Consider the following 57,671-nt stretch of genomic DNA (forward strand, 5'->3'; position numbering starts at 1 on the left):
GATCCGAGCAATCTCGTCGGGAGCCAGCAGGTCCATCGAATCCATTGAATATAGGCTACTGAATGGGGGCCACTGAGTGCCAGAGCCGATCGTAAAGGTCAAGGTGGACTGCAACAGGGCTGATCGACGGACGACGATTCGGGCGGTGCGGAGCCGGGGGCGGAAGGCCGCCGCCGGCGCGCGCTCAGCGGGTGACGGGGGGCCACTCAGGGCGGCGCGAAGGGTGCGCGGCCCCGGGGCTTCCGGCAACGTTCAGTGGATGACGCTTCAGTGGGCCCTGGGCGCGCGGAACTCGCGAAGCACCGACGTCCCGGCGGCGACGGTGACGTCGAACCACTTGTCCCCGGCCGGGTGCTCGAAGTGCAGCTTGTAGGTGCCCGGGGAGAGCTTGTAGGAGGCGCGCCCGGAGACTTCGCCCATGCGCTTCCCGTTGATGAAGACGGTGGCGTACGGCGAGGCCCGCACCTGGAGCGTGCCGGTGGACGCGGCCGGCTGGCTGTCCTGGGTGTCGGCGGCCGCGGGGCGGGAGTCGCCAGCGGCGGGCCGGGGCTCGGTGCCGAGCGCCTCCTCGCGCTTCAGCCCATCCACCTCGGCGGTGTCGGAGTCGGGGCTTCCATCGCCACGGGCGGCCACGGGGGCGCTGCCGGTGCCCGCGGGGATGCTTCCCGGGACGGAAGGCCGGGCGGGCACGTCGGCCTTCACGGCCGGCGCGGTGGCCGTGCCCGAGGTACCGGTGGGCGGCGTCCCACCCGTCCCCGGCGCCGTCGTGGCGGCACTCCCGCTGGCGGGGGCCGTCTCGGTGGACGCGGCCTGCGCGCGGAAGCGCATCACCGCCACGCCGCCGCCCAGGACGGCCAGCCCCACCGCCGCGGACAGGCCCAGGGCCAGCGGGCGGCGGCGGGCCACGGGCTTCTCCGGGCCCTGTGCGTACGCCGGGAGGCCCCCGGACGGAGCTCGTCGCGCCGGAGCCTCGACGGAGCCATGAGCCTCCAGGCCGTCCGGCCCGGTCGACGAGACGGTGTCTGGTGCCTCGTCGTCCGAAGCCGCCTCCAGTAAGGGCGCCCCGACGCCCGGGGCGGCGGAAGGAACGTTCCTTCCAACGGACGAAACGCCGTCGGGCTGGCTCGGCCTCCGGCCACTGACGGACGAAACGCCGTCGGGCTGGCTCGGCCTCCTACCGCTGACAGAGGAAACGCCCTCGGGCGGGCTCGGCCTCCGGCCACCGGACGGCGTACCACTCGCCGCCCCGGCGTCACTCCCCTCTCCCGTCACGGCGGGAGTGCCCTCCGGACGGCTCGGTCTCACCGTGGCGACGGGCGCGGCCACCGGCGGCATGGGGCGAGGCACCGGCGAGGAGGCCACCGCTGGCAGCGGCATCATCGGCGTGGCCATGGGCGGCAGCGGCACGGACGGCGCGGCCTCCGCCTCATCCCGGCGCGGCAGCACGAAGGTCGGCGCGTTGATGTCCTCGTCCGGGGTGGGCGCCACCGCCACGCCCCGCCCGCTCGAGACACCCGGCATCACCGCCGTGGGCTCGCGCGGCACCTGCACGCGCACGTCGACGCCGGGAGGCACCGGGGCGTCCTCCACGTGCGTCCGCTCCTGCACCGTGGGCAGGGCCTGGGTGAGGCTGGTGGGGAACAGGCGCCGCATGAAGGCGCTCAGGTCCGTGTCGTCCACCGTCTTCGCGTGCTTCAGCACGCACTGGGCCAGGGCGCGCTCCAGCTCTCCCGCCGTCTGGAAGCGGGCCGCCGGCTCCCGGTCCAGCGCGCGCACGATGACGGCGTCCAGGTCCTCCGGCACATCCGGGTTGAGGCGGGCCGGAGGTGGAATGGCGCTCTGCTGCACCGCGCGCAGCACCGCCACCTCGGAGTCCCCGTCGAACAGCCGCCCGCCGGTGAGCATCTCCCACAGCACCACGCCCAGGGCGAAGATGTCCGTACGCGCATCCACGGCCTCGCCGCGGGCCTGCTCGGGGGACATGTACGCGAACTTGCCCTTGAGCACGCCGGGCTGCGTGAGCTTGTTGCCCGCCTTGGCGATGCCGAAGTCGGTCAGCTTCACCGCGCCGTCGAAGGACAGCAGCACGTTGTGCGGGGTGACGTCCCGGTGCACCAGGTCCAGCGGCTGCCCGTTCACCTTGACCCGGTGCGCGTAGTGCAGCCCGCGCGCCACCTCCGTGCCGATGTGCGCCACCATCACCGGCGGCACCGGCTCCATCAATTCCTTGCACCGCTTGCGCAGCTCCCACAGCGAGCAGCCGCGCACGTACTCCATGGCCAGGTAGTACGTGTCCTCGTGCTTGTCGAAGTCGAAGATCTGCACCACGTTGGCGTGGTTGAGCCGGGAGGCCAGGCGCGCCTCGGCGATGAACATCCCGACGAACTCGGGGTCGCTCGCGAGGAAGGCGCGCACCCGCTTGATGACGACCTCCTTCTCGAAGCCCTCGGCGCCCCGGGCCGTGCACAGGTAGATCTCCGCCATCCCGCCCTCGGCGAGCTTGCGACGGACGACGTACTTGCCGATGTGGGTGCCGACTTCGAGCGTCAAGGGAGCATCCGGAGGTGGGCCTAGTCGAACTTCACGTTCACCACGTTGATGTCGATGGGCTTTACCTCGATACGTCGGTTGAGCGTCTTCTTGAGCTCGGGGTTGAAGAACCGGCAGTCATGCGACCCCACCCGCAGCTCGACGACGTCGAACGGCGTCTCCCCCAGGCGCTTCCCGCTGCACGTCACCTGCGCCCAGGGCTGCACCGCGAAGCGGACCCAGGCCATGCCCGAGCGGCTCCGCGCCCCGGGGCTCGCGCCCGTCGCCCGCGGGTCCGGCTCCAGCACGAAGTGCTCCACCTGCTCGGGCCCCGTCCCCACCATCACCGCGCGCACCAGCGGATGGTGCCTCGCCGCCTCCACCCGTATCGCCACCTCGCGCCCCGGTGCCACGGACATCTCGGCCGGCGCGTCTCCCTGCGGCTGGCCATCCACGAAGACGAGCGCCTCCGCGGGCTCCGTCTCCACCCGCAGCCGCACCGGTGCGGGGGCCCCCGTCCTCGTCGACCCGGGCGGCGGGGTGGCCTCGCCGCGAGGCGGAGCGGGAGCGGGCTCCGGCACCACCGGCACCAGCCGCATCAGCCCGGCGGACGCCGAGCCCGTGTCCGGCACGTCCACCGTGGTCCGCAGCACCTCATAGCCGTCCCGGCTCACCTCGACGGGGTACTGGCCGGCCGGCACTGGCGGCAGCTCCAGCGGCGTCTTCTCCGTGAGCGGCTGGCCGTTGAAGACCACGGTGGCTCCGGGCGGCACCGTCTCCAGCCGCACCGTGGCGGGCGGAGTCTTCGGCCAGGCCCACAGCAGCACCGCCACCGCGACGACCACCGCCAGCCCCGCCCCGGCCATCCACCCCCAGCGCCTCGGCTGCGTCCCCATCCCCGGGGGGACGGCCGTGTCCGTGCGAGTCTGCGGCGCCCGGGCCGGGCGGGACAGGCCCAGCGACAGCGTGGGCGCATCCTCCTCCGCCTCGTCGTCCGCGGGCACCGGAACCACCACCCGCGAGGCGCGCACCACCACCTCGGGCATGGCCAGCGTGGGGGCGTCCTCCTCCGCCTCGTTCTCCGCGGGGACGGGCAGCACGATGCGCGAGGAGCGCACCTCTGGCATCGCCAGCGTGGGGCCGTCCTCCTCCACATGGAGGGGATAGGGCGGGCCCGCCTCGAACCGGCCCGTGTGGGGCGGCGGCACCCGCGACGCCGGGCGCGCGTCCGGCACCGGCGGCAGGGGCTCCACATCCAGCTTCACGTCCGTCAGCGTCCCCCGCGTGGCGGCGCGGCCATCCAGCGTCGGCGCCTCCTCCTCCACGCGAGGCGGCGTCGGCGGCACCACGCTCACGCCCGCGCGGGAGGGACGCTCACCCGGGGCAGGCTCCACCACGCGCCGCGCTCCCGTCGTCCGGGGCCCGGAGCGCTCCGGCTCGGGCTCTGCTTCCGCGCGCCGTGCCGGGCGAGGGCGCAGCGCGGCCGTCGCGTCCTCTGGCATCGAACTGGAACGCGGCGCCGGCCTCAGGCCCGTGCGCCGCGACGAGGCGTCCGGGCGCGGCGAAGGCCCCTCGGAGTCCTCCACCTGCACCTCGCCCGAGCGGGCCTCCGCGGCCAGCCGCTCCGCGTACAGCTCCTTCATGTACGCGGACAGGTGCGCGGGCGACGAGGGCAGCCGGTGCGTGGCCAGCCACGCCTCCAGCGCGGCCTGGAGCTGCGCCGCCTCCTGGTAGCGGTCGGCCGGGTCCTTCGCGAGCGCCTTGAGGACGATGGCGTCCAGGTCCGGCGGCACGCGCGTCGTCACCTGCGAGGGCGGCAGCACCCGGCACTCGGACACCGCCGACAGCGTCTGGATGTCGCTGGTGCGCTTGAACAGGCGCATCCCGGTGAGCAGCTCGTACAGCACCACGCCCAACGCGAAGATGTCCGAGCGGCAATCCACGCGCAGCCCGGCCGCCTGCTCCGGGGACATGTACGAGTACTTCCCCTTCAGCACCCCGGAGCGCGTAATCGTCGCCTGGTCCGCCGCCTTGGCGATGCCGAAGTCCACCACCTTCACGCCGCCGTCGAACGTCACCAGGATGTTCTGCGGGGACACGTCGCGGTGGACGATGCCCAGCGGCCGCCCCGTCGTCGGGTCCGTGCGCTTGTGCGCGTAGTCCAGGCCCGCGCTCGCCTCGATGAGGATGCGGCACACCAGCGGCACCGGGAGTGGCATCCCCCGCGACTCGGAGTGCCTCCACAGCTTCCGCAGGTCCTCGCCGTGGATGTACTCCATGGCGATGAAGAACGAGTCGTCCTGCGCGCCCAGGTCGAAGATCTGCACCACGTTCGCGTGGTTGAGCCGCGCGGCGATGCGCGCCTCATCCAGGAACATCTTCACGAAGTCGTCGTTCTCCGTGAGGTGCGGGAGGATCCGCTTCACGACCAGCAGCTTCTCGCCGTCTGGGCCCGGGCGGCGCGCGAGGTAGATCTGCGCCATCCCGCCCGTGGCGAGACGCTTCAGGAGCTGATACCTGCCATAGGTTTCGATGGACACGGGACCTGACCGCTCCCCCTGGCCTGCCACCTGGCGTGGCCCCGGGGTCCGAACGCGGAGAGGTCCCGAGCGTAAGCGCACCGGACAGAGGGGTCAAACGTCCGAACGACGTTGCGGACCCCACCTGCCGGCTACCGTCGGGCGGCCCGTACCTCGCGGGTCTCCCGCATCAGCGCCTCCAGCTCGTCCAGGTGCCGCTTCAGCACCGGCATCAGCACCGGGGCCACATCCACCCGGTCGAACAAGTCGAGCACCCGGTCCACCTTGCGCTCGATTTCCTGCGCCCGCGCAGGACTGATGCGACGGAGCAGCATGTCCGCGCCCGCCTCCATCAGCACCCGCGCCACGGCATCCCGGGAAGCGAGCGGTTCTTCCCTCCGCTGGCCCTCGCCCCGGATGACGCGCAGTCCGGGCGTGCGCACCGGCGCGCGCCCCACGGTCGTCGTCGTTCCTTCGGAATCACGGGAGCTCACCGGGTGCCTCCTCGGCAGCAGCGGGTACGACCTCAGGGTACACACCGCGGGGTGCCCTCCAATTTTCTGGTCATTCGCACAGGCAAGTGCAGACCTGTAGCACCCGGGACTGACATGAACGTCGAGGGCCGGATGACCGGCCCATCGACTGCGTCACACCTCGCGGTATCTCGCCTGTCCGCCTGCCCTACAGCGCGGCGCACGAGCGGCGGTAGCTGATGGCCACCTTCGCGCCCGGGGCCGGCACGTTGGCGAACACCACGCTGTTGGTGCCGCCGTCGTACGTCCAGCCCGTCGTCACCGGAGCACCATCCACCGTGACGGCGACGGTGCCCGGCTCCGGCAGCTCGCTGAGCGGGAAGCGCGTCTGCGCGGAGAAGGCCTTGTCCGCCACCGCTCGCAGCAGGGGCCGGTAGTCGGGGGCGCATACACTCACCACCTCGCCACCGGTGCGGGCCGTGGCCTCCGCGTAGCGCGTGCCCGCGCCGCCCGCCGTGTCACAGCCATCCTCCGGAGGAGCAATCGCGTAGAACGTCGCGCGCTGCGGCTGGTTGACGCCCTTGAGCTGCTGCGCCCACTGCACGTAGGTCTCCACCGCGTCCGGCGAGTGGTCGTCCTCGTCGCTGACGAAGAGCACCACCAGCGCGGCCGCATCGCGCAGGAAGCCCGCGTTGCCGTCGCGCGGAAGGCTGGTGCGCGGGTCGTCCACGTTGTCCACCAGCGGCCGGGACAGCGCGCGGCGCATGGCCTCGAAGCCCTCTTCCACCTCGGCGCACTTGCCCACCTGCACGTTGCGCTGCAACTGCGCCGCCAGGTCCGGCATGCCGCTGTTGAGCAGGCGGTTGAAGCTGTTGTCCGCCGGGAAGAAGCGGCCGGCCTCACCGCCCAGCGCACCACCCGGGCAGTTGTCCGCCGGGTTCGGCTGGGGCTGCGTCTGGATGCCGGTGGTGGTGACGGCCACGTGCAGGTTCACGTTCTTCTCCGCCGCGGTGTTGACGAAGGTCGGCACCGCGTCCACCAGTCGCGTCTGCTCCACCGCCATGGAGTCCGTGTTGTCCACCACGAAGAGGACGTCCACCTTGCTCACGTCCTGCTGCACGAAGAGGTCCGTCTTCTCCACGCGCTTGGAGGACTCGCCGATGAGCGGCACCAGCAGCGGCTCCGGCAAATCACTCGAGGCCACGTACAGCGGAGACACGTTGAGGCCGTTGACCTGCGCGAAGTACTCCACGCCCACCGTGAAGCCCTCGTTGGGCAGCAGGGTGAAGGGAATGGGGTCCGGCACCTTCTGGAGGGCGAACTCGGAGTCCGTGGTACCCGGGCCAATCGACACGTTGTCCACCGTCACCGGCGCGGTGCACGCGTTGAGGAAGTTCACCTCCAGCGGCTCGGGCGGGCAGTCGCGGCGGGCCACGCCCCAGTCCAGGTAGCGGCGCGAGGCCACCAGGCACGCGGCCTGCGAGTTGGCCCGCAGCGGCACCAGGATGACCGGGTTGGCCGGGTCCATCTGCTCCACCTGCAGCATGCCGATGAACTGGCCACCCGCCGGAGGCGACGCGAAGGACACCATGAAGCTGAACCAGTCGCCGGGGTACATGATGCCGCCGTACAGCGCGCCACCCGGCATGCCGAACACGCCGCCGCCGTCGTCCCGCAGCTGGATGTTCTTCACCGGGCACAGGTCGGTGCCCTTGTTCTCCAGCTTGACGCCCAGCACCGCGCCCTGCCCCGGCGGCACCGTCCCGAAGTCCAGCGCCAGCGGGGTGACGGAGAGCTGACACGGCGCGTGCTGCTCCGCCTGGCCGCGGAAGTCCATCTGCACCGTGGCCGCGGAGAAGGCGTTGGTCGTCATCACCAGCGAGCCCATCGCCGCGCCCACGCGCGTGGGCTCGTAGAACACGGCGATATTCACCTCCTCGCCGGGGCGCAGGGTGTGCGGCATGGCCATCGGCGTGTGGTTGAACTGCGGCTCGCCGCCCTGGGTCGGCTGCCACGCCAGCGTGTGGAGGGTGAGCGCGCCCGCGTTGGACGAGCCGCAGTTCTTCACGTTGACGATGACGCGCGTCTTCGAGCCGAGCGGCTGCCTGCCGAAGTCATACGAGAGCGGCGACACGCACAGCTCCGCCGCGCCGCCGTAGCCGCGCAGCCCCACCGGCAGCGTCGGGTGGCGGCGGCTCTCCACGTGGTAGAGGGCGTTGTCCTGCGCGGCGCCCTGGTGGTCCGGGCTGTAGCGCAACTGGAAGCCGCGCACCTCGCCGGGCTGGAGCACCAGCGGGAAGCCCGGGTTGGCCTGGCTGAAGGACGCGTCCTTCCCCTCCAGCGTCAACTGCGTCACCGTCACCGGCTCGGTGCTGATGTTGTGGATGCGCGACTCGCGGTAGGACTCGCGGTCCACCGGCACCGCGCCGAAGTCCACCACCTCCGGCTCGGCCACGACGGCGCGCTCCAGCGCCTCCGCCGCGATCTGCACCGGTACGTCCGCGCAGCCGCGGCACGGCGACACCGCCAGCGCCACCTGCTTCTTGCCGACGCGCACGGGGCTGAACGTCACCGGCACCTCGCGGCTCTCCCCCGCCGCCAGCGTCACCGGTTCAATCTTGAACTCGTCGCGGTCCGCGCCCACCAGCCGCGGCGCCACCTCCACGGCCATCTCCGTGGGGTTGGCCAGCTTCACCGACAGCGTCTTGGTGGAGTCCGCCTCGATGCGGCCGAAGTCCAGCCGCCGCGGCGACACCTCCGCCCACGCCGCCACGCCCAGCCCGCTGAGCGGAATCTTGAGCAGCGGCTCGATCCGCGTGTCCGAGCGCACCACCAACATCGCCGGCAGCGCGCCCGGCTTCGGCGGCGCGAAGCGCACCTTCAGGCTGCACGCGCTCCCCGGCTGCAGGCTGTGCGGCCCTTCGTGGGTGAACTCCGCCAGGTAGGAGCCCTCGGGCCCTTCCACCCAGATCTCGTTCACGTTGATGCGCGCACGCCCCACGTTGCGCAGCGAGATTTCCGCCTCGCGCGCGTCGAAGATGGCCACCTTCTGGAAGTCCACCCCGCCAGGCGTAGCCGTCAGCCGTCCATCCGCCAGGGACGAACGGTCCCGGTCCGCACACCCGGCCAGCAAGCCCACCACCGCGAGGGCAAGCAAGCCCCAGCGCCCCGTCATGGCTCCCACCCCTTCCCCACAACCATCCATCGCCCATGACCGCCGCCCTCCCCACATGGTGGAGGTCGGACGGATCGGTGGCGAAGCTAGGCACCCACTTCAGGGCGGGCAACCACCCACGGGTGGGAAAACAGGCGCCTCATGGGGGCGCCATGTCCGGTTTCAAATCTTCGGGATTCGCAGTGTCTTGCTGATCATCGCGCTGCCGCTCGCCGCGTACAGCAGGGTGAGCGGGTGCAGCGACACCGGACCTACATCCCACACCCCGCCGAGCAGGTCCGGGCCGATGCGTCCCATCCACGTGGCCACCGCCAGCACCATGACGAGCGCGAGGCTGGTGGGGATGGGTGTGCCCTCGAAGTACTTCACCTTCCCCGACGCATCCGCCAGCTGCGCGGAGGTGACGTTGAAGCGCGCCAGCCGGCTGATGCCGCAGGCCACGAAATACAGGAGCACCGCCACGTCCAGCGCGCCCCGCATCCCCACCGCGAAGCCCAGCGCCGCGGGCGCCATGCCGAAGGAGATGACGTCCGCCAGCGAGTCCAGGTCCGCCCCCAGGGGCGACTTCTTGAAGCGCCACCGGGCGATTCGCCCGTCGAGGAAGTCCAGCAGCAGCGCCATGGGCATCAGCCCGAAGGCCAGCCACAGCCAGCCCCGCTCCCCCGAGGCCAGGAACTGCATCGCGGCGAGGATGGCCCCCGCTCCCGCGAAGCCGTTGCCCAGCGTCACGAAGTCGGCCAGCACGAACGTGCGGATCATCGAGAAGTGGCGGCGCGGACGGCGGGCGCCCTGCGGCTCGGTCGTCATATGCGCGTTTTCCTAGCACACCCGTTCTTCACTGCCCGTCGCCTCGTGCTTGACAGTCACGTCTGGTACGGTGGGGCGGGAAATTGTCCATTCCCAGAAAACTTTTGACGTCGTGATCCACCCGTCCGTACGCTCGAAAACTGTCATGAAATCAACCTCTCCTGCGCCCCATCCGCGCGGAGTGCCCCTGCAATCCCGGAGCACCCGCTGGCAGCTGTCCCTCCTCGCCGGGCTGAGCCTGGCCTTCGCCACCGCGTGCGGTGATGACGAAGACCCGCCGGACACGGACCCCACCCCGACGACGCCGACGTACGAGGCGAAGATCCGCCGCACCGCCCATGGCATCCCCCACATCACGGGCAAGGACATGGGCAGCCTGGGCTACGGCCAGGGCTATGCCTTCGCCCAGAACCATGTCTGCATCCTGGCGGATCAGATCCTGAAGGTGCGTGGCGAGCGCGCCCGCTACCTGGGCCAGGGCGCCGGCAGCCTCTATGCGGGCAGCGACTTCGCGTACCGGCTGCTGGACCTGCCGGCCAAGGCCAAGGCGAGCTTCCCCACCCAGCCGGACGACCTGAAGGCGCTGCTCACCGGCTACGCGGCGGGCTTCAACCGCTACGTGTCGGAGACGCCGGCGGCCAACCTGCCCAAGCCCTGCACGGGCGTGGCCTGGGTGAAGCCCATCACCCCCGAGGACCTGCTGGCGTACCACATCAGCGTGGGCCTGGCGGCCAGCAGCTACCAGCTCATCCTCGCCATCGCCGCGGCCACGCCGCCGGCCACGGGCGGCGGCAGCGTGGGCGTCCCCGCGCCGGGCAGCTTCAAGGTGATGCGCCCCGAGATGTCCCAGGTCGGCAGCAACGGATGGGCCCTGGGCAAGGACAAGTCCGAGGGCGGCCGCGGCATGGTGGTGGCCAACCCGCACTTCCCCTGGGAGGGTGAGCTCAAGCTGTGGGAGAGCCACCTGACGGTGCCGGGCGTGATGAACGTCTACGGCGTGGGCCTGCTGGGCGTGCCCGCGGTGCTCATCGGCTTCAACGAGAACGTGGCCTGGACGCACACGTTCTCCTCCGGCCAGCGCATGACGCTGTACAAGCTGCCGCTCGTGGCGGGCAAGCCCACCACGTACAAGTACGACGGCGGCGAGCGCGAGATGACCGCGACCCCCATCACCATCCAGGTGAAGCTGCCCGAGGGCTCGATCACCAACGTCACCCGGACGATGTACTCGACCCACTACGGCCCGGTCATCACCATCCCCGGCCAGCTCGACTGGACCACCCAGCAGGCCTACACCTTCCGCGACGCCAACCTGCAGAACACCGCGCTGACGGCGCAGTTCCTGGGCATGGACCGGGCGAAGTCCTTCGCGGAGTTCAAGGACGTCTACAAGAACGTCCAGGGCATTCCCTGGGTGAACACCATGGCGGCGGATAAGGACGGCAACGTCTGGTACACGGACGCCACGCCCACGCCCAACCTGAAGGCGGAGGCCATCCAGGCCTGGCGCGCGGGCGTCACCGGCGCGGACCCGCTGTCCACGGCCATCTTCCAGCGGCTGGGTCTGGTGCTGCTGGACGGCAGCAACTCGCAGAACGAGTGGCAGACCGACGCCGACACGGCCCGCAGCCCCGGCCTCGTGCCCTACAGCAAGGTGCCGAAGCTGGACCGCACCGACTTCGTCTTCAACGCCAACGACAGCTACTGGCTGGCCAACCCGAACCAGCCGCTCACGGGCTTCTCGCCCATGCACGGCCTCGAGAACTCGGGCCAGAGCCCGCGCACGCGCATGAACGCGGAGCTGCTCATGGAGGTGCGCGCGGACGGCGCGTCCGGTCCTGAGGGCAAGTTCAGCCGGACCGAGCTGGAGAACGCCATCCTCAGCAACCGCAGCATGACGGCGGAGCTGCTCCGGGACGGCCTGGTCGAGCGCTGCACGGGGAAGACGAACATCACCTACACCAGCGGCACCACCACCAAGACGGTGGACATCAGCGCGGCGTGCACCGTGCTGAAGAACTGGGACGGCCTCTACAACACGAACAGCGTGGGCGCCGTGGTGTTCCGTGAGTTCGCCTCCACCGCCCCGGGCGGCACGCACACCAACGGTGGCACGCTCTACGCGGTGCCCTTCGACCCGACGAACCCGCTCAAGACGCCCAACACGCTGGCCCCCGCGCCCGCCACGGGCGACGACACCGTGCTCATCCGGCTGGCGCAGGCGGTGGACGCGCTGACCCGCGCGGGCATCGGGGTGAACAAGGCGCTGGGCGAGGTGCAGTACTCGCCGCGCGTCACCGGCGAGCGCATCCCCATCCACGGTGGCACCCCCTTCGACGGCACGGCGAACGTCGTCGGCTACGGCACCTTCAAGTCCACCGCCGAGGAGGCCGCTCCCACCGCCGCGCAGGGCACGGTCCTCTCCCAGGCGGGCCTGACCAGCAACGGCTACGTCGTCAACAACGGCAGCAGCTTCATCATGGCGATGGAGTTCACCGACCAGGGCCCCAAGGGCCGCGCGGTGCTGACGTACAGCGAGAGCAGCGACCCGGCCTCGCCGTACTTCGCGGACCAGACGCGCCTGTTCTCCAACAAGGAATGGCGCCCCATCCTCTTCTCGGACGCGGAAGTCGCCGCCGCGCCGGCCGAGGAAATCACCATCTCCGGTAACTGACGTCATCCGGGGCCCCGCCGCTCGACGGGCGGGGCCCCGGCCTGTCGTACCGGCTCCGCTCCCTCGCGGGGCCTTCCGGCCCCGCCCCTGGGGCCCGGCTCGCGATGATGGGCGCCACCCGCGCCGCCGCGAGCATCCACTCCCCGACATCGCAACCCTCGCCAACGCCGGAGCCTTCGACTCGGGTGGACGCCGCAGGGGTCGGCTCTGTCCTGCCGCGAATGCCGGCCCCCGGGTCTGATTCCGTCCCCATGCGCCACGCGCACGATGCGCCCCAGAACCGCCCGCCAGCGCCATGCGTTTGCGGGTGAGAGGGGGACCGGGAGCTTCCGGTCTTATTGCGCGAAGGAGCTGTGCGACGTCATGGGAACTCCGGTCTTCAAGACAGCCATCATCGACAGGGTCTTCTTCCTCCGCTGGGAGGCGCCTCCCAGCCACGAGGAAATCCGGACCGTCTTCAGCCAGATGCGGGACGTGTACGAGGAGCTCAAGCCGCCGCTGGTGCTGGTGGCGAGCCTGTCCCCGAAGTCGTCCGTGCCCAACACCGAGCAGCGCCGCCACCTGTCCAACCTCCAGTCGGACGCGCGGCCGCTCTTCTCGGAGATTCACGCCATCGTCGAGGGCAATGACCTGCAGTACAACCTCCAGCGGGTCATCATCTCCGGCATCAACCTCGTCACGCGCACCTACGACGAGGCGTACCACCGCGTGCACAAGCACGCGGACATGGTGGCGCCGTACCTGAACAAGCGCCTGGGCGTGGACGGCGTGAAGGTCATCAACGAGGCCCGGACGCGCGGCGTGGTGTGAGCTGGGGCCGGCCGGGCTTCAACGAGGCCCGGACGTAGCGGTGGTCGAAGAAGTCCACGTAGAGGTACTCGGGCCACGACACCATGGCCCGAGGGCCGTGCATGACTCCGCGCATCAGCTCGCTCACCATCATCCCCGCCGCGGTGGTGGCGCCCACCACGCACGTGGGCGCGTGCCCCGTGCCCTGGTAGCACGCGTCCATGTACTCCTGGAGCATGTAGCTGCCCAGGTGGGGGATGATGGCCGGCAGGTCGATGCGGCCGTCCGGCAGGATGTAGAGCTCCTCGTAGAGCGGCGCGTCCGGTTGGAAGACGTGCAGCGCCGCGCCGAAGCCCAGCATCAGCCCCGTCATGACGGGCACGCCGCGCGCGCGGCAGGCGCGGTGGAGCGCCTGCTTCTCGCGCGCGCCCGCGATGTCGATGACCTCCACCACGCAGTCCACCGGTGGCAGCCCCGCGCCGCCGGCGAGCACCTCCTCCGCGGTGTCCTCCGTGATTCCCTCGCGCACCCGTCGCAGCCGCAGGTCCGGGTGGATGTCCAGGCACATCCGCCCCACCACCTCCACCTTGGACTGGCCCAGCGTGCTCTCGAAGCAGCCCACCTGCCGGTTCATGTTGTGCCGCTCGTACGTGTCGAAGTCCGCGAGCGTCAGGACGCCAAGGCCCATCCGGGCCAGGTCCACCGCGCACTGCCCCCCGGCCCCGCCCACGCCCGCGACCAACACGTGCGTGTGTGCCAGTTGCTCCATCGTTGCAGGACCAATGACACCGAGGTTTCGCTGGAAACGCGGTTCCACCATGGGGCCTCCCGGGTAGCGCTACACCTCCCATGTGCGCCCGTCCCCCTCGGTGGGGCGAGGGCCGAAAAGACTCGGGTGTTCAGCACCCCGTCAGGTTCTCCGGTGCTGTCAGGACTCATGCAGGTGTGCCGCCCTCCAGGACTAATCGGCCCTTGCTGGATCTCCCCACCTGTGTTTATTGGCGAACGCTCATCGCCCTCAGTCCATGCACTGCCGGCGGCCACTCGCTCGTGCGAGGTGCCGCACAGGTGACGTGCCCGCTTCAGTGGTGAAGCAGGCCCGGAAGTCCCGTACCTGGCAGGGCATGTCAGGGGTTCGATCCAGAGTGGGCTTCACACCTGAAGCTCACGTCTGGAAAGCACTCCTGGGATTCCAAGGGTTTAGGGGGTGGCTTGGATTCTGCTCGGAGGGCGACTCAGCAGGGGGAGCCCCGGGACCGGCGGTTGGCTTCCTCCGAACCCCTTCCGTTGATTCGAGGTCTGTATGCGTTTCTTGTTCATTCTCTGCGTCTCGCTGGCCGGTGTGACGCTGGGTTGTGGTGTTGAGACGGGCTCGGCCAGCCCGGTCGACGAGTCACCCCAGGTCGTCGCCGCGGAGGCCACGCTGCCGGCCGTCGCCGCGAAGGCCACGCTCCAGGGCATGGAGGCGAAGCAGACCGCTGCCTGGTGCGACGCGCGCGACGTGCTGTTCGGCAACGTGGCGCACTACCGCCTGCGGCTCCGCGTGGGCCCGGGCGCATTTGACTTCATCACCCTCCACCGCGTCGTACGCGAGGACGGCCCCTGGCGGCCGGCGCGTACGAACCGCTCCGTCTTCATGGTGCATGGCGACGGGTGGGGCTTCGAGGCGGCCTTCCTCTCCAGCGTGGGCTCGGCGCAGGTGCCGGCGGACCAGTCCATCGCCGCCTTCCTGGCGAAGGAGGGCGTGGATGTGTGGGGCATTGATTTGCGGTGGGCGGGCGTGCCCGCGGGCACGCAGGACTTCTCCTTCATGGCGAACTGGACGCTGGGCACGCACGCGCAGGACGTGGGCACCGGCCTCACGGTGGCGCGCGCGCTGCGCCTCGTCACGGGAAGCGGCGGCAACGGCTCCATGCACCTGATGGGCTGGAGCCGCGGCGCGGCGGTGGCGTACGCGTACATGAGCCTGGACGCGAAGCTGCCGCGCGGGCTGCGCCAGGTGGATGGCTTCATCCCCGTGGACATGGTGCTGCGCTACGCGCCCCAGGACGCGGACCAGCAGGCCTTTGCCTGTGAGCGCCACGCGGTGCTGAACGCGGCGCGCCAGGCGGGCCGGGTGGAGGGCGGCCTGTTGGGCCCCGCGCCCGGAATCACGTTGCAGCTGCTCGGCCAGCTCGCCGCGACGGCGCCCAACGCGCCGTCGCCGCTGCTGCCCGAGGACGTGTTCGGCCCGGGCACCGGCAAGCCCACCAACCGCAAGGCGGCCATCGTCTCCGCGGCGGCCACGGGCGCGCTGCTGGCGCCGCTCAAGGCCATCACCCCGGGCTACCACCTGATGGCCGCCATGCCGGACGCGCTCGGTCTTCCCGAGACGATGACCTTCACCCGCGAGGCCTACCTCTACGAGTACGCGCAGCGCGCCGCGCCGTACCAGAGCCTCAACGAGGTGGTGGAGACCGAGGCGTGGGCGTGTGGCCTGCCCGTGCCGTACGACGACAACCTCCACAAGGTGACGGTGCCGGTGCTGTACGTGGGCGCCGCGGGCGGCGTGGGCCGCTATGGCGAGCACACCCTCACGCTGCTGGGCAGCCAGGACGTCACCGTCCTCACCGCGCGGACGCTGCCGGAGGCGGCCCGCGCGCTCGACTACGGGCACGCGGACCTGTTCCTCGCGAACGACGCGAAGGAACGCGTCTGGAAGCCGGTGCTCCAGTGGGTGAAGACGCACTGAGGCCTGAAGCCTAGTCCTCCGCCTTCCAGAGGCCGTGGCGCCGGGCCCTGCGGCCCAGCGTCACCGGGTCCATGCCCAGCGCCACGGCCGCGCGCCGCAGCACGCCGCCGTGGCGCTCCAGTGCCTCGCGGATGAGCTCGCGCTCCACCCGCTCCAGCCGCGCGCGCAGCGAGCCGTCTCCCGCGTGCTCGTTGCGCACCGGCACCGTGGCGCCCAGCACCGGCGGCAAGAGCCGCTGCGTCACCACCTCGCCCGGGCGGGACAGCAGCACGGCGCGCTCCATGACGTTGCGCAATTCGCGCACGTTGCCCGGCCACGCATGGGCGCGCAGCGCGTCCTCCGCGTCCGGGGCGATGCCGCTGGCGGAGCGCTTGAGGACGCGGTTGAACAGCTCCAGGAAGTAGCGCGCCAGCTCGGGCACGTCCTCGGGCCTGTCCCGCAGGGGCGGGATGTCGATGGTGAAGCTGTTGAGCCGGTAGAAGAGGTCCGCGCGGAAGCGCCCGGCGCGCACCTCCTCGCCCAGGTCCTTGTTGCTGGCGGCCACCACGCGCACGTCCACGTGGCGCACCTGGGGGCCTCCCACCGGGCGCACATCCCCCGTCTCCAGCACGCGCAGGAGCTTCGCCTGGAGGTTGGGGGTGGTGTTCTCGATTTCGTCCAGGAAGATGGTGCCACCGTTGGCGAGCACGAAGAGGCCCGGGTGGTCCGCCACCGCGCCGGTGAAGGCGCCTTTCACGTGGCCGAACAGCTCGCTCTCCAGCAGCGTCTCCGACAGCGCGCCGCAGTCCTGCGCCACCAGCGACACGTCGCCGCGCCCGCTGAGCCGGTGGAGGATGCGCGCCAGCACCTCCTTGCCGGTGCCCGTCTCGCCCTGCAGCAGCACCGCCACACGGTGGGGCGCCACCAGGCGCACCATCTCCATCACCCGCTGCATGGCCCCGCTGCGGAAGCCCACCTCGTCCGCGCCCCGGCCGCCCGGGGCCGCCGGGAGCGCCTGGGTCAGCGCCCGCTCGCGCAGCAGGTTGCGCTCCAATTCCAGCGCCATGCGCCACTGCTCGGTGCGCACGCCGTGCTCGCGGCCCGCCTCCAGCACCGCCTGGCGCAGGGCCTCCGGCGTGGGGTGGGTGCCGGGGGCGCGGAAGATGCGGCCGGAGTTGAAGAGGGCCACCAGCCGCTCCGGGGCGGCGGGCGCGCAGTAGACGATGCGCGAGGCGAGGTCGCTCGGTGGCCCGCCGCCGGACACGTCCAGCTCCGCGCGGCGCAGGGCCAGCGACTGCACCAGCGCCAGCGCCTGCTCCTCGTCGTGCCCGCACACCAGCAGCGCTGCGGCGTCGCCTCGCGTCAGCAGCGTGTGGACCTCGTCGACGTGCGAGGCGAAGTGGGGCGTGGCCTGCCCCTCCAGCGCGGCGCGCACCCCGCGGGCCTCCAATTCGCTGGCGAACGCCACCACCACCTGGATGTGCGTGGTGGTGAGGTAGCGCGCCAGCTTCACCCGGTCCGAGCCCTCGAAGGTGCGGAACACGACGCCGAGCGACGTCACCGGCCCGGATGCGTCGTGCCGCCACCGCACGTCCCCGAGCACGCGGATGTGCTCTCCCGAGTCGGGCAGCGAGAAGGACAGCTCCACCTCCTCGCCCTCGCGAGGCCCCTCCGCGATGTCGCGCGGAGTGGCAACCAGGCCAATGCCCGTGTCGCTGATGTTGACGGCCCAGCACCCATGGAGTGCGGGCTGCGTCACCACCTTCACGTACAACGGCTTGCGCTCGCTTCGAGGGGCGTAGGCGGACACAGGCCGCGTCATGGCTGACGCACTCTACTTCAAAGGTGAAGCTCTGACGGGAAATTGCCGCGAAAGAGGATTCAGCATCCATCACTCGCGCGCCGGGTGAGGGCGCGCTTCACGGGGCGGGGCTTCCCGCACCCGGTGCGGGTGGGGCAGCGCGGGGCGTCCCATTGGAAAGACCATTCCCCACCAGTACCGTCTACACCTTGAAGGCTCTGGAATGAGGGGGAAGTCACCGTGACGATGAGTGCCACCGGGGTCGCCGGCAGCGAGGAGCACGAGCTCGCGCTGCTGCTGGGCGGCCGCTGTCGCCGCTGCGCCGAGAAAATCCCGGGCGGCGCCGTGCTGCGAGGCAGACCGTGTCCCGGGTGCGGCGAACAGACGCTTCCGAGCCCGGCCGACCGGGAGATGCTGCACCAGCTGGCCTCCGAGCGCGCCTCCGCGCGGCTGTGGGTCGCGGTGGGCGTGGTCGCGGTGGCCAGCCTGGCGGCGAGCTGGTTCCCGCTGCTCACGTCCCTGCTGCTGCTGGCCGCGCTCTTCTGGATTCGGGCGACGCTCGTGCAGCCGGCGCTCCAGTTGCTCACGCCCCAGCGCCGACAGGTGTCGCGTCTGACGTTGCGGCTGGCGGCGGCGTGCTTCCTCGCGGCGTCCATCATCCTGTGCGAGCTGCTCACCTTCGTCCCCGGCTTCGGCGCGCTGGCCAAGGTGGTGCTGAGCACGGGCCAGGTCGCCGCCGCCGGCCTCTTCGCGCGCCGCTACCTGGGCTGGCAGACGGAGCGCGAGGCCCGGGGCATCCCCATGGCGGCATGGGAGGTGGCGCTGCTCGTGGGCTTCCTGCTGACGCTGCTGGCCTTCACGGCCGCCTCGGTGGCGCTGCTGTGGTGGGTGTTCCAGAAGCTGGGGCTCCTCCAGTCGTTCCTCGCCGCCCCGGTGGGAGGCTGAGCCATGCTCTCGTTCGCACTGATTTCACAGCTCATCGGGCTGAGCAGCGCGTCCGGCACGCGCGCGGGGGGAAGCCTGCTGCTGCTGGCGCTGGCCGCGCACTTCCGCTTCCTCGCGCTGCCCTCGGACATGGCCTGGATGGCCACGCCCGAGGCGATGGGCATCTTCGTCACCCTGCTCGCCTTCGAGATGTACACGCAGCGGGACGGGGACCTGCGCATGTTCCTGGGGTCGGCACAGCTCGCGCTGAGCGCTGGCAGCGGTGCGATGGTGGCGCTCGCGTCCATGGGCGTGCAGACGGGGCAGTTGCATCCATGGGCCGTGGGCGCCGTGGGCGCGGGCATCGCGGTGGCGACGCTGTCGATGCGGCAGCGCCTGCAGCAGAGCGTGGACCAATTGGAGTCCGAGCTGTTCCACCCATACCGGTGGCTGATGCGCACGGAAGACTTCCTGGGCCTGGGCGTGGCCGCGGCGGCCATCCTGTGGGCACCGCTGGCCCTGCTGCTCGTGCTGGTCTTCACGGTGGGCTGTGTGGCGGCGGGCCTGTTGGCGCGGCGGATGGAGGCGCGCTCGCGGCGGCCGTGCCCCGCGGGTTGCGGAGCGTCCATCCGGCAGGAGGCCTCGCGCTGCCCGAAGTGCAAGGCAGAAGTGCCCGTGGCGGTGAAGCTGGACCTGCGGCTCGGAGGCCGGGCACGGGATGTGGTTCGCGGAGCGCTGCCCTCGCAGTTGCCCATGTTCCGCGACACCGCCACGGCGCGAGACGTGCCCGCCGAGGGGCTGAGAAAACACGGCGGGCAATAGTCGGCGTCGACGGGGTGGAGCTACGGCTTGAAGCCCTTCGGCCACCGGGTCTTCGCGTCGTGATTCACGTCCTTCAGCTCGGAGGGAAGCCTCACCCCGCGCAGGTCCGTGCCACGAAAGTCGACGTAGGTCAGCCGGGCCTTCGAGAAGTCCACGTCGTGAAGGTCCGCGCCGTCGAAGCGCGCGCCGCCCAGGTCCGCCCCGTCGAAGCGGGCCCCGCGCAGGTTTGCCCCGGAGAAGACCGTCCGGCCGCAGCTTGCCCTGGAGAAGTCCGCCTCGCGCAGGTTCGCGCGCCGGAAGACGGCGTCGAACAGGTACACCTTCGAGAAGTCCGCTCCGGGGAGCCGGGCCTCGGTGAAGTCCAACACCAGCAACTGGTACCCGCTCAGGTCGAGCCCCGCCAGGTCGATGCCCTGGAGCGGCACGGGGAACCGTTCCCCGTGGACGTCCATGTAGCGCTTGCGCCAGGAGTTCCACCGCTCCGTGCCGGCCTTCACCTCGTTCCGGAGCATCGCGACGGCTTCGTCTCGCGTGGGAAGAAGCAGTTTCATGAGCTCCCGCTCGGAGAGCTGTGTGAATTCCGCCCCCTTGGACTTCAGCCCCGGCGCCACGCTGGCCGCGGCCCCCTCCCCCAGCACCAGGTGTGTCACCTTCGCGTCGGGTCTGGAGGAGACGGCAGCGCCGAGTTCCCTCAGCAGCTGCTCGCGGAACGTGGGCTTCGCCTCCTTGAAGCGGCCGGCGAAGAGGAAGCACGCGCCCGCGAGACGCTTCTCGAAGAGGCCGGCCGGCTTGCCCGTCACGGCGTTCTTCGCCTTCCGTCCCTTTGCGCCCGTGCGCGCGGCACCGGACTCCGCCTCCGCTTCGAGCACGAAGGGGACTTCGTCAGAGACCTTCGCCGCCTCCAGGGTCTCCACCACCACGCTGCCATCCGGGCCCACCCAGGCCACCGCATCACCGAGCCTCGCGATGGGCCTCGACTCCTTCACCAGCACGTCGGGCCGCGCATCCTCCGAGTCCGGCTGGAGCCAGCGCGCCTTCGCCGGGGCAGAGACGTCCGCGATGAGCAACCGTCCCAGCGAGTCCGCCACCGCGACGCGCGTATCTCCCACGAAGGCCAGCTGACCCAGGCAGGCGTCGTGACGCTCGAGCCGGCTCACCGTCTCGCCGCTGCGCGGGTCCACGAGGAGCAACGCGCACTCCGCATCATCGCGCTCGCTGTCGGCCACACTGACGGCAATCCAGCCACGCGGAGAGACGGCCAGCCCCTGCACGCTCACGCCGAACGCGGCGTCTCCCAGGGAGATGTCGCGCACCACCTGTGGCGTCTTCCCCAGCCGCCACAGGTGCAGCGCGTTGTCTGCGGTGGCCAGCCACGCATCCTTCGGGCCGAAGGCACAGGCCTGCACCCGCTCCTTGTGCGGGAGGTCCGCCTTGAGGAGGCCCCGCTTCAGCGCCCATACCTGGACGGTTTCCTGGGCCGGTGCGGCGAGCAGCGTCTCGTCCCGGGAAATCGCGAGCGGACCCGAGGCGTAGCTGGAGAGCATGAAGGCCTCGCGCGCCTCCGCGTCGAGCGACTTCCCGACGAAGATGGAATCGTAGTCGAGCCGCACCAGCACGCCGGACGACAGGCCCTTCGCGTCCGTGGGAGAGAACCCGGCCTCAATCTCCGTCCGCTTCCCGGTGTCGCGCGTCCAGGAGACGCAGGAGGCTCTCGACGTGGCAACCACGGTGCTCGGGGTGAGGGCCAGCCCGAGAATCGGCGACGGCGCGGCGTCCCCGACTCGCGACGCGCCGTCCACCGCCGACCACACACTCAGCGCACCCGGGGTAGAGCCGGTGGCGAGCCACTGGCCATCCGGAGAGAGCGCGGTGACCGCGCCCTGCGCGTGCCGCCTGGGCACGTCGATGGTCGGCCCCTCGTCGCCGTCCGGGACGCTCCACGAGCGCAGCCGGTGCTCGTTGCCGAGCGAAAACGCGCGCGTGCCATCCGCGGAGAATGCGACCCAGCGGCAACCGGCGCCTCCCCCCACCTCGAACGAGTGATGGGCCACGAAATGCGACACCGGCTTCAAGCTACTCACCGCCCACAGCTCCACCTTCCCGGTGCCATGGCCGACCAGCAGGTGCTCCCCCGTCGGTGAGAAAGCCAGGGTCAAGACCTTGGTGCTCTTCCGCTTCGCCCGCTCCTCGCCGGTGTGTGCGTCGAACAGCCGGACCGTCCCCTTCGACGACCCGGTCGCCAGGAGTGCTCCGTCCATGCTGAACGCGACGGCGTACAGGTCTCCATCCTTCTCCTCGAGCTCGTGGAGGACGGTGGCGCGCCCGGCGTCACGGACCAGGGCCTTGGAGCCTTCGATGCTGACGAACAGGGACCGGTCCCGGTTCATCGCGGCCAGATGGAGGTCCTGCGGGCCCTTGAGCGTCCACGCCGGCTTGCCCTTGGCGGAGATGCGGCGGATGAGCCCCCAACCCCCGACCAGGACGTCGCCCCCCGGCAGCGAGTGGACCCCGCGCAGGCTGCCCTCGAGCTCCCGCTGCTCGACCCCTGCGCCACTCGCCACGTCGAAGGACACCAGGCGGGAGGTGGCACTGCCAGGAAGGACGGCCCACAGCCGTCGTGAGTCGGGAGAGAAGTCGATTCCGACAAACTGGCCGGGGACGTTGAAGGGCGTGGCGCCGTACTCGCGTCGGGTGGGCATGATGCAACCGGATATACATCAGCCGCACGCCAGCCCATCATCCTGCCGGGCAGGCGCCCTTCCCCCACACGTGGCCAGGCTTTGGGGCATCTCCCCGAAACCGACCGCCGAAGTGGACACACGCCCCTCCCCGGGACGGGGCCGCTCCTGGCATGCTGCGGAAGACGCCCATGTCCCCGGCCCACGGCACCTCTCCCACTCCCGACAACTGCCCCGTGCTCAGGGTGGCGCAGGTCGTCCCGCGCACCGAGGCGGAAGGGCCGGGCGTGCGCTTCTCCATCTGGGTCCAGGGCTGTGCCCTGCGCTGCCCGGGGTGCTGCAACCCGGAGATGTTCGCCTTCGAGCGCGGCACCGTCATGACGGTGGAGTCCCTCGCCGCGCGCATCCTCGCCACCCCCGGCATCGAGGGCCTCAGCCTCCTGGGCGGCGAGCCCACCTCCCAGGCCGGCCCCGCCGCCGACCTCTGCGAGCGCGTCCGCGCCGCCGGCCTCAGCGTCATGGTCTTCACCGGCCACACGCTCGCGGAACTGAAGGCCCAGGCGAACCCCGACGTGGAGCGCCTGCTGCGCACCGTGGACCTGCTGGTGGACGGCCGCTTCGAGAAGGACCAGCCGGAGACCCGGCGGCGCTGGATTGGCTCGCGCAACCAGGTCATGCACTTCCTCACCGGGCGCTACTCCCCCGACGAGCCCCAGTTCACCGCCCCCAACACCGCCGAGATGCACCTCGTCGAGGGGAAGCTCGTCATCAACGGCTGGCCCGAGCTCGCCAACCGGCTCCGTCCATGATTCGCGTCTCCACCGCCGAGCATGACCTGCTCACGCTCGCCCGCGCCATCATCGGCCTGGGACAGTACACCCCCGTCGAGGACCTCCTCCGCGACAGGCACACCGTCCCCGAGCGCCTCAGCCCCGGTGCGATGCACGCGCTGCGCGACACCCTCTCCAAGGGCGCCGTCCTCACCCTCGCCCGCTGCGGCGGCTGGCGCACGCAGCGCTACCTCGACGGCGGGCAGGAACGCTCCGGCCGGCTCTGGGAGCGGCACCCGCCGCCCGCGCTCCACTTCTCCGCCCTGTGCTTCCAGACGCTGCGCTGGATGCTGGAGCAGCCGCTCGTGAAGCACGGGTGCAAGTCGCTCGACGCGGAGAGCGGACTCACGCTCGCGGACGAGCTCTTCCTCTACCTCTGCGGCCGCCTCGTGGCCGGCACGCCCTGCGCGAAGGCCGTGGGTGAGCAGGCCCTCTTCCGGCGCTCCGCCCTCTGCTGGCTCGGCGTCCCCGAGCTGTTCGGCGCCGCGCCTCCGAAGCTCACCGCCGCATCCTTCGCGCCGCTGCTCGCGGACGGCGGTTGGCTGCTGGAGGCGCTGCGAGAGGACCTCGCGCGCCGCTGGCGCCGCCTCGAGGAGTCCAAGCGCTTCATCCACGAGCCCGAGGCGCTGGTGGCCCGGGGCACCGCGCAGGAGGTCGTGCTGTCCGCGTTCCTCGACGCCGTGGACACCGCCGGGCGTCGAGACCTCGCCGGCTTCCTGCTGGAGGCCGGACGCCCCCTGCTGGAGCAGCCCGCGTCGCGCTGGGTCGAGGGCCTGTCCCCCACCGCGTCCCTGGGCCTGCGCGCCGCGGCCGCCCGTGCGGCGGGGGGCTACCTCCGCGCCCTGGGCCGGCTCGCGCGCTGGGATGCGGACCACCGCGCGGTGCGATTCTTCGACGACGGCTATGACGCCGCCCAGCTCCTCCTCTCCGAGTGGGGCCCCTTCGGCGAGGCCGGCTTCCGCCGCGCCGCGGACCTGGAGCGGGAGCTGGCGTCGTCCCTTACGACTGCCAGCGCGATTCCAGCTACCCTTCCCCCTTCCCCTCCCGGGAGCGCCCCATGAGCCGCGCCTACCGAGTCTCCGTCTCCGAGTCCCTCAACCGCGTGGTGCAGGCCGACGACGGCATCTGCTCCAAGCTGGAGCTGCTCCCCCTGCTGTCCCGCGAGGAGCTGGCCGACTTGCTCGCGGCGGAGCTGGAGGGCCGGGGCTTCACCCGTGACGGCGACGTGGCGGTGCGCACGGAGTCGGACGGCGTGCGCATCGCCGTGGACGTCACCACTGGAGACGTCAGCGTCACCCTCGCCGACCAGGCCGAGGTGAAGCTGACGGCCCGGGGCGAGGTATCCGTGGCCAATCCCGGCGACATGAAGCAGGCCGAGGTCAAGGCACGGGAGAAGGCGCGCACCCGGTTGGAGGACGAAGCGCAGGATGCCTCCGAGCGCCTGCGCGAGCAGGTGACGCGCCGCCTCGAAGGTCGCCTGCGAGACCTTAAGTCCGAGCTGGATGCCGTGTCGAACAAGGTGACGGCCGACGCGCTGAAGGTGCGCGCGGGGCAGCTCGGCACCGTGGAGGAGATTCACGAGGACGCGGCCACCGGCTCGCTCACCATCAAGGTTCGCGTATGAGCCAGCGAATCTCCGAGGACACGCTCCCCACCGAGCTGTCGCCCTTCGCCGCCGTCGAGGCCGCCTACCCCGCCGAGCTGAACCGTGTCTGCGAGGCGCTGCTGCGCGGGCTGCCGGTGATGATCGAGGCCGACAAGGAGCTGACGCCCTTCTTCTACAAGTGCCTGCGCGACAGGCTGAAGAAGGACGGCAAGCAGTTCCTCTACCTGGACGGCCGCGCCGCGCAGGAGCCACCTCCGGGCATGCCCGCACCGAGCATGATGGCCACGCTCATCGGCCAGCTCCGGGACGCGGTGCGCGGCGCGGTGCGCGAGCGCATCGTCGTGCTGCCCCACCTGGACCTGCTCACCACCAGCAGCGGCGGCCTCACCTCCGAGGCGCGCGAGGTCATCCCCCTCCTGTACGAGAACCCGGAGATGCTCTGGGTCGGCTTCAAGGACCCGTCCTTTCCGGTGCCGCGCGTCATCGAGAACCTCTTCCCACACAAGGAGAGCATCCTCGGCGTGGGCCGCGACAGGCTCCGCTACCTCATCACCCAGCGCGAGAGCCGCAAGTTCGGCCGGGGCCTCCAGCCCTACGCGCTCTACAAGCACGTCTCCGGCGTCAACGCCGTGCGCCTGCGCCGGCTGCTCGGCGCGATTACCGGCGAGGACTACCCCGCGGACCCCAGGCCCGCATACGCGCAGCTCCGCTCCGCCACGCTCACCGGCAACCTGAGCGTGCCGGACATGGACCTGAACGCGGACATCGGCGGCTACGCCAAGGTGAAGCAGCGCCTCCAGCAGGAAATCCTGGACGTGCTCGCGCACAAGGACACGCTGAACGACCCGGAGGCGGTGAAGCGCGTGGAGGGACTCCTGCCGCGCGGGATGATTTTCTGGGGCCCTCCGGGCACGGGCAAGACGCTCTTCGCCAAGGCCATGGCGTCGTCGCTCGGCGCGGCGGTGCAGGTGGTGAGCGGCCCGGAGCTGAAGAGCCGCTGGGTGGGCGAGAGCGAAGAGAACCTCCGTCAGATTTTCGTCCGCGCCCGGCAGGCGGCGCCCAGCATCATCGTCTTCGACGAGCTGGACTCCTTCGCGGCGGCGCGCGGCACCTTCACCGGCTCCGGCGTGGAGCACTCCATGGTGAACCAGCTCCTCACGGAGATGGACGGCTTCCGCAAGGAGGAGCTGGTCTTCGTGGTGGGCACCACCAACTTCGTGGAGTCGCTGGACCCGGCGCTGCTGCGCCCCGGCCGCTTCGAGTTCCAGCTGTGCATCCCCTACCCCAACAGCGCGGACCGTCGCGCCATCCTGTCCATCTACGACAAGAAGCTGGGCCTGGGGATGACGGAGCGCGCGCTGGACTACGCGGTGAAGCGCACGGGTGACCTCGTGGAGGGCACCGGCACGCGCTTCTCCGGAGACCACATCCAGGCGCTGTGCCGGGCGCTCGCGCGGCGGCGGCTGCGCGACGGCACGCAGGCCCCCACCGAGGCTGTCGACGTGGAGAAGGCCCTCACGGACTTCCTGGACCGGCCGGAGCTCACGCCCGCGGAGGAGAAGGTGGTGGCCACGCACGAGGCCGGCCACGCGGTGTGCGCCCTCTTCTGCCCGCATGCGCCCGCCATCGACCGCATCAGCATCCGCGGAGACCTCGCGGGCTCGCTCGGCTTCGTGCAGTACGCGGACCCGGCGCACCGCTACGTCGTCACGCGCGGGCAGATGCTCGACAGCATCTGCATGCTCTTCGGCGGCCGCGAGGCGGAGTCACTCCTGCTGGACGACCTCTCCATGGGCAGCGCGCATGACCTGCAGCGCGCCACGGAGATGGCCCGCGAGCTGGTGGAGGAACTGGGCATGGGCGGCGACGGCGTGCCGGTGCGCCGCTTCGACGCGCCGGGGCGCAACTCCGAGCGACACGCCCTCTCCGACGCCACGCGCGGCACGCTGGAGGCCGCGGTGCAGGAGGTGCTGGAGGTGCAGCGCGCCCGCGCCCGCGACATCCTCCGACGCGAGAAGGACCGGCTCGTGGCGCTGCGGGATCTACTCATCGAACGCAAGGTGTTGGACCGCGAGGCCTTCACCCACCTGGCGCCCGCGTCGGCGGCGCCGAAGAAGAAGAAGGAGCCTGCCCTTGGCTAGCCTCATCCTCCGCCTGCAGGTGGACCCCGCGACGGGCCGCAAGGACGTCGTCATCCAGTACGAGAGCGACTCGGACGCGCTGCCCATGGAACACGAGGAGGAACACCGCCGCCTCGTGGACAAGCTCATCGCCGGCGGCACCCTCAAGGCCTCCGAGGTGGGGCGTGTCATCGTCCAGCGCGACACTCCGGCCGGACAGGCCGCGGAGCCCACGTCCTCGGCCGAGGAAGCTTCCGGAAAGGTCGGCCAGAAGGCCTGAGTTGGAGGGCCCCCGGAGCACACCATGGATGGAAGTGTCCAGCCGGCATGAAGCCAGTCCAGACCTGAAGCCAACCTCGGACCGGCCGCTGCCGCGGAATCGCTTTCAGCCCTGATACACTGGTGACATGCGTACGCGCTCGCGGATGTCGCTGGGATTGCTCCTGCTGTCCGCCTGCGGAGCAACGGCGCCCGTCCCTGGTGGAGGCGACACCGATGCGGGGACGCCGGGCCCGGGCGGTGACTATGACCTGCCCTCCATCTCCTACGCGGTGGACGCGGGGGCGCCCATCGACGCGCCACGTGAAACCTGGACGTTCGTCCCGGTCCCCGACGCGCACTGCGCGAATGGCAGCTCCACCGGAATGGCCGTCAACCTGACGGACCGCTCCAAGCGGGTGCTCGTCTTCCTCGCCGGCGGTGGCGCGTGCTGGGAGGCCGCGGCCTGCGCGCTGGGCACTGCCACCCACATCACCGACACCATGGGCGAGGCGCCCGTCCTGGCCGAGGCCGGCGCGCAGAACCTCGCGCCCCTGTTCGACCGCGAGGACCCCGGCAACCCGTTCCGCGACGCGAGCTTCGTCTACATCCCCTACTGCACCGGAGACCTCCACGCGGGTACGCGCGTCAAGACGTATGACTGGTTCGGCCCCAGGAACGTCGAGCACGTCGGCGCGCGGAACATGGATGCCTACCTGCGGCGGCTGCAGCCGACCTTCCGCGACGCCGACCGGGTGTGGCTGTCCGGGGTGAGCGCGGGCGGCTACGGCGCGACGCTCCACTGGTGGCGCGTCCAGAAGGCCCTGCCGTGGGCGCGAGTGGACGTGCTGAACGACTCGGGGCTCGTCATCGACACCGCCGGAGACGGCCGCTACTCCACCATGCAGCAGAGCTGGGGCATGGAGTTCCCTCCGGGGTGTGCCGGGTGCGGCGCGGGCATGTCGGAGGTGCTGGGCTACTCGACGCGCCTGCTGGCGGCCCCACGGCGGTACGGCCTGCTCGGCTACGTCCAGGACGGCACCATCGCCCTCTACTTCGGGCTGAACGGCGCCCAGGTCCAGGCGCGCCTGGAGGCGGCCCGCGCGTCGGCGGAGCCGGGCGTGAAGACCTTCTACCTGCCAGGCAACCAGCACGTGCTCCTCACCACGCCGGACGCCTCCAGCGGCACGGGCCCGTCCGTGCGCGAGTGGCTCCAGGCGATGGCAGGAGATGCCCCGGGCTGGAGCCACGCCGGCCCCTGAGCTGGCGCTGCGCCCTGCCCCGCTCCTGCTCTATGCTCCGGGCATGGAAGTCCGCGGGTGATGTCCACGCTCATCTTTCCCAGCGAGGAAGCGCTCCAGCTCGCGCTCACCTCTGGCCTCGTCGCCGCCGAAGTGCAGTCCGCGCCCGCGCGCTACCGCCGGACCGCTGACGGGGCGCTCCACGTCAGCCCCGACGTGGCGCCAACGAAGGCCGCCGTCCGGGAGTTGGTGTCGCTCGGCGTGCGGGCCGGCGGCGTGGAGTCCGGCGGGTCCACGCCGGTGCTCTGCTGGGCGGAGCTGCTCCGCCCGCGCCGCATCCCCGTCGACGCGGCACCAGGCGGCCCGGTGCTCTTCCTGCCGGCGAGCGCGGACGCGCTGCTGCCTCTGGCGGGAGAGATGCTGCGGCTGGGCTGTGACAGGCAGGAGGTCTGCGTCGCCGGAAGCGCCCGGGGAGACAGCCGGCGGGCCCTGCTACGCGCGGTGGCGCCGCCGTACTTCACCCTCACCGGCGCGCTGGACCACACGGGGGGCCTGCGCGCCTTCGTGCCCGCGGTGCCGGGACAGCACTCCGTCTGGGTGGAGGTGGGCCACACGCACCCGCTCGCGCGCACGCTCCAGCCCGAGAAGGGGACGCTGCTGCTCATTCCCGGCGACGGGCGTTGGCAGACGGCGCCGGACGGGCCGTGGACGGACCTCTACCAGCTCACGGACCTGCGCCTGCCCGAGCCGGCGGAGGAATGGGAGGCCGAGGCCGCACCAGGGCGCCTCTCGGTGCCCCTGCGCCTCACCCGCGCGGCGCGCACGGAGCCCGCCAGCCTGTGGGTGCTCCGCGACAACGCGCGGGCCCAGGTGGAGTCGCTCGTCCACACGCTGCCCGAGGCGCTGCTGGCGCAGCTCCGCTTCGCGGTGGCCGGGCCGCCGGACGCGCCGTGCATCGTCCTGCGGGCGAGGGCGGGCCGCGAGCGGCCACCGGAGCTGGGCCTGTCCGGCATGGCCTACGCACCGCTGCCGCAGCTCGCGGACCTGTACCTGCCGTGTGACGGGCTGCTGGAGCCCCCCGTGCGGAGGGACAGGCTGCGCGCGCTGCTCACCCCCGAGCGCGACACCGTGACGTGGCTGCACCCCACGGGCCACGGAGCCTTCCGCGCCGAGCGCCTGCCCGAGTCCGCCTTCCATCCGCTCGACGCGTGGGTGGACTACGTGGTGGACACGGGCGCCGCCGCGCTGGTGCCCTGGGTGCGGGGAGCGACGTTCGACTTCGAGGCCTTCGAGGCCGCCGCGGGCGAGTGGCAGTCCGCCGCGCCGCAGAAGGCCGAAGAGGACGACGAGAAGGACCCGCGCTCGTCCCGTCGCTCGCGCCGTGTCGCCGCGTCGCCACCTGCCGAGCCCGCCGAACCGGCGACCCGCAACGCAAGGCGCGCCACGGAGGCCGCGTCCCCGGGCGCGAGGCTGGCCCCGCTCACGCCCGCGCAGCTCGGCGCCGCGGAGCAGGAATTGGCGAAGCTGGAGAAGTCCTTCCTCGCGCTCGACGCCCCGGCGGACTCCGCGGAGCGGCGGCAACTCTGGGTGCGCATGGCGGAGCTGAATGGCCAGCTCGGGCGCAGGCGCGACGCGGGCCTGTGCTGGACGCGGGCGCTCTGGGAGAGCGCGGGCACCGAGGCCGCCGAGCTGGCCGCGCGCTGGGCCGAGGCCGAGACGGACGGCGCGCCCTCTACCGCCGTGTTGCTCTCGCGCGCGACGCCCTCGGACGACGACGTGCGGGCGCTCGCCAGCAGCCTGGCGCGCGCGGTGCTGGCGCCTGGAGGAAAGACTCCCGGTGACGTGCCTTCGCTCCAGCGCTGGCTGGACCGGCACGACGCGGCGCTCGACGTGCGCTCGCTGTGGCTGGCTCGGGCCTCGCTGGACCGGCTCTCGGGCGGAGACCCGCTCGGGCTGGCGCGGGCGGGAGACCGGCTGCTGGAATTGCTCCAGCGCGGCCTGTCCCTGGCGCGCGACGTGCCCCGCTTCCTGCGCGCCGGCACGGACGCGACGCACGCGCCCCGGCTGGTCGCGCAACTGGAGGCCATGCAGGAGCGCTTCGAGCGCACCACGCGCCGCCGCTCCTCCATCGAGGCCCCGCCCGTCCTCACCCAGGCCTATGTCCGCTACGTCTTCGCCTGCGGGCTGGCGCGGCTGGGACAGGCGGACCGGGCACGGGCGCTCGCCGTCTCCGCGTCGGAGGCACTCGATGCGACGGAGCCCATCCACGGCTTCCTCTCACGGGCCTACGGCGCGCGCGTGGCGCAGGCCCTGGAGGGACAGGCGCCGGAGACGCCGCTGCCGCCAGACATCGCCGCGGAGCTGAACGCGCTGAACACCTTCCAGCGGTACAAGGTGGACCGGCTGCGGCAGTCTTCCGCGCTGCTGGAGCCGAGCGAGCGGCTGGACCCCGCGCGGGCCTTCGGGCGCGGCGCCCGCGACCTGCGCGGCGAGGAGTTCGCGGCGCTGCGGGACATCCGGGACCCGGCCAGGGTGGCTGCCGAGGTCGAGGCGCTCACCGCTCGCGCCACCGCGCCGAAGCTGGCGGCTCCAGAGCGCCAGCGGCTCCTGGGTGGGCTGCTGGACACGCTCCCCCGGCTTCCCCCGGCGCGAGCGCTGCCGCTGCTCGACAGGCTGGTGGGCGCGCTGGAAGGGCTCCCCGGCGAAGTCCAGGGGCAGCTGCTGGGCGACGCGCTGACGCTGGCGGCCCTCTTCGGCCGGGCGGACCGGGCCACGGCGCTGGCCGGACGCCTGCGCAAGGTGCTGGCGGGGCTGCCTCCCGAGTCCCCGGCGTGGGGCCAGGGCCTCTTGGGCGTGAGCCTGCGCGGCCTGCGCCGGGTGGGTCTGTCCCGCGAGGCGCGCGAGTTGGTGGATGCGACGCAGGGGCTCCTCGCGAAGCCGAAGACGCCGCTGCCGGCGCAGCTCGGCGTGGCCTCGGGCCTGGCGATGCTGGGACGCACCCAGGAGGCCCTGCCCGTGTTCGACCGGGCCTTCGAGTCGCTCACCGCGGCGAAGGGTGCGCTGCCGGAGCGGCTGGCGTTGACGCGGAGCCTGGCGGGCGCGCTGGCGCACGCGCCGGTGGACGTCGCCCTGCCCGGGCTGGCGCGGCTGTCGGAGCAACTGCCGAACGTGACGGACAGCTACAACACGAACAGCCACTTCTGCCTCTCCGTGGTGGAGCTCGCGGACGCGCTGGTGCTGGGCCACGTGGAAGTGGGCCAGGGCAGCGGTGAGCGGGCGCGGAGCTGGCTGGACGAGGACGAATTCCTGGTGCGACGGCGCATCCATCGGGAGCTGGAGGAGCGCACAACATGAGCAGTCTGCCCCGGCGCGAAGAGTCACCCGCCGTCGACCCCATCAGCGAGCTGTCCTTCGACGCGCTCTCGCGCGAGGCCCACGCCTTGCGCGAGCGACTGAACCGCTTCCGGCTGGCGCTGGGCCGGCACTTCGTGGGCAAGCAGGACCTGGTGGACCTGATGACCGTGGCGGCGGTGGCGCAGGAGCCGCTGCTGCTCGTGGGCCCTCCGGGCACGGCGAAGTCGGACCTGGTGCTCAAGTTCCGGGACGCGCTGCGCATTCCCAACGAGGACTACTTCGAGTACCTCCTGACGCGCTTCACTGAGCCGTCGGAAGTCCTGGGCCCCATCGACATCAACCTGCTGCGCCAGGGCCGCTACATCCGGCGCGAGGGCGGCAAGCTGCCCACCGCGCGGCTCGTCTTCCTGGACGAAGTGTTCAAGGCCAGCTCCGCCATCCTCAACGCGCTGCTGACCGTCATCAACGAGCGCAAGTTCTACCAGGACGGCGCGCCCCAGCCGGTGCGCCTGAAGGTCCTCTTCGCCGCCACCAACGAGCTGCCCGAGCACGCGGAGCTGGGCGCGCTCAAGGACCGCTTCTGCCTCAAGGCCGCGTGCCGCCCGGTGCAGGACCGCTACTTCCTGGAGCTGCTCGACTCCGGCCTGGACTCGCAGACCTACCGCGAGATGAACCAGAAGCCGTGGGCGGAGGGGCATGCCTCGCTGGACGACGTGCTCAAGGCGCACCGCTACCTGACGCTGATGATGGGCAAGCGCGAGACGGGCCCGGACGGGCGCGAGCTGCGGGACCGGGATTTGTTCTTCCGCGACGAATTGCTGCGCGAGTTCCGCCGCGTGGTGCAGACGCTGACGCGCGAGGACGGCGTCTTCATCAGCGACCGCAAGCTGGTGAAGCTGTACCGGCTGCTGCGCACCCGCGCGTGGATCTTCCACGGCGGCGCGGTGGAGCGACAGGACCTCCAGCTCCTCTCCTACCTGGGCGAGAGCCGCGAGGAGATTGATTTGCTGGAGGAGAAGGTGCCCCGGCTGCTGGGGCTCACCTGAAGCCGGGGCCGTCGAGACGGCTCAGCCGTCGAGTGCCTCGCGTTTGGCTTCGCGAGGCAACAGGCCGATGAACTCGTAGATGAAGGCGCCCTGGTCGGTGACGTCGACGGTGCAGGCCCCCGCGCGTGAGAGCTCCTCGAGCGCGGCCTTGGCTTCGGTGAAGGAGAGGTCACTCTCAGCCGCCACCTCGGCGATGGTGACGCGGCCATCATGTTGCTGCGCGCAAGCGAGGACCGCCTTCTCGATGTCGCGAGGGGACCTGGCGGGGAGCTGTTCCACATCGAGCCGCTCCCTCAGCTCCGGCGGCAGCTTCGCGCGCCGTGCGGCACGGATGAGCGCTGCGCCTCCGAGGGCGCATGCGGTGGCGAGAACGAACCCCACGGCGGTGTTCTCCGTCGTGCCCTTGCGCAGGTTGTCGATTTCCGCGGCGTAGCCCACGAGCCCGAAGATGACGAGAAACCAACCGGCGAAACTCCGCATGCACCCCTCACCGCAACGGGGCGGACCATCCTGCCCCGCGCCTTTTCATAGCAGAGATTCCGCTCCGCCACGGACGCACGGCCACGCGCACCACGGGTGGGAGCATGCTGCCGCGAACGACTGCTAAGCTCCATGCCACTCCCACGGAGCGTGCGACGGGGCCGGGACCTGCGTCCCCCTTCCACCTGAGCGAACACCCCATGAGCGCGGAGCTGCGAGGACCCCAGGATGCGGAGCGCTGGCTGTGCGCGGGGCTGTGCCTTGCCCGGCAGGAAGGCCCCAGCCCGGAGTCGCTGACGGCCTCCGTCCCATGGCTCCTGGCCACACTCTCCGAGCTACCGGACCTGCCCCCTCCGGCCCTGGTCGCCGACCTCGGGCGGCTCGTCGCGGGCGTGCCGCTCTCCCCCACCCTGCCCGTCCCGGACACGCTGCCCCGCCTGCGCGCCGCGGTGCGCGCCTACGACGACCACGTCCTCGCACGACTCGCCGCCGAGCCCCACCTGGACGCCGTGTCCTCCGCCCTGGCCCGCCTCCCCGAACCGCTCCGCCCCCGGGGCGTAGCCTTCCTCGCCGCGCGAGTGCTGACACGGCTCGGCTTCTCGGCGGGCACCGCCCTGAGCCCGGCGCTCGCGCGACGCGTCCTGGAGCGCCCCCCGGGCGAACTGCTGCACGCAGGCTACACGGCGCTCCGTGAGCCCGGAGCCGGCGCCGCGCTGGAGCGACTGGCCGAAGGCTACGAGGCGCTGGCGAGCGCGGCCCGCCGGGCCCAGGCGCTCCTCGGCGACACGGAGGCCTTCACGCTGGAGAACCTGGAGCACCTCCAGGGCAAGGCGCAGCGCCTCGCGTTGGAGCAGGCAGTGGAGGCCGCGGAGGCGCTGTCCCGCACGCTGCCACCGAAGCTGCGCGCGCGCCCCGTCTCCTCCGGCCCCACCCCGACGACGTTGGAGGACGAGGCCGCCTTCCCGCAGGGCGGCTTCGCCTCCGTGTCCAACGTGGGCAGCCTGGAGAACCTCGTCACCTCCGAGCTGGTCTACATGGAGGACGAGCCCACCCTGGACCTGTTCGACGTGCGCTACGTGGAGGGCGAATTGCTCTACTACACGCGCGACGAGAGCGTCGCGGTGCGCCGTCGCCGCGTCATCACCTTCGCCCTGCTGCCGGGCCTGGTGGACGCGCGGGTGAAGGACGCGGGAGTGCGCTGGCAGCGCGCCGTGGTGGCGTTGGGGCAGGTGCTGTGCCTCGTGCGCCGGCTCTCCACGTGGCTCACGGCCGAGGACCTCCGCTTCCGCGTCGTCTTCGTCCAGGACGACAAGGGCCAGTCCCCCCTGGAGGCGGAACGCGGCCTCTGCGAATTGCTCCTGCGCGAATGGCGAGAGCGGGGCACCGCCGAGGTGCTCACCGCCCCCGACCTGGCCACCCTCCTCTCCGAGGCGTCGGCGAGCACGAAGCGCTCCCGGGTGGACGTGCTCCTCGTGGATGCGGCACGCCAGGGCTCGCACGACACCTTGGAGGCCGACGCCCGGGTGGGCCTCCAGGTGGTGGACCTGAGCGGGCCGTCCCCCCACGTGCGCGTCCTGGGCGGCAAGGCGGTGGCGCGCGAGGGCCCCACGGAGGGCACCCCGCCCGAGTCCCCGTGGGAGGCCTGGACTGGCACGACGCTTGAGCTTGCGCGGAGCCTTCTCTAGCGTCCGGTCCGGGACGCGCCACGACGGCGCGCGGAGGACGGCCATGCCGCGGTACGAGTTCAAGGAAGGCAGCTCCAACAAGTTCTGGGAGATCTCCCTCTCGGGGACCTCTTTCACCACGCGCTGGGGCCGCATCGGCACGGACGGACAGGAGAAGACGCAGTCCTTCAGCGACACCGCCACCGCGAAGAAGGAGTACGACAAGCTCGTCCGCGAGAAGGAGAAGAAGGGCTACGAGCTCGTCGGCGACGGTGAGGGCGACGAGGACGGTGACGGCGAGGCGGGCGAGAGCGCCTCCAACCCGGAGCTGGAGGCCACCATCTTCTCCAACCCGGACAACGCGGACGCGTACCTCGTCTACGGCGACTGGCTCCAGCGACAGGGCGACCCGCGCGGTGAGCTCATCGCCCTCCAGCACGCGGCGCTCCAGGCCAGCGGCGACGAGGCCGCCAACCTCAAGAAGCAGATTGCGAAGCACCTCAAGAGCTTCAAGGACGCGCTGCTCGGGGACCTGGCGGACGCGCTGGACGAGGAGGAGCTGAAGGTGGAGTGGCACCTGGGCTTCATCCGCTCCGCGAGGGTGGGCCAGAAGGACTACGACTCGGACCGCGACATCGCAGAGCTGGTGAAGGAGCTGCTCGCCCACCCCTCGGCGCGCTTCATCCGCGGGCTCACCATCGGCATGGCGCACTTCGACGACGAGAACGACTACGGCGACGTCATCACGGCCCTCACCGAGGCCCTGGACGGACTGGGCGGCTCGAAGACGCTCCAGAACCTGTTCATCGGCGACTTCGAGTTCCCGGACGACACGGAGATCTCCTGGTCGCACCTCCATGACATCTCTGCCCTCTACAAGCTGCTGCCCGACCTGCGCTCACTGCGCCTGCGCGGCGGCTCGCTGGAGCTGGGGAAGGTCGACCTGCCGGAGCTGCGCGAGTTCACCGTCGAGACGGGCGGCCTGCCCCTGTCCGCGGTGAAGTCCATCGCTTCCGCGAAGTGGCCGAAGCTGGAGCGGCTGGAGGTCTGGTTCGGTCAGGACAACTACGGCGGAGAGGGCGGCGTGGAGGACATCCAGCCCATCCTCGACGGCAAGGGCCTGCCCGCCCTCAAGTCGCTGGGCCTGTGCAACGCGGAGTTCGTCGATGAGCTCTGCAAGGTGCTGCCGAAGGCGAAGGTGCTGCCTCGGCTGGAGCGGTTGGATCTCTCGCAAGGCACCATGTCCGACGAGGGCGCGCGCATCCTCGCGGAGAGCGCGGCGGCCTTCGCCCACCTCAAGCACCTGGACTTCACCCGGAACACGCTCACCGACGAGGGCGAGCGCGCGGTGGCGAAGCTGTGCCCCAGCGTGAGCGCGGGCAACCAGCGCGACTACGACGAGGACTATCGCTACTCGGCGGTCGGCGAGTAGCGCCTCATGCCACGCTCCGACAGCGCCTCCAACCCGGAGTTGGAGGCCTCCATCCTCCAGGCCCCGGACAACGCGGACGCATACCTCGTCTACGGCGACTGGCTGCAGCGCCAGGGCGACCCGCGCGGTGAGCTCATCGCCCTCCAGCACGCGGCAATGCGGGCCCGTGGCGACGAAGCCCGGAAGCTCAAGGAGGAGGTCTCCGCCTTCATCGGGGCCCACCGGGCAACGCTGCTCGGGGAACTGGCGGATGCGCTGGACGAGGCGGAGCTCGAGGACGACCTCGCCGTGGAGTGGCACCTGGGCTTCATCCGCACCGCGCGGGTGGGCCAGAAGGACCAGTACTCCGGCCGTGACATCGCGGGGCTGGTGAAGCAGTTGCTAACCCACCCCTCCACGCGCTTCCTTCGGGGGCTCACCATCGGAATGGCGAGCTTCGAGCCCCCGAACGACTACCTCGACGTCATCAAGGCCCTCATCGAAGCGCTGCGCGAGCGGGGCGGCTCGAAGACCTTGCAGCACCTGTTCATTGGCGACTTCCAGTACCCGGAAGAGGTGCGGATGTCCGGGTCCTTCCTCGGTGACCTCCGGCCCCTCTACGCGCTGCTTCCCGACCTGCGCTCGCTGCGCCTGCGCGGCAGCGAAGCGGTGCTGGGAAACATCGACGTGCCGGAGCTGCGCGAGTTCACCCTGGAAACGACCTGCTTGAGCCCGCACGCGGCGAAGGCCATTGCCGCCGCGAAGTGGCCGAAGTTGGAGCGGCTGGAGGTCTGGTTCGGAGCGAACAGCTACATCCAAGGAAGCGTCATCGAGGACATCCAGCCCATCCTCGACGGCCAGGGCCTGCCTGGCCTCAAGTCGTTGGGCCTGTGCAACGCGGAGTTCATCGACGCGCTGTGCGCGCTGCTGCCGAAGGCGAAGGTGCTCTCCCAGCTCGAGCAGCTGGACTTGTCCCGGGGCCTGATGTCCGACGAGGGCGCACGCATCCTCGCGAAGAACGCCGCAGCCTTCGCGCACCTCGCGCACCTCGACGTCACACAGAACACGCTCACCGGCGAGGGCACAGGTCTGATAGCGACGCTGTGCCCCAGCGTGAGCACGGGCGACCAGCGCGAATTCGACCAGGACTACCGCTACGTGGCGGTCGGCGAATAACCACACCCGCATCACCCTTCAGGGGGACACACCATGCCGCGCTTCGAAATGAAGGAAGGCACCTCGAACAAGTTCTGGGAAATCACCCAGGACGAAGCCGTCCTCACCACCCGCTGGGGCCGCATCGGCACGGACGGCCAGGAGAAGACCCAGACCTTCAAGCACGGCTACGAAGCGGGGGCCTCGTACCGGAAGCAGATCGCCGAGAAGGAGGCGAAGGGCTACACGCGCGTGAAGCCGACGGACACCGCCCCCAAGCCGAAGGTCAACAAGGAGCTGGAGGCCGCCATCCTCAACGCTCCCGAGGCCGCGGAGGGCTACCTCGTCTACGGAGACTGGTTCCAGTCCCAGGGCGACCCCCGGGGTGAGCTCATCGCCCTCCAGCACGCGCTGTCGCAGGCGAAGGGCGCGGAGGCCACCGCCCTCAAGCGCAAGGCGGCCGCACTGCTCAAGAAGCACCAGGACGTGCTGCTGGGCGCGCCCCTCGCGAAGATGCTCGAGGACAAGACGCTGACCATCGGCTGGCACCTGGGCTTCATCCGGAGCGCCCGCCTGGCCGTCGCACGCTATGGCGAGGACCCGGAGTTCAACGTCGACGAGGGGCTGAAGATCCTCCTCGCGCACCCGTCCGCGCGCTTCCTCCAGGAGGTGACCCTCGGACTGGCGAGCAACGAGGGAGAGAACGAGTACCACGACCTCATCAAGCTCGTCGCGAAGTCCGCGCCCAGGTCGGTGCGCAAGGTGTTCATCGGCGACTACGTGTTCCCGGACGAGACGGAGATCTCCTGGACGGAAGTGGGCAGCGTCGCGCCGCTGTACAAGGCCCTGCCCCAGCTGCGCTCGCTCCACCTGCGCGGCGGTGACGTGAGCCTGGGGAAGATCGACCTGCCGGAGCTGCGCGAGTTCACGATGGAGTCGGGCGGCCTGGACCGGGGCTCGGTGAAGTCCATCGCCGCCGCGAACTGGCCGAAGCTGGAGCGACTGGAGGTCTGGTTCGGCGCGGAGGAGTACGGCGCGGGCGGCAATGTGAAGTCCATCCAGCCCATCCTCGACGCCCAGGGCCTGCCGGAGCTCAAGCACCTGGGCCTGTGCAACGCCGAGTTCACCAATGAGCTCGTCGAGGCGCTGCCGAAGTCGAAGGTGCTCAAGCAGCTCGAGACGCTGGACTTGTCCCGGGGCACGCTCACGGACAAGGGCGCGGAGATGCTGCTGGCGAACGCGGCGGCCTTCAAGCACCTCAAGCGCCTGGACCTCACCCAGAACCTGCTCAGCGCCAAGGTCGCGAAGTCGCTGGCGAAGCTGTGCTCGGACGTGGCGCTCGGCCACCAGCGCCACGACGACTCCGACGAGGACGACGACCACCGCTACGTCGCGGTGGGCGAGTAGCTCCGCCGGACTCCCGGAGGCGCCATGGCGAGATTCGAGCTCAGGCAGGGCGACTCCGGCGAGTTCTGGGAGATCCACCTCGACTGGGGTGGCCCGTTGGGCATCGTCACCACGTACCGGCGCCACATCCTCCAGGACGATGTCCGGCCGGCCGTCCTCACCACCCGCTGGGGCCGCATCGGCACGGAGGGCGAGGCGGAGACGCGCCAGGTCTCCCGCGTCCAGGCACATCACCTGTACAGTGAGCTGATCCGGGAGAAGCAGGCGCGGGGCTTCACCCGGGTGAAGGGGGTGGACACCGGGCCCGCGCCGAAGTCCCACCCGGAGCTGGAGGCCGCCATCCTCCACGCCCCCGAGGCCGCGGAGGGCTACCTCGTCTATGGTGACTGGCTCCAGGCCCAGGGAGACCCGCACGGCGAGCTCATCGCCATCCAGCACGCCCTGTTCCAGGCCTACGAAGCCATCAGCCATGACGGCGCCTCGGGCGAAGAGGCCCGTCGCCTGGAACTGAAGGTGGCCGAAGTACTCCGTACACACTGGGGCGTGCTGCTGGGCCATGCGCTGGCGGATGCCAACGTGGAGAGCATGCTGTCGGTGTGGTGGCGACTGGGCTTCATCCACGGCGCCAGAGTGGAGAACCTGGGCAGAGCCCCCTCCAACGCGCCAAGCGTCGAGGAGGTGCTGGAACTACTGCTCGCCCACCCGTCCGCGCGGTTCCTCCAGGAGCTGACCCTCGGCCCCGTGGGCAGCAGGAGGGGAGACCACGACTTTCAACCGCTCATCCGGGTCATCGCGAAGGCCGCGCCCCGGGCCCTGCGAACACTCGTTGTCGGCGACGTCGCCGATGACGATCCCAAATACGACTCGCCCATCTCCTCGAGCTTCGTGGGCGACCTGACCCCGCTCTACCCCGCGCTTCCCCAGCTCCGCTCGCTGCGGCTGGTGGGCAGGGAAATCAAGCTGGGGGCCATCGACCTGCCGGAGCTGCGGACGTTCCGGCTGGAGTCGACCGCACTGTCCCGGGAGGCCGTGAGGTCCATCGCTGGCGCGAGCTGGCCGAAGCTGGAGCGGCTGGCGGTCTGGTTCGGCAGCAGGGCCCACGGCGCTGGGGGCGGAGTGGACGACCTGCAGCCCCTCCTCGACGCGCGAGGTGTGCCGGAGCTGCGGCACCTGGGCCTGTGCAACGCGACATTCACGGATGCGCTGTGCGAGGCCCTGCCGCAGTCAAAGGTGCTGGAGCAGCTCCACACGCTGGACCTGTCCAAAGGCACGATGACGGAGGCAGGGGCGGAGCGGCTCGTGGCGAATGCGGCGGCCTTCAAGCACCTCAAGCGCCTGATCGTCACCGAGAACCTGCTTGGCTCCGGCGCCGTCGAGCAGTTGGCGAAGCTGTGTCCGGACGTGCAGCGCATGCACCAGCGCAGCAGTTACTTTCGCGAAGTGAGCGTGACCGAGTAGCGGCGCATGATGGCACCTCCCTTCATCCTCATCGGCAACGCGGAGAACCGGCGCGTCACCCTCTTCCAGGAGGCGCTGGAGCGCCAGGGCCAGGCCCCCGCACGGGTGGTGCCCTGGGTGGACTTCCTCTCCACCCCGGGGATTCTCGCGGACCTGCCGGACACGGAGGCGTTGGTCCGCATCGATTCGGCGGGAGAGAGCTGGGAGGTGGAGAAGGCGCTGCTCCGGCGCGGCTCCGTGGACGCGGAGGAGGACGACTGCACGCACCTCACGCCAGCGGAGGTGGACGCCCTGGAGGATGACCACGGGCGCATCCTCTGCCCCCGGCAGTACCACCTGGGCTTCCTGAAGACGCTCACGGAGCTGCAAGGCATCTTCGCGGCGCACCCGCGCTGGCGCATCCTCCAGTCGCCCGCGAGCATCTCCGACCTCTTCGACAAGCGCATCACCTCGCGGAAGTACGCCTCGCTCGGCGTGCCGGTGCCCGAGCCGCTGGACGGCGTGACGGACCCGGAGTCCCTGCGCCAGCGGATGCGGGAGCAGGACTGCCGCGAGGTGTTCGTGAAGGTTTCCTGCGGCTCGTCGGCGTCATGCCTGGCCATCTACCGCCGGGGGCGCACCCGGGACACGCTGGTCACCACCATCGAGCAGGCGGCGACGGGCTGGTACAACTCGCTGAAGGTGCGCCGCATCGACGAGCCCGCGCGCGTGGACGAGGTGCTGGGCTTCCTCCTTGCCGAGGGCTCGCAGGTAGAGCACTCGATTCCCAAGGCCCGGCTGGGCGGTGACTACTTCGACTGCCGGGTGCTGATGGTGCGCGGCGAGCCGGCCTTCACGGTGGTGCGGCAGAGCCGGCATCCGATTACCAACCTGCACCTGGGCGGCTGGCGCGGGGACCTGGACGAGCTGCGCGCCGCGGTACCGCCGAACGAGTGGGAAGACGCCATGGAGAGCTGCCGCACCGTGGCGCGCGCCCACGACTGCCTGCACGTGGGCATCGACCTGATGTTCGAGGACTACTTCACCGGGCACCGCGTGCTGGAGGCCAACGCCTTCGGAGACCTGCTCCCCAACCTGCGCCGCGACGGCCTCACCGTGTACGAGTGGGAGATTCGAGAAGCGCTGCGAGCCCTTCCCACCTCAGGCCCGTGAGCCGGGAGCGGGCAGCGGGCCCTTCCACGGCGGCGACACGGGCACGCGCTCCAGGATGCCGGAGCCGAAGACGCGGTCCAGCTCCAGGTACTCCAGGTGCACGTAGCCGATGTGGCACCCGCACGTGGCCTTCGAGCACGCACGCGGCTTCAGCGCCGCGTCGAAGTCCGGCGTGTAGATGTTCCCAATCGGCTCGTCGATGAAGTGGCACCGGCGCGCGGTGCCCTCGCCGTCCACGGAGATGACGGACTCGCCGCCCCGGCACGCGCGGCCCAGGCTGGGGTGGCGTGTGTTGTTGACGGGGAAGAGCGGGTCCACGCGGGTGAAGCGCGCGACGTCTTCGGGTGTGTAGGGCTCCTCCTGCCCGTCCTTCACCGCGTTGATCCACAGGTACGTGTCGGGGGGCAGCTCGCCGCGCAGGCCTTCCGCCTCCTCGGCGAAGCGGACGAAGCCCACCATGCCGGCGCTGTGCCGCACGCCAAGCGTGGACAGCTTCTCGCACTGGGCCACGAAGCGGCGGCGCTTCATCCACTCGGGGTGGTACGTCGCCCAGATGCCCAGCTTCTCCACGTTGCAGCGCTCCACCCAGTCCAGCGTGCAGGAGAGGTTCGTCTGCACGGCGGCCTTCTCCACGTGCTCCAGGTGGGTCAGCCGCGCGAGCGCCTCCTGGTACCAGGGCCAGATGAGCGCCTCGCCCCACGGCGTGAAGAAGACGGAGAGGCGCAGGTCGGTGCGCGACTCCACCCACGCCATGAAGCGCGCCAGGTCCTCGCGGTCCTTGGCGAGCTCCTCCTCGCTCTGCTTCCACTTGCCGAAGGGGCAGTACTCGCAGCCGTAGTTGCAGCTGGACAACGGGCCCCGGTAGAGCACGGTGAGCTTCATCGCCAGGCGTACTCCTGCATCATGTCCCGCACCTGCTCCGAGTGCAGCCAGGGGCCAATCAAGTCCGAGCGCTCCACGCCCGCCCCGGTGAGCCGCAACACGCCGTCCACCCGCCTCCCCAGCCCGTGCGCCTCCAGCTCCAGCAGCTCGGGGAAGTCCGCCAGCGCGTCGGTGCAGAAGCGCTGCCGGTACGCGGCCAGGTCCACGCCCTCCGCCAGCAGCGACAGGAGCATGTAGCGCCGCCGCCGCTCCTCGGTGTCCAGCCGGAAGCCGTAGCCCACCTCGCCGAAGGACGCCTCGGTGCGCTCGCTGTACGCGGCGATGATGTTGCGCACCTCGCGCGAGCCCACCGCGTACTCGGACGAGTAGTGCACGCCGCCGGTGTACGAGCGCGCCCCGCAGCCCAGGCCCACCATGCCGTCCTCCTGGCAGCGGTACACCGGGCCGCCCAGGTCCGGTGCGTGCTTCGCGCGGAACATGCGCATGGAGACCTGCGAGTAGCCCTGGGACAGGAGGAACTCGCGGCCGGCGCGGTAGAGCGACAGGCGCAGGTCGTCCCACGCGCGGGCCTTCTTGCCGAGGAACGTCAGCGGCCGCACGTAGAGCGGATAGAGGTACAGCTCCTCGGGGTTGAAGCGGAGGGCGGCGCGCAGGGAGTAGAGGAAGCTCTCCACCGTCTGCCCCTCCATCCCGTAGATGAGGTCGATGTTGAGCGTGGGGAAGCCCGTGGAGCGGATGAGGTCCAGCGCGGCCTCGACCTGGGCCGTCTGCTGCGGGCGCTTCACCGCGGCGACCTCCGCATCCAGGAAGCTCTGCACACCGATGCTCACCCGGTCCGTGCCGCGCGAGCGCAGCGCGCGGAGCTTCTCCGCGTCCACCGTCTCCGGCGACACCTCCACGCCCACGGGGATGCCCTTCAGGTCCGCGCCCAGGACGCCTTCCATGAGGTCGAACACGGTGTGCAGGCCGCGCACGTCGAGCAGCGTCGGTGTACCGCCGCCCAGCGCGGCGCGAGCGAAGCTGGCCGTGCCCAGTGCCTCCTTCACCCGGCGCGTCTCGCGGCCGAGCGCGGCGAGGTACCCGTCCACCACGTCCTGCTTGGGGCCTGCGGCGGTGAAGAGGTTGCAGAAGCCGCAGCGCATCTCGCAGAAGGGCACGTGGACGTAGAGGAACAGCGCGTCGCGCCGCTCCTCCGCCCAGACGGACTCCAGGGGGAGCGCGGGGGTGAAGGGCCGGTAGGCCGTCTTGTGGGGGTAGCCGTAGAGGTACGCCACGTAGGGCGTCTCACCCAGCATCTGCTCCAGGCGCGTCATGGTGCGGTGTCTCGATTCAGCGGGAACTCGGCGTAGGGCACCGTCCAGACGACGGGGTGGCCCAGGCGATGGCCGGTATAGCCCTCCTCGCCATAGGCCGTCCCGTGGTCCGAGCAGACGATGCAGAAGGCAGGGCCCCGGCGCCGCAGGGCGGCGAAGAGGGGCGGAAGCTGGCGGTCCACGTACTCCAGCGCCGCGCCCTGCGAGGCGCGCGAGTCCTCGGTGGCCCCGGGCAGGTAGTGCCGGTTGGGCTGGTGCAGCGCGGACACGTTGATGAACAGGAAGACGCGCTGCTCGCGAGGCATTTCCTCCAGACGGCGCACGGCGAGGGCCACCTGGTGCTCCGTGGAGCGCGGGTCCGTCACGCCCAATTCGCGGCTCCAGTGGCTCTCCGCGAAGAGGCCGGGCAGCACGTTGCCCAGCGGGTTGCGCTTGTTGAAGAAGCCCACGCCGCCAATGCAGACGGTGTGGTACCCGCGCCCGGCCAGGCCCGTGACGAGGTCCGGCGCGTCGAGGACGCAGGTGCCCGGGGCCGTCGTCTCGCTTCCTCGAAGCGCATGGAGAACAGGCGCGGGTGGAGGCCGGGTGCGACGGGAGTGGGCAGGAAGCCGGCGAAGAAGGCGTGGTGCGCGGCGTAGGTGAAGCTGGCGGGCGAGTGGCGCTGCTCCCAGCGTCCCCCGGGCATCAGCGCGGTGAGGTTCGGCGTGCGGCCCTGCGCGGCCATTTCCTCGGCCACGTCGTAGCGGAGGGTGTCCAGCGTGAGGAAGAGCAGGTCGTGCGAGCCGACCACGGCGTTCATGTCCATCGCGCGAGCACCTCCGCGAGGGGCTTCGTGTCGCCGGTGATTCGCTCCACCGTGAAGGTGGGCGGAGGCAATCCGTGGGGCCACCGCCGGCCATGGGACACCCAGCACGTGGCCATGCCCAGGCGGGTGGCGCCGACGATGTCCCGCTCCGGGTCGTCACCGACGTGGAGCACGTCCTCGGGAGCGCGGTCCACCCGGGCGAGCGCCGCCTGGAAGATGCGCGCGTCGGGCTTCTCCGCGCCGACCTCGCCGGAGAGGAAGACGTCGGGCAGCAAGTGCATGAGCCCCGCGTGGTGCAGCTTCGCGCGCTGCACCCGGCCCGAGCCGTTGGACACCACGGCGACGGAAGCGCGCTTCCTCAGGTCCTCCACGAGCGCGAGGGTCCCCACGCTGGGAACGACGAGGTACGGCAGCAGGGAGGACATGTCGTCCCAGAGTTCCTCGGGTGACAGCCCCAGGCCGGGGAAGGCCTCCGTCACGCGACGGCAGAAGACGGTGCGGTCCGTGGAACCACGCCCGTCGAGCGCGTGCAGCTCGGCCACATCCGCGGCACGGCATGACTCCGGGAAGACGCGCGGGTGGCGGATGACGAGGTCTTCGACGTAGCTGGCGAAGGCGCCGGCACGGTCGATCAGCGTGTCATCCAGGTCGAAGAAGACGGCCCGGGGCCGCATCCAGGCACTCCTCCCAAAGGGCCCCGAGGATATGCCGCATCATCCCCATGGAACAGGGCCCATCCCCTACCCCGCTGCGCGGCGGAACGCGGGCGCTCCGGAATTCCGGGGTGCTCGTCAGCCCAGGATTCTTCGCAGCAGGACAGCGAGCGCCATGAAGAGGACGGGGCCGAACATGAGGAGCAGCACGCCCCAGGCGGCCAGCCTCCGGCGGTTGCTCCGTCGCGTCTCGCCCCCGGCAACCTGCCGCTCCGCGCAGTCCTCGCAGCGGGGCGAGCCCTGGGCGTCCTGCACATCGCAGCTCGCGCAGAGGAACGTGCCGCAGCGTCCGCACGTCAGGGTGGAGCGCTGGCCATGGACGGGGCACACCGCCTCCTCGGTGTCCGTGGCGCCCGGGCCCGCCTGGGAGGCGCGCTCCGCGGGGTCCTCCGCGGAAGCATCGAGAAGCGCCTGGGCCCGGTCGAGGTCGGCTGAGGCGACGAGCACGTTGACCTCGATGTATCCGCCCATCACGCCAAGCATGGCGCGGTGCTGCTCTCCCTGGACGACGCAGGGGATGCCGTGGGCCTCCAGCAGCGAGCGCAGCATGGCCGCTTCGGCCGAATCACCACAGCTCTTGAGGACGACGAGATTCGACGACGATTCCGGCTGGCTCAGGTACGGCCTCCCCTCACGGAGCCGCAGTGTAGCTTCGGCGGAAAGGGGCCGCCCAGCGACCCCGAGGACGACCCGGGCCGCTACCTGGAGAGGTCGATGGCCTCGCCCTCGCGCGGGAGCTGGAGGCGCCCGCCAACACCCGCCTTCTCCGCTCGCTGCTCCAGCGCCCTCACGGGCTCGCGGTAGTGGCCGAACGTGGTGTGGTGGATGGGAATGACGCGCCGGGGATTCAGCAGCGTGATGAGCTTCAGCGCTTCCTCCGCGTCCATGGACCGTCGTCCGAGCGGGCCATCGACACCCACCGCCCTCAGGATGACGGCGTCGAGCCGCCCGAGGTCCATGTCCGGAGGGTCCACGTAGCGCGCGACCTCCGCGTCGGGCGCTCCGGTGGACGGATGCTTTGGGAGCACGAACGCGCGCGGCCCCCGAGACCCCAGCATGGGGTCCGTCAGCAGTCGCAATCCGTCCCGCTCGAGGAGCACGGTGGGACCACCGAACCAGCGCAGCGTACCGGCAGCGGGCGGGCGCGCTCCCGTGCCGGCACAGGCAGTGAGCAGTGAAACCAGCGAGACAACGAGCCTCATCTTCCCGAACACCATGGCGGTCTTCCTCTCCGAGCACCGTGACGGAGCAATAGATGCGCTCGGGGCCTGCTCCCGTCGAACGACATGCGCGTTGACTCGCCATGCATTTCCGCATGGGGTGGGGACGCACCACGCATGGCATGTCTTCACGGGACCGGAACCGATGCTCGACTGGGATGACCTCCGCTTCTTCCTCGCCATCGCCCAGCACGGCAGCCTCTCGTCCGCCGCGCGCTCGCTGCGGGTGACGCAGCCCACGGTGGGACGGCGCCTGGACGCCCTGGAACGGAAGCTCGGCTCCAGGCTCTTCCAGCGGACGCCGTCGGGTTTCACCCTGACCGCCACCGGCGAAGGAATCCGCGCCCATGTCGAGCGCATGGAGCAGGACGCGCTCGCCGCCGAGCGCCGGGCCACCGGACGCGACATCGGCCTCTCCGGCACCGTGCGCGTGAGCACCACGGAGTGGCTCGCCAGCCACGTGCTCGGGCCGCTGCTCGTCCCGCTGGCCGAGCGACACCCCGCGCTCGGCATCGAACTGCACTCGGACGTGCGCCGGGTCAGCCTGACGCAGCGGGAAGCGGACCTCGCGCTGCGCGCCGTCCCCTTCGAGCAGCAGGACATCTTCCAGCGGAAGGTGGCCCGACTGGCCTTCGGCCTGTACGCGGCGGAGGACTACCTCGCGCGGCACGGAGCGCCGGACTTCTCGCGGCAGTGCGAGGGCCACGCGCTCGTCACCATGAGCGACGAGCAGGGCCCCATCGCCGACGTGGCCTGGCTGCGCACCCTCGCGAGTGGGGCGCGCATCGCCTTCCGCCTGAACAACCGCGACGTCCAGGCGCGCATGGCAGCGGCGGGCGCCGGGCTGGCCTGCCTGCCGCGCTGCCTGGGGGATGACGTGAAGGGCTTGAGACGACTCGCGACACCCACGCCTGCTCCCACGAGGGAGCTCTGGCTCGGCGTCCACGGAGACCTGCGTGGGACACCGCGCGTCAAGGAGGTGGCGGACTTCATCGCCCGGGAAATCCGGCGCCTGGGCCCCACCCTGAATCCGGAGGACGTGCCCCAGCCGTCACGCAGGCCCCGCCCACCGCGCACGTGAGCGTCCGGGGACTACCTCACGCTGGACAGGGCCCTTGGCGGGCCCCAGGCGAGGTTCGCGTAGGTCCGGGTGGGCCTGGGCGCCTCGGGCCGGCTCGGGGGCCGGGGCCGCTCGGCGGACCAGCACGCCGGCACGGACCAGAGCAGCGCCCCCAGCGAGACACACACCGCTCCCAGCCAGAACGGATTGGTGTGGGACATGGCACTCCTCCTCGGCCGGCAAAGGCCCGCGCCGACCCTCGCGGAACGGTCCTCGCGTCGGCGCATATCGGCACGCCCGGCGCGCGTGCATGTCCCCAAACACCCACCCGGGCGAAATATGTCACCGACTCCAGGGCATGAAGGGCGGCCACGGCCTTCCGGCGTGGGGCGACTACACCGCCCTCACCCCGCGCCGTGTTGCGCGAAGTCGTAGTCCACCAGCGCCCGGATGACCTCCTCCCGCGAGTCCGTCAGCAGCAGGTGGCGCGCGTACTCCTGTCCCTGGGCGAGCTGCACCAGCAGCGGATACACGGGACGCGTGCGCGTCCAGAACTCGGTGCCGAGGAAGATCATCGGGCTGATGACGCCCACGGAGTTGTAGTGGTTCTGGCACGCGTCCTGGAAGATTTCCTGGATGGTGCCTGCGCTGCCCGGCGCATAGACGATGCCACCGCGAGCAATCGTGAGCAGGCCGTCCTCGCGCACGCTGTTGGCGAAGTACTTGGCGATGTACGTCGCGAACGGGTTGGGCGGCTCGTGCCCGTAGTGCCACGTGGGGATGCCCAGGCTGTCGCAGTGGGGCCTGTCGCCATCGCGAAGCGGAAACGCGCCCCGTACCTCGAAGGCGCACGCGAGCCACTCGCGGTCGGTGTAGCTGGGGGCCTTCGCGAGCATGGCGAGCCCCGAGTCCAGCTCCGCTTCGGTGCGCCGTGCGAACCAGGCGCCGACGTGGGTGGCCTCCATGGCGCCCGGGCCTCCGCCGGAGACCATGAAGAAGCCCCGCTGGGTGAGCTCGCGAGCCAGCGCCGCCACCGCGCGGTAGTCCGGCTGTCCGCGCTTCATCGAGTGGCCGCCCATGATGGCCACCACCTTGCGCTTCCCGCCCCCCGCCGCGAGCACCTCCTCCATGGCGTCGGTGACGGCATGGTCATGGAGCCGCTGCGCCAGCGTCTCCAGCAGCGTGGGCGGGCTGCCCCGTCCCTGCGCGGCCCAGTGCGCGTAGACGCGCGCGTCCAGCGTGTCGGCGTACGTCTCCGGCCGTGCCGGGTCGAAGCCGGCGTACAGCTCTTCCGGCGAATAGACGCTGCCGCGATAGGGCTGGTAGGGCAGCCCGGTGATGGGCGGGAAGACGAGGGCCCCGTGCGTGAGCGCCACGCGCAGGGCCTCAGTCTCCAGCTCACACCCGAGGAAGACGGTGCCCGCCAGCTCGGAGGAGGCCAGCTCGCGGGTGTACCGCCGCAAGTCCAGCCCCTGGATGACGACGTTGGAGAGGTGCGCTCCCGAGCGCAGGTGCCGCTCGAAGGCGTCGATGGTTTCAATCTCGGTCACACCGGGAGGATTCCACGCCTGCCTCCCCGGGCGGTAGAGCTTCATCAACCTGGTGAGGCGACGCCCGCCGCGGCGTGGACCCTCAGCCGCGGCTAGAAGAGGACGACCATGGTCCCCTCGGGCACCTGGTCGAACAGCGAGGCGATGTCCGGGGTGTGCATCACCACGCAGCCCCAGGACAGGCGCCCGCCGCTCTCCGCCAGCGTCCACTCCCCCGCCCAGCCGTGCAGGCCGATACCGCTGCCCAGGCGCGTGGAGGCCTCCGTGTTCCGCCGCGCCGCCCAGTCGCGGGCAATGCGCTCGCGCGTCTTCGCATCGACGAAGCCCGAGGCCACACCCCGGTCGGCGTCCCACGGATTCGGATAGTTCACCCGAATCCAGTGCCCGCCATAGAAGGCCGAGTACGGCCCGGGAATGTCCCCTCGCACCTTCTGCGTGACGAAGTACATGCCCTTCGGCGTGCGGTTGTCGCCGCGCACCTCCTTGGCTCCCGCTGCCTGGCCGAAGCCCACCTCCTTGCGGACCACTTCACGCCCCTTCGCGTACAGACGGAGCTGGAAGTCCTCGTGCGAGATGAGCAGCAGTGACGCTTCCTCCGCCGGAAGCGGCAGCCGCTCCCGCGTCGAGGTGAAGCGCCGCAGCTCCGCGGCGGAGAGACGCCGGCCCGCGTGCACCGTCACGACGAGCCGGGCCGTCTTCCCCACCCGTCCCAGCACCTGCCCTCGCGTGACGAGCGCCTCCGGACGGAGCTCCACCCCGTCCAGCCCCGAGTACTCGGACCGGGCACGCAGCAGCGCATGGTTCTCGTAGTACAGGTGCTCCAGCACGACGGAGCGCCCGCCTTCGCCCACCTCCGCGACGCGGCCATGCGCCAGTGCGAGCACCTCGCTTCCCGGACGAGCAGCCAGGCTCCCGGGCACGGGAGCGAAGCCATCCGCGGGCGGGTGCGGAGGACGCAGGTACGCCTCGAACGCATCGGGAGCCATCGCGGCCAACGCAACGGACGGAAAGCCTGGCACGCAGGCGAGCAGGAGGGAGAGGACCAGGGGGCGCACCGGGGGTGGACACTCGGGCCTCGCCCGGGGTTCCGTCAACGCCGCGTGCCGAGCACCCGGAGCGCTGCCTCCGCTTGAAGCTGCTCCGTACGCGCCCCCACGGCCGCGGCATCCTGCGCGGCGAGCTGGAGCTGCTTCCCCGCCTCCTCCAGTTCTCCCAGCCGCAGCTGCGCCCGCCCGAGCGCGAAGCGCAGCCGGGACTTCAGCTTGAGGTCCCCCACCATCGAGGCGAGCTGAAGGCCGCGCACGGCATCCTCCTTCGCCAGCTCCGGCGCATCCGCCTGGGTGTGCAGGAGCGCCAGCCCGTGGTGCGTGTGCGCCATGCCCCAGCGGTCCCCGGTGCGCGACTCCAGCTCCAGCGCGAGCTGGAAGAAGTGCGTCGCGCGCTCCCGGTCCCCCGCGCGCGCGTGGGCGTCACCGAGGTGGAGCAGCGCGGTGGAGTGCTCCCACGTGTCCCCCGACACCTCGCTCCAGCGCAGCACCGCGAGGTACTCCGCGGTGGCCTGCTCCGGCTGGCCCTTCCCCATCAGTACGTTGCCCATGGCCCGGTGCAGGGCGGCCTCCACCGCGGCCCGCGCGGGTCCGCTCTCCGGAGGCGCCAGCCGCAGCCGCTCGCGCGCGAGACGAAGCCGGGTGCGCGCCTGCTCGAAGCGACCCAGCCCACACAGGGCGAGCGCGGCATCAGCCTCCAGTCCCGCCGCCAGCGTGGGCAGGGACTGCACGCCCTCGCGCTGCCCTTCCTCCGCCACCACCAACACCTCTTCGAAGCGACCGAGCGCGAAGAGCACGGAGCCCAGCTTGTGGAGCCGCCGCGCCCGGTCCCCGAGCGGGGGTACGGGCTCCCGCGCGTCGAGCGTACGGGAGGTGCGCCAGGAGTACTCGGCGTCTTCCCGCGCGCCCGCCAACCGGTGGGCATCCCCCATGCGCTCCCAGAGCACCCGCTGCCAGTCGAGCGACGCCGCGGGCTCCAACCCCAACGCCTGGCCGAGCGCGAAGCGATACACCCCGAGCGCGAAGTCCGTCTCCAACGCCGCGCGGTGCCACCCCGCCAGCTCCAGCAGGTGCGGCAGTGCGCGCTCCGGCGCGTCGGCGGAGAGCCAGTGCCGGGAAAGATCCGCGCAGGCCCGGCGCCGCAGCTCCACGGGCAGCGACTCATGGGCCTCCGCGGCCCGGCGGTGCAGCGCGTGCGAGTCGGGAGCGACGTCCCCCAGCAAGCCCTCCGGAAGACACACGGCCCACGTGTACCGTCCGCCCGCGGCGGCCCGCAGCCACCCGCCCGCCTCCAGCGGCGCGAGCGGCGCGCAGCCGCCCACCAGCGCCCCCAGCACCGTCCGGGGAAACGAGGGCCCGAGCACGGAGGCCGACTGGAGCGCCTCGCGCTGCGTGGCAGACAGCGCCCGCAGCCGCGCGCCGAGCACCGCCCCACCCGTGCCGGGCACCGGCAACTCGGGGCGCTCCTCTTGAAGGGTGATGGCATGCAGCAGGTGCAGCGGATGCCCCGCGCCCGCCTCCAGGAGGGCCGCGCGCACCTCCGGCGTCACGGGCGCGCAGGAGGAGCGCACGCGCTGCTCGAGGAGCGCGGTGGCCTCGTCGTCGGAGAGCGGCCCCACCGTGACCACCTCGGCCGACAGCGGCACCGGTGCCGTGCCCCCGGGACGCTGGAGCGCGAGCAGGAACAGCGGCGTGTGTGAGAGGCGCGACACCAGGACTTCGATGAGCGCATGGCTGAACGGGTCCGCGTGCTGCCAGTCCTCCAGGATGAGCAACCTCGGACGGCGGTGGGGCATGAGCGCGTGGCAGAGGGCATCGAACAGCGCGGTGCGCTCGGCGGAGAGGCTCGCCGGGACGCCCTGCCGCTCACGGCCCTCCAGGAACCGCGCCAGCAACTCCGCGTCCGCGCTGGACACCCACCCCACTCCCGGCGGCGGCCGCAGGCCCCGGGTGGCCTCGAGCAACTCACGGAAGGCGCCGCCCGGCATCCCGGGGAGGGCCAGGCCACTGCCCTCGAATACCTCGAAGCCGTCGCTCGCGAGCTGCTCGACGAGCGCGTTCTTCAGCCGCGACTTGCCCAGCCCCGCCTCGCCCACCAGCCACACCGCGCGGCCGAGCCCGCGCCGGACTTCCACCGCGAGGTCCTTCAGCCGCACCAGGTGCGAGGCGCGCCCCACGAGTGGGGGCTGGCAGGTGGCGGTCATCCACCTGCGCACCGGCGCCCCCTGTCCAACCCCGGGCGGAGTGCGTGGGCACGCGAGAGCACCCACCGGAATTCGAGCTCCACAGGCAACACACATGCCCGAGGACGAGGCCATGGCCACCTCCCATAACGGATTGCCGCGGTGTGGTTGGAGCGCCGATCCTCGCGTCCTCGGAGCGACCCGGACTTTCTAACGCCGCCGGGGTCCGCCGCGCCTCGCGCCTCGGGGCTGTGTGAGTGTCTCCTCCACGCCACGCGTGCTGCCCCACACCACGGTCCGTGATTGCAGCCCGGTCTCAATCGCGTCCCGATACACAATTACAATCAGTTTACATGTAACACGCAGGTGCCCTCCCCGCAGGGCAGGCAGGCGTGTTCGACATGTGTTGAGTACGAAATAGTTATCACCGATACTCGTTCACATCGCAGTGCGGCGCTCTCGCGCCGCTTCCTTGGAGCAGACCCCACATCTCAAAGCCAATACATCCGCCCGCCCGCTCTCCGCGGCGCGGTCTCACTCCCCGTCTGTCTTTGATTCCCCCGAGAGCTCACATGAAGAAGACCTTCCTGCTGGTTGGAACCCTGCTGGGTATTGGTAGCGCTGCCTGTGGCGCCTACGAGCCCGCGACCGAAACGGGCGAGGCCCCCGACGGTGCCGGCCAGGCTGTCGCGGCCGAGGCCCTCACCGCTTCGAACTGCACCCAGCTCACGGCCACGGCGGCCATCGCCAGCGGCAATGACGGCAACCTCCCGGCCAACACCCTCGACGACCAGCTCGCCACGCGCTGGAGCAACCTCGGCAAGGGCTCGTGGATTGACTACGACCTGGGTGCCACGAAGACGGTGGGCGGCGTCACCGTCGCCTGGCACGGCGGCAACACGCGCGCCAACACCTTCGCGGTGTCCGTCTCCCCGGACGGCATCACCTACACGCCGGTCTACTCCGGCAAGAGCACCGGCACGACGGCGGCGGCGGAGACCTATACCTTCACGCCCGTGTCGGCGCGCCGCGTGCGCATCACCGTCAACGGCAACACCCTGAACGACTGGGCCAGCATCGCCGAGGCGCGCGCCTGCGCCGGAGCCACGACTCCGCCCCCGACGACGCCTCCCACGGGCTCCAGCGTCGTCTGGGTGGGTGACTTCGAGACGGGCAGCCGCTCCCAGTGGAGCAGCACGCAGATGGTGAGCGCGGACCGGCTGGCGCTGGTGTCCTCGCCGCTGCGCCAGGGCCGCTACGCCCTCAAGGCCACGGTGAAGCAGGGCGATGACCCCATCAACGCCAGCGGCAACCGCAACGAATTGGTGCGGATGACGCGCGAGCCGGTCGGCTCCGAGTACTACTACCGCTGGAGCACGATGTTCGACTCCACCTACCCGAGCGCGAAGACGTGGCAGTTGTTCGCGCAGTGGCACCACGACGGCAACTCGGGCTCGCCGCCGGTGGAGTTCACCGTCTACGGCGAGGAGATCCGCCTCAACATCGGTGGCAACCCGGGCACCATCGTCTGGCGCACGCCGCTGGTGCGCGGCCAGTGGATGGACTTCATCTTCCACGTGAAGTGGTCGCCGGACTCCAGCGTGGGCTTCGTGGAGCTGTACCTCAACGGGAAGGTCGTGCTGCCCAAGCGCAACATCGCCACCCAGTTCCCGGGGATGCTCAACTACCTGAAGGTGGGCCTGTACCGGAACGACACCATCTCGCAGGTGGGCATCGTCTACCACGACGGGTGGACCATGGCCCGCAAGCTGGAGGACGTCCTCAGCCCCACGGCGGTCCTCACCGCGCCGTAGCGGCTGCCTGACAGCGAACACGTGGCCCCTCCGGGCCGGAAGCCGTGCACCCGCGCGGCCCCGGCCCGGAGTAGTTTCCAGGGCATGTCCCACTCCCTGCTGGTCGTCCATGTCCACGTCCACGTGAAGCCGGAGCACGTGGAGGCCTTTCGCGAGGCCACCCTGGCCAATGCCCGCCAGAGCGTGAAGGAGCCCGGCATCGCCCGCTTCGACGTCATCCAGGACACCGAGGACACGACACGCTTCGTGCTCGTGGAGGTGTACCGGACGTCGCAGGCCCCGGCCGCGCACAAGGAGACGGCCCACTACCTGCTCTGGCGCGACACGGTGGCGCCGATGATGGCGGAGCCGCGCACCAGCCGGAAGTACATCAACCGCTTCCCCGACGACGCCGGGTGGTGACGTGAGCGGCCTCTCCTTCGAGTTCGCCACCGCCACGCGCATCGTCTTCGGTCCGGGCAGAATCTCGGAAGCGCCCGAGGTGGTACGCAGCCTGGGCGGCAGCCGGGTGTTGCTCGTCACCGGGAAGGACCCGGCGCGCGCGCGGCCGCTGCAAGAAGCGCTGGAGCGGCTCGGCCTGCCGGTGCGCGTCTTCCCGGTGGACGGCGAGCCCACGGTGGAACTGGCGCGCGAAGGCACGGCCGTGGCGCGCGAGTCCCGCTGCGACGCCGTGGTCGCGTTCGGCGGAGGCAGCGCGCTGGACGCGGGGAAGGCGATTGCGGCGCTGGCCGCGAACGGGGGAGACCCGCTGGACTACCTGGAGGTCATCGGCCGGGGGAAGCCGCTCACGCTGGCCTCCCTGCCCTTCGTGGCGATTCCCACGACGGCGGGCACGGGCTCGGAGGTGACGCGCAACGCGGTGCTGGGCTCGAAGGAGGCGAAGGTGAAGGCCAGCCTCCGCAGCCCGCACATGCTGCCGCGCGTGGCGCTGGTGGACCCGGACCTGCTCACCGGAGCACCGGCGGCGGTGCTGGCCTCCAGCGGGCTGGATGCGCTGTCGCAGGTCATCGAGCCATTCCTCTCCGCGCGCGCCAACCCGCTCACGGACGCGCTGGCGCGCGAGGGCATGCGCCGCTCGGCGCGCTCACTTCGGCGGGCGGTGCTGGACGGGCCGGACGCGCCCGCGCGCGAGGACCTGGCGCTGGCCAGCCTCTTCGGCGGGCTGTGCCTGGCGAACTCGGGCCTGGGCGCGGTGCATGGCTTCGCGGCGCCGGTGGGCGGCATGTTCGACGCACCCCATGGCGCGGTGTGCGCGGCGCTGCTGCCCGCGGTGCTGGACGTGAATCTGCGGGCCCTGCGCGCCCGCGCCCCGGAGCACCCGGCGGTGCCGCGCTTCCAGGAGGTGGCGGCGCTGCTGACGGGCCGGCCGGACGCGCGCGCGGAAGAAGCCCTCGCCTGGGTGGAGGAACTGCGCGCGGCGCTGCGCGTGCCGGGCCTGGGGCGTTATGGGCTGACGGCGGCGGAAGTGCCTGCGCTGGTGGCGAAGGCGAAGGCCGCGAGCAGCATGAAGGCCAATCCCCTGGTGCTCACGGACATGGAGCTCACGGAGATTGCCACCCGTTCGATTTGATTTTCCGGAGGTCACACCGCGTATGCAGGACGTCGACATCAAGACCGCTGACGGAACGATGGACGCGAAGCTGTTCCACCCCGGGGGCAATGGCCCCTGGCCCGCCGTCATCCTGCTGACGGATGCGTTTGGCGTCCGGCCCGTGTTCGACGAGATGGGCCACCAGCTCTCGAAGGAGGGCTACGTCGTCCTGCTGCCCAACGTCTTCTACCGCGAGGGCCACGCGTCGAAGCTGGACCTGCGCGGCACCTTCGAGGACGAGGCGTTCAAGAAGCGCATCTACGCGCTCATCGGCGGGCTGACGCCCGAGCGACAGAAGGTGGACGCGGGCGCGGAGCTGGACTTCCTCGCGCGCAATTCGCGGGTGAAGGGGCCGAAGGCGGGAGTGGTCGGGTACTGCATGAGCGGCGGCATCGCGGTGCGCATGGCGGCGGACTTCCCGGAGCGCGTCGGCGCGGCGGCCTCGTTCCATGGCGGGCGGCTGGCCACGGACGCGCCCGACAGCCCCCACCGCCTCGTCGGTAGGGTGAAGGGCGAGCTGTACTTCGGCCACGCGGACAACGACGCCTCCATGCCGGCCGAGGCCATCCAGAAGCTGGAGGCCGCCCTGAAGGAGTCCGGCGTCAAGCACCGCTCCGAGCTCTACGCGGGCAAGCGTCATGGCTTCGCGGTGGCGGGCTCCGCGGCCCATGACGAGGACGCCTCCGAGCAGCACTGGCAGAGGCTGCTGGATTTGTTCGGCCGGACACTGCGGGACTGACACCCCCGGAGTTCCCTTCTCGGCCCCGGAGTGCTCGCGGTCGTCCGCTGCATGACGGTTCGAACCGGCTGCTGGTGAACGCTCGCCTTGTCCCGGAGCGCGAGCATCCGTATCCCATACCAGCATGGGCACACAGCGAAAGCTCGAGTGGCTCGCCGGGGGTGGCGAGATGGCGACGCTCATTGCGTCGCTGGACTGGTCGAGCTCGCCGCTGGGCCCCATCGAGACGTGGCCGCAGAGCCTGCGCACCACGGTAAGCCTTTGTCTCGCCTCGAATTTTCCCATCAACATCATCTGGGGCGACGGCCACAACCAGATCTACAACGCGGGCTACCGCGTCGCCTGCGGCGCGGCGCACCCGCGTGCCATGGGCGAGGACTACCGGGTCACCTGGGCGTCCGCCTGGCCAGCCATCGGCGCACCCTTCGAGCGGGCGCTCGCTGGGGAGACGAGCTTCCTCGAAAACCAGCGAATGTTCCTCGAGCGCAACGGCTACCCGGAGGAGACCTTCTTCACCTTCTCCCTCAGCCCGATTCGCGATGAGACAGGGAAGGTGGTGGGCCTCTTCCACCCGGTGACCGAGACGACCGCGACGATGCTCGCCCAGCGGCGGACCCGAGCGTTGCGGGACATCGCGAACCGCGCCGGCCAGGCAACGGTCTTCGACGAGGCCTGCGAGCTGCTCCTCGGGTCGCTCGACGAGTACGCCTTCGACCTGCCCTTCGCGGTCCTCTACGTGACGACGCCGGACGGGAGCCAGGCCCATCTCCACGGGACCCGCCGGACACCGGCCGGAGGCCCGCTCGCGCCGCAAGTGATTGAATTGGCGAAGGCAGACGAGGGCACCGGGTGGCCACTCTCGCGCGCGGCACGCAGCGGCAGGGCGGAGCCGGTTCATGACCTGGAGTCCCGGCTCGGGCGCGTGGCCGCGGGCCCATACCCCGAGCCACTGACGACGTCGTTCGTGCTGCCCGTCCGGGTGGGTGGCATGGACGCACCGCTGGGCTTCCTCGTCGTCGGGGCCAGCACGCGGCTGCCTCTCGACGATGCCTACCGGGCCTTCCTGGAGATGCTGGGGGCGGCGGCGAGCGCGGCCCTGAGCAATGCGCGCGCGTACGAGGCGGAGCGGCTCCGGGCCGAGGCGCTCGCGGAGATTGACCAGGCGAAGACAGCCTTCTTCAGCAACGTGAGCCACGAGTTCCGCACGCCGCTCACGCTGCTGCTCGGCCCGGTGGAGGACCTCCTGGCCGGACAGCGCGGGGAACTGCCGGAGGCCGCGCGCGGCGAGCTCGAGGTGGTGCGCCGCAACGGGCTGCGGCTGCTCAAGCTGGTGAACGCGCTGCTCGACTTCTCCCGCATCGAGGCGGGCCGGGCCCAGGCCTCGGTCGAGCCGACCGACCTGGCCTCGCTCACCCGCGATGTCGCGAGCGCCTTCCGCTCTACCGTCGAGCGCGCGGGCATGCGGTTCGTGGTGGACGTCGAGCCCCTCGCGAACCCGGTGCTCGTGGACCGGGAGATGTGGGAGAAGATCGTCCTCAATCTCGTGTCGAACGCGTTCAAGTTCACCCATGCGGGTGAAATCCGCGTCGAGCTCCGGCGGGAGGGCGGCTTCGCGCGGCTGTCGGTGCAGGACACGGGCATCGGCATTCCCGCCGATGAGCTCGGGCACGTG

Annotated in this window: 44 protein-coding genes and 1 pseudogene (2 of these 45 only partly in view); 25 read left to right on the top strand and 20 right to left on the bottom strand. The window is 71.1% G+C overall.

Features of this window, described 5'->3' with window-relative positions; translation table 11 throughout:
• The 6 genes from OV427_RS03860 to OV427_RS03885 all read right to left on the bottom strand — a co-directional run.
• Window positions 1-45: the start of a MerR family transcriptional regulator gene (locus tag OV427_RS03860; protein ID WP_267854753.1), read on the bottom strand. It extends 480 nt beyond the left edge of the window; only the first 45 of its 525 coding nucleotides appear in the window; it begins with the start codon at window positions 43-45; its stop codon lies beyond the left edge, outside the window.
• 222 nt (window positions 46-267) lie between these two features.
• Window positions 268-2,550 (bottom strand): serine/threonine-protein kinase, encoded by a 2,283-nt coding sequence (locus tag OV427_RS03865; RefSeq protein WP_267854754.1) that lies wholly within the window; start codon window positions 2,548-2,550, stop codon window positions 268-270.
• Between the two features lie 20 nt (window positions 2,551-2,570).
• Complete coding sequence (locus OV427_RS03870) at window positions 2,571-5,069, bottom strand: serine/threonine-protein kinase (RefSeq protein WP_267854755.1); 2,499 nt, start codon at window positions 5,067-5,069, stop codon at window positions 2,571-2,573.
• Between the two features lie 131 nt (window positions 5,070-5,200).
• A complete protein-coding gene (locus OV427_RS03875) occupies window positions 5,201-5,587 on the bottom strand; it encodes a hypothetical protein (RefSeq protein WP_324289925.1) in 387 nt (128 codons plus the stop codon).
• Between the two features lie 142 nt (window positions 5,588-5,729).
• A complete protein-coding gene (locus OV427_RS03880; protein ID WP_267854757.1) occupies window positions 5,730-8,696 on the bottom strand; it encodes a choice-of-anchor D domain-containing protein in 2,967 nt (988 codons plus the stop codon).
• A 162-nt stretch (window positions 8,697-8,858) separates the two neighbouring features.
• On the bottom strand, window positions 8,859-9,503 hold the full coding sequence (locus OV427_RS03885; RefSeq protein WP_267854758.1) for a CDP-alcohol phosphatidyltransferase family protein: 645 nt from the start codon (window positions 9,501-9,503) through the stop codon (window positions 8,859-8,861).
• 145 nt (window positions 9,504-9,648) lie between these two features.
• Here OV427_RS03885 and OV427_RS03890 point away from each other — a divergent pair, with 145 nt between their 5' ends.
• Together OV427_RS03890 and OV427_RS03895 are read left to right on the top strand one after the other, a co-directional pair.
• On the top strand, window positions 9,649-12,177 hold the full coding sequence (locus OV427_RS03890) for an acylase (RefSeq protein WP_267854759.1): 2,529 nt from the start codon (window positions 9,649-9,651) through the stop codon (window positions 12,175-12,177).
• A gap of 363 nt (window positions 12,178-12,540) precedes the next feature.
• On the top strand, window positions 12,541-12,987 hold the full coding sequence (locus OV427_RS03895) for a DofA protein (protein ID WP_267854760.1): 447 nt from the start codon (window positions 12,541-12,543) through the stop codon (window positions 12,985-12,987).
• On the opposite strand, the gene OV427_RS03900 is transcribed toward OV427_RS03895, so the two are convergent.
• Window positions 12,956-13,786: a ThiF family adenylyltransferase gene (locus OV427_RS03900; protein ID WP_267854761.1), complete on the bottom strand. Its 831-nt coding sequence runs from the start codon at window positions 13,784-13,786 to the stop codon at window positions 12,956-12,958. The genes OV427_RS03895 and OV427_RS03900 overlap by 32 nt on opposite strands.
• A 483-nt stretch (window positions 13,787-14,269) precedes the next feature.
• On the opposite strand from OV427_RS03900, the gene OV427_RS03905 reads away from it, so the two are divergent.
• Window positions 14,270-15,697, top strand: coding sequence for a hypothetical protein (locus OV427_RS03905; protein ID WP_267854762.1), 1,428 nt, complete (start codon window positions 14,270-14,272; stop codon window positions 15,695-15,697).
• 10 nt (window positions 15,698-15,707) lie between these two features.
• Here OV427_RS03905 and OV427_RS03910 read toward each other — a convergent pair whose 3' ends face one another.
• Complete coding sequence (locus OV427_RS03910; protein WP_267854763.1) at window positions 15,708-17,498, bottom strand: sigma 54-interacting transcriptional regulator; 1,791 nt, start codon at window positions 17,496-17,498, stop codon at window positions 15,708-15,710.
• 225 nt (window positions 17,499-17,723) lie between these two features.
• On the opposite strand from OV427_RS03910, the gene OV427_RS03915 reads away from it, so the two are divergent.
• Both OV427_RS03915 and OV427_RS03920 read left to right on the top strand, forming a co-directional pair.
• A complete protein-coding gene (locus tag OV427_RS03915) occupies window positions 17,724-18,422 on the top strand; it encodes a hypothetical protein (protein ID WP_267854764.1) in 699 nt (232 codons plus the stop codon).
• A 3-nt stretch (window positions 18,423-18,425) separates the two neighbouring features.
• The gene (locus OV427_RS03920; protein WP_267854765.1) at window positions 18,426-19,223 is read left to right on the top strand and encodes a DUF4126 domain-containing protein; all 798 of its coding nucleotides are present in this window, start codon (window positions 18,426-18,428) and stop codon (window positions 19,221-19,223) included.
• A gap of 20 nt (window positions 19,224-19,243) precedes the next feature.
• Here OV427_RS03920 and OV427_RS03925 read toward each other — a convergent pair whose 3' ends face one another.
• The gene (locus OV427_RS03925) at window positions 19,244-21,922 is read right to left on the bottom strand and encodes a pentapeptide repeat-containing protein (protein WP_267854766.1); all 2,679 of its coding nucleotides are present in this window, start codon (window positions 21,920-21,922) and stop codon (window positions 19,244-19,246) included.
• Window positions 21,923-22,092: 170 nt separating this feature from the next.
• Between OV427_RS03925 and OV427_RS03930 the strand changes: the two genes are divergently transcribed.
• The 8 genes from OV427_RS03930 (at window position 22,093) to OV427_RS03965 (ending at window position 32,356) form a co-directional block, all read left to right on the top strand.
• Window positions 22,093-22,710 carry a 4Fe-4S single cluster domain-containing protein gene (locus tag OV427_RS03930; protein ID WP_267854767.1) on the top strand — a complete coding sequence of 206 codons (618 nt, stop codon included), beginning with the start codon at window positions 22,093-22,095 and terminating at the stop codon, window positions 22,708-22,710.
• Window positions 22,707-23,792, top strand: a complete 1,086-nt coding sequence (locus OV427_RS03935) for a hypothetical protein (protein WP_267854768.1) — start codon at window positions 22,707-22,709, stop codon at window positions 23,790-23,792. The genes OV427_RS03930 and OV427_RS03935 overlap by 4 nt, the downstream gene beginning before the upstream one ends.
• Window positions 23,789-24,355 carry a hypothetical protein gene (locus OV427_RS03940; protein ID WP_267854769.1) on the top strand — a complete coding sequence of 189 codons (567 nt, stop codon included), beginning with the start codon at window positions 23,789-23,791 and terminating at the stop codon, window positions 24,353-24,355. The genes OV427_RS03935 and OV427_RS03940 overlap by 4 nt, the downstream gene beginning before the upstream one ends.
• A complete protein-coding gene (locus OV427_RS03945) occupies window positions 24,352-26,478 on the top strand; it encodes an AAA family ATPase (RefSeq protein ID WP_267854770.1) in 2,127 nt (708 codons plus the stop codon). Before OV427_RS03940 ends, OV427_RS03945 begins: the two co-directional genes overlap by 4 nt.
• Window positions 26,471-26,737 carry a hypothetical protein gene (locus OV427_RS03950; RefSeq protein WP_267854771.1) on the top strand — a complete coding sequence of 89 codons (267 nt, stop codon included), beginning with the start codon at window positions 26,471-26,473 and terminating at the stop codon, window positions 26,735-26,737. Before OV427_RS03945 ends, OV427_RS03950 begins: the two co-directional genes overlap by 8 nt.
• A gap of 127 nt (window positions 26,738-26,864) precedes the next feature.
• The gene (locus OV427_RS03955) at window positions 26,865-27,977 is read left to right on the top strand and encodes a pectin acetylesterase-family hydrolase (RefSeq protein WP_267854772.1); all 1,113 of its coding nucleotides are present in this window, start codon (window positions 26,865-26,867) and stop codon (window positions 27,975-27,977) included.
• Between the two features lie 60 nt (window positions 27,978-28,037).
• Window positions 28,038-31,310 carry a hypothetical protein gene (locus OV427_RS03960; RefSeq protein ID WP_267854773.1) on the top strand — a complete coding sequence of 1,091 codons (3,273 nt, stop codon included), beginning with the start codon at window positions 28,038-28,040 and terminating at the stop codon, window positions 31,308-31,310.
• Window positions 31,307-32,356: an AAA family ATPase gene (locus OV427_RS03965; protein WP_267854774.1), complete on the top strand. Its 1,050-nt coding sequence runs from the start codon at window positions 31,307-31,309 to the stop codon at window positions 32,354-32,356. The genes OV427_RS03960 and OV427_RS03965 overlap by 4 nt, the downstream gene beginning before the upstream one ends.
• A gap of 21 nt (window positions 32,357-32,377) precedes the next feature.
• Here the strand turns inward: OV427_RS03965 and OV427_RS03970 are convergent, their stop codons facing one another.
• Window positions 32,378-32,836 (bottom strand): hypothetical protein, encoded by a 459-nt coding sequence (locus tag OV427_RS03970; protein WP_267854775.1) that lies wholly within the window; start codon window positions 32,834-32,836, stop codon window positions 32,378-32,380.
• Between the two features lie 200 nt (window positions 32,837-33,036).
• Between OV427_RS03970 and OV427_RS03975 the strand changes: the two genes are divergently transcribed.
• Genes OV427_RS03975 through OV427_RS04000 form a run of 6 tightly spaced genes read left to right on the top strand, consistent with a single transcriptional unit; the run spans window position 33,037 to window position 41,083 of the window.
• Window positions 33,037-34,521: a hypothetical protein gene (locus tag OV427_RS03975; protein WP_267854776.1), complete on the top strand. Its 1,485-nt coding sequence runs from the start codon at window positions 33,037-33,039 to the stop codon at window positions 34,519-34,521.
• A gap of 43 nt (window positions 34,522-34,564) precedes the next feature.
• Complete coding sequence (locus OV427_RS03980; RefSeq protein ID WP_267854777.1) at window positions 34,565-35,932, top strand: WGR domain-containing protein; 1,368 nt, start codon at window positions 34,565-34,567, stop codon at window positions 35,930-35,932.
• Between the two features lie 6 nt (window positions 35,933-35,938).
• The gene (locus tag OV427_RS03985; protein WP_267854778.1) at window positions 35,939-37,087 is read left to right on the top strand and encodes a TIGR02996 domain-containing protein; all 1,149 of its coding nucleotides are present in this window, start codon (window positions 35,939-35,941) and stop codon (window positions 37,085-37,087) included.
• 33 nt (window positions 37,088-37,120) lie between these two features.
• Window positions 37,121-38,473, top strand: a complete 1,353-nt coding sequence (locus tag OV427_RS03990; protein WP_267854779.1) for a WGR domain-containing protein — start codon at window positions 37,121-37,123, stop codon at window positions 38,471-38,473.
• A gap of 24 nt (window positions 38,474-38,497) precedes the next feature.
• On the top strand, window positions 38,498-39,931 hold the full coding sequence (locus OV427_RS03995; RefSeq protein WP_267854780.1) for a TIGR02996 domain-containing protein: 1,434 nt from the start codon (window positions 38,498-38,500) through the stop codon (window positions 39,929-39,931).
• Between the two features lie 6 nt (window positions 39,932-39,937).
• Window positions 39,938-41,083 (top strand): STM4014 family protein, encoded by a 1,146-nt coding sequence (locus tag OV427_RS04000; protein ID WP_267854781.1) that lies wholly within the window; start codon window positions 39,938-39,940, stop codon window positions 41,081-41,083.
• Here OV427_RS04000 and OV427_RS04005 read toward each other — a convergent pair.
• The 6 genes and pseudogenes from OV427_RS04005 to OV427_RS04030 all read right to left on the bottom strand — a co-directional run bounded on the left by OV427_RS04005 (window position 41,072) and on the right by OV427_RS04030 (window position 46,013).
• A complete protein-coding gene (locus tag OV427_RS04005) occupies window positions 41,072-41,965 on the bottom strand; it encodes an STM4011 family radical SAM protein (protein WP_267854782.1) in 894 nt (297 codons plus the stop codon). The genes OV427_RS04000 and OV427_RS04005 overlap by 12 nt on opposite strands.
• On the bottom strand, window positions 41,962-43,278 hold the full coding sequence (locus OV427_RS04010) for an STM4012 family radical SAM protein (protein ID WP_267854783.1): 1,317 nt from the start codon (window positions 43,276-43,278) through the stop codon (window positions 41,962-41,964). Before OV427_RS04010 ends, OV427_RS04005 begins: the two co-directional genes overlap by 4 nt.
• Window positions 43,275-44,083: pseudogene (locus tag OV427_RS04015) on the bottom strand (STM4013/SEN3800 family hydrolase). Before OV427_RS04015 ends, OV427_RS04010 begins: the two are co-directional and overlap by 4 nt.
• Window positions 44,074-44,757, bottom strand: a complete 684-nt coding sequence (locus OV427_RS04020; RefSeq protein WP_267854784.1) for an HAD family hydrolase — start codon at window positions 44,755-44,757, stop codon at window positions 44,074-44,076. The pseudogene OV427_RS04015 and the gene OV427_RS04020 overlap by 10 nt, the downstream one beginning before the upstream one ends.
• 117 nt (window positions 44,758-44,874) lie before the next feature.
• Window positions 44,875-45,441 (bottom strand): DUF2007 domain-containing protein, encoded by a 567-nt coding sequence (locus OV427_RS04025; RefSeq protein WP_267863356.1) that lies wholly within the window; start codon window positions 45,439-45,441, stop codon window positions 44,875-44,877.
• Between the two features lie 53 nt (window positions 45,442-45,494).
• On the bottom strand, window positions 45,495-46,013 hold the full coding sequence (locus OV427_RS04030; RefSeq protein WP_267854785.1) for an MBL fold metallo-hydrolase: 519 nt from the start codon (window positions 46,011-46,013) through the stop codon (window positions 45,495-45,497).
• Between the two features lie 148 nt (window positions 46,014-46,161).
• On the opposite strand from OV427_RS04030, the gene OV427_RS04035 reads away from it, so the two are divergent.
• Window positions 46,162-47,097 (top strand): LysR family transcriptional regulator, encoded by a 936-nt coding sequence (locus OV427_RS04035; protein ID WP_267854786.1) that lies wholly within the window; start codon window positions 46,162-46,164, stop codon window positions 47,095-47,097.
• Between the two features lie 11 nt (window positions 47,098-47,108).
• On the opposite strand, the gene OV427_RS04040 is transcribed toward OV427_RS04035, so the two are convergent.
• The 4 genes from OV427_RS04040 to OV427_RS04055 form a co-directional block, all read right to left on the bottom strand.
• Window positions 47,109-47,297: a hypothetical protein gene (locus OV427_RS04040; protein WP_267854787.1), complete on the bottom strand. Its 189-nt coding sequence runs from the start codon at window positions 47,295-47,297 to the stop codon at window positions 47,109-47,111.
• Window positions 47,298-47,480: 183 nt separating this feature from the next.
• Window positions 47,481-48,626, bottom strand: coding sequence for an LOG family protein (locus OV427_RS04045; protein WP_267854788.1), 1,146 nt, complete (start codon window positions 48,624-48,626; stop codon window positions 47,481-47,483).
• A gap of 92 nt (window positions 48,627-48,718) precedes the next feature.
• Entirely contained in the window at window positions 48,719-49,612 is an 894-nt protein-coding gene (locus OV427_RS04050) for a L,D-transpeptidase family protein (protein ID WP_267854789.1), read from the bottom strand.
• A gap of 104 nt (window positions 49,613-49,716) precedes the next feature.
• Complete coding sequence (locus OV427_RS04055) at window positions 49,717-51,888, bottom strand: AAA family ATPase (RefSeq protein WP_267854790.1); 2,172 nt, start codon at window positions 51,886-51,888, stop codon at window positions 49,717-49,719.
• Window positions 51,889-52,427: 539 nt separating this feature from the next.
• Here OV427_RS04055 and OV427_RS04060 point away from each other — a divergent pair.
• From OV427_RS04060 to OV427_RS04080, 5 genes are all read left to right on the top strand, one after another.
• Complete coding sequence (locus OV427_RS04060; RefSeq protein ID WP_267854791.1) at window positions 52,428-53,669, top strand: heparin lyase I family protein; 1,242 nt, start codon at window positions 52,428-52,430, stop codon at window positions 53,667-53,669.
• An 84-nt stretch (window positions 53,670-53,753) separates the two neighbouring features.
• The gene (locus tag OV427_RS04065) at window positions 53,754-54,071 is read left to right on the top strand and encodes an antibiotic biosynthesis monooxygenase (RefSeq protein ID WP_267854792.1); all 318 of its coding nucleotides are present in this window, start codon (window positions 53,754-53,756) and stop codon (window positions 54,069-54,071) included.
• A gap of 1 nt (window position 54,072) precedes the next feature.
• A complete protein-coding gene (locus OV427_RS04070) occupies window positions 54,073-55,239 on the top strand; it encodes an iron-containing alcohol dehydrogenase (protein WP_267854793.1) in 1,167 nt (388 codons plus the stop codon).
• A gap of 22 nt (window positions 55,240-55,261) precedes the next feature.
• Window positions 55,262-55,999 carry a dienelactone hydrolase family protein gene (locus tag OV427_RS04075; RefSeq protein WP_267854794.1) on the top strand — a complete coding sequence of 246 codons (738 nt, stop codon included), beginning with the start codon at window positions 55,262-55,264 and terminating at the stop codon, window positions 55,997-55,999.
• A gap of 169 nt (window positions 56,000-56,168) precedes the next feature.
• On the top strand, window positions 56,169-57,671 hold the 5' portion of the coding sequence (locus OV427_RS04080; protein ID WP_267854795.1) for an ATP-binding protein. It continues 1,905 nt past the right edge of the window; only the first 1,503 of its 3,408 coding nucleotides appear in the window; it begins with the start codon at window positions 56,169-56,171; its stop codon lies off the right edge, out of view.

The sequence above is a fragment of the Pyxidicoccus sp. MSG2 genome (genome assembly GCF_026626705.1).
Taxonomy (GTDB): domain Bacteria; phylum Myxococcota; class Myxococcia; order Myxococcales; family Myxococcaceae; genus Myxococcus.

What these genes read in the sequence shown, in the direction of transcription:
- OV427_RS03880 (WP_267854757.1), bottom strand. Translation starts at nt 8,696, where the DNA reads ATGACGGGGCGCTGGGGCTTGCTTGCCCTCGCGGTGGTGGGCTTGCTG.
- OV427_RS03885 (WP_267854758.1), bottom strand. Translation starts at nt 9,503, where the DNA reads ATGACGACCGAGCCGCAGGGCGCCCGCCGTCCGCGCCGCCACTTCTCG.
- OV427_RS03890 (WP_267854759.1), top strand. Translation starts at nt 9,649, where the DNA reads ATGAAATCAACCTCTCCTGCGCCCCATCCGCGCGGAGTGCCCCTGCAA.
- OV427_RS03895 (WP_267854760.1), top strand. Translation starts at nt 12,541, where the DNA reads ATGGGAACTCCGGTCTTCAAGACAGCCATCATCGACAGGGTCTTCTTC.
- OV427_RS03900 (WP_267854761.1), bottom strand. Translation starts at nt 13,786, where the DNA reads ATGGTGGAACCGCGTTTCCAGCGAAACCTCGGTGTCATTGGTCCTGCA.
- OV427_RS03905 (WP_267854762.1), top strand. Translation starts at nt 14,270, where the DNA reads ATGCGTTTCTTGTTCATTCTCTGCGTCTCGCTGGCCGGTGTGACGCTG.
- OV427_RS03910 (WP_267854763.1), bottom strand. Translation starts at nt 17,498, where the DNA reads ATGACGCGGCCTGTGTCCGCCTACGCCCCTCGAAGCGAGCGCAAGCCG.
- OV427_RS03915 (WP_267854764.1), top strand. Translation starts at nt 17,724, where the DNA reads ATGAGTGCCACCGGGGTCGCCGGCAGCGAGGAGCACGAGCTCGCGCTG.
- OV427_RS03920 (WP_267854765.1), top strand. Translation starts at nt 18,426, where the DNA reads ATGCTCTCGTTCGCACTGATTTCACAGCTCATCGGGCTGAGCAGCGCG.
- OV427_RS03925 (WP_267854766.1), bottom strand. Translation starts at nt 21,922, where the DNA reads ATGCCCACCCGACGCGAGTACGGCGCCACGCCCTTCAACGTCCCCGGC.
- OV427_RS03930 (WP_267854767.1), top strand. Translation starts at nt 22,093, where the DNA reads ATGTCCCCGGCCCACGGCACCTCTCCCACTCCCGACAACTGCCCCGTG.
- OV427_RS03935 (WP_267854768.1), top strand. Translation starts at nt 22,707, where the DNA reads ATGATTCGCGTCTCCACCGCCGAGCATGACCTGCTCACGCTCGCCCGC.
- OV427_RS03940 (WP_267854769.1), top strand. Translation starts at nt 23,789, where the DNA reads ATGAGCCGCGCCTACCGAGTCTCCGTCTCCGAGTCCCTCAACCGCGTG.
- OV427_RS03945 (WP_267854770.1), top strand. Translation starts at nt 24,352, where the DNA reads ATGAGCCAGCGAATCTCCGAGGACACGCTCCCCACCGAGCTGTCGCCC.
- OV427_RS03955 (WP_267854772.1), top strand. Translation starts at nt 26,865, where the DNA reads ATGCGTACGCGCTCGCGGATGTCGCTGGGATTGCTCCTGCTGTCCGCC.
- OV427_RS03960 (WP_267854773.1), top strand. Translation starts at nt 28,038, where the DNA reads ATGTCCACGCTCATCTTTCCCAGCGAGGAAGCGCTCCAGCTCGCGCTC.
- OV427_RS03965 (WP_267854774.1), top strand. Translation starts at nt 31,307, where the DNA reads ATGAGCAGTCTGCCCCGGCGCGAAGAGTCACCCGCCGTCGACCCCATC.
- OV427_RS03970 (WP_267854775.1), bottom strand. Translation starts at nt 32,836, where the DNA reads ATGCGGAGTTTCGCCGGTTGGTTTCTCGTCATCTTCGGGCTCGTGGGC.
- OV427_RS03975 (WP_267854776.1), top strand. Translation starts at nt 33,037, where the DNA reads ATGAGCGCGGAGCTGCGAGGACCCCAGGATGCGGAGCGCTGGCTGTGC.
- OV427_RS03980 (WP_267854777.1), top strand. Translation starts at nt 34,565, where the DNA reads ATGCCGCGGTACGAGTTCAAGGAAGGCAGCTCCAACAAGTTCTGGGAG.
- OV427_RS03985 (WP_267854778.1), top strand. Translation starts at nt 35,939, where the DNA reads ATGCCACGCTCCGACAGCGCCTCCAACCCGGAGTTGGAGGCCTCCATC.
- OV427_RS03990 (WP_267854779.1), top strand. Translation starts at nt 37,121, where the DNA reads ATGCCGCGCTTCGAAATGAAGGAAGGCACCTCGAACAAGTTCTGGGAA.
- OV427_RS03995 (WP_267854780.1), top strand. Translation starts at nt 38,498, where the DNA reads ATGGCGAGATTCGAGCTCAGGCAGGGCGACTCCGGCGAGTTCTGGGAG.
- OV427_RS04000 (WP_267854781.1), top strand. Translation starts at nt 39,938, where the DNA reads ATGATGGCACCTCCCTTCATCCTCATCGGCAACGCGGAGAACCGGCGC.
- OV427_RS04005 (WP_267854782.1), bottom strand. Translation starts at nt 41,965, where the DNA reads ATGAAGCTCACCGTGCTCTACCGGGGCCCGTTGTCCAGCTGCAACTAC.
- OV427_RS04010 (WP_267854783.1), bottom strand. Translation starts at nt 43,278, where the DNA reads ATGACGCGCCTGGAGCAGATGCTGGGTGAGACGCCCTACGTGGCGTAC.
- OV427_RS04020 (WP_267854784.1), bottom strand. Translation starts at nt 44,757, where the DNA reads ATGCGGCCCCGGGCCGTCTTCTTCGACCTGGATGACACGCTGATCGAC.
- OV427_RS04030 (WP_267854785.1), bottom strand. Translation starts at nt 46,013, where the DNA reads ATGGTGTTCGGGAAGATGAGGCTCGTTGTCTCGCTGGTTTCACTGCTC.
- OV427_RS04035 (WP_267854786.1), top strand. Translation starts at nt 46,162, where the DNA reads ATGCTCGACTGGGATGACCTCCGCTTCTTCCTCGCCATCGCCCAGCAC.
- OV427_RS04040 (WP_267854787.1), bottom strand. Translation starts at nt 47,297, where the DNA reads ATGTCCCACACCAATCCGTTCTGGCTGGGAGCGGTGTGTGTCTCGCTG.
- OV427_RS04050 (WP_267854789.1), bottom strand. Translation starts at nt 49,612, where the DNA reads ATGGCTCCCGATGCGTTCGAGGCGTACCTGCGTCCTCCGCACCCGCCC.
- OV427_RS04060 (WP_267854791.1), top strand. Translation starts at nt 52,428, where the DNA reads ATGAAGAAGACCTTCCTGCTGGTTGGAACCCTGCTGGGTATTGGTAGC.
- OV427_RS04065 (WP_267854792.1), top strand. Translation starts at nt 53,754, where the DNA reads ATGTCCCACTCCCTGCTGGTCGTCCATGTCCACGTCCACGTGAAGCCG.
- OV427_RS04075 (WP_267854794.1), top strand. Translation starts at nt 55,262, where the DNA reads ATGCAGGACGTCGACATCAAGACCGCTGACGGAACGATGGACGCGAAG.